Genomic DNA, 43105 nt, shown 5'->3' with positions numbered 1-43105 from the left:
ATCCGGTTTGCGCTTGGTCGGATCATCCTTCGGCAGCGGCTTGCACTCGATGGGCGCATGAGAACGCAGAAGGCGTTTGATCTTCTTCGCTATATCGAGAACGGTCATCTCGGTCGGATTGCCGAGATTCACCGGGCCGATGAATCCGGGGTTCTCCATCATCCGCACCATACCTTCGATGAGGTCATCGACGTAGCAAATGGATCGTGTCTGCCTGCCGGAACCATATACGGTAAGCGGCTCATTACGGAGCGCCTGCACGATGAAATTCGATACGACACGCCCATCATTCGGGTCCATGCGGGGTCCGTAGGTATTGAAGATACGGATCACGCGGATATTCACGTTGCGGTTCCGATGGTACTCAAGCATGAGCGTTTCGGCTACGCGCTTGCCTTCATCATAGCAGCTGCGTATACCGAAGGAATTCACATTGCCCCAGTACGTTTCCTTCTGCGGGTGCACCGCAGGATCTCCATAGACCTCGCTCGTAGAAGCCTGCAGCATGCGGGCCCCGTGCTTTGCCGCGAGCTCAAGCAGGTTCTTTACGCCGAGATAATTCGTATCGAGCGTAAAGAGCGGATCTTTCTGATAATGCGGCGGTGATGCCGGACATGCAAGATTGTAAATGCGTTCGATATACCCCGGATTGAACGGCTTTGTGACATCATGCCTGATGAACCGGAAACGTTTTTCGTTCGAAAGGTGCGCGAGATTCCGGCTCATCCCGGTATACAGATTATCGATGCCGACAACGTCCCATCCATCCTTCAGCAGCCGATCGCACAGATGCGATCCGAGAAAACCGGCGGCGCCGGTCACCAGTGCACGTCCCATTATCGTCGTCCCATGCCGTAATAGGAAAATCCTTCCTGTTTTACCCGTTTGGGGTCGTAGATATTGCGTCCATCGAATATGACATGCCCCTTGAGCTCGTTCCTGAGACGCAGCCATGATGGCCGCCGGAATTCATTCCATTCCGTGACAAGTATCAGACCATCCGTACCGTGCGCAGCATCATACATGTCCTTTGCGTAGGAAATTCTCTCCCCGAGCTGTTTGCGCGCTTCATCCATCGCTTCCGGGTCATAGGCTCGCACCGATGCGCCGAGCGAGATGAGCCGTTCGATAATGACAACGGATGGGGCCTCACGCATATCATCGGTCTTCGGCTTGAAGCTCAGTCCCAGCAGGGCGAATGTTCTCCCGGAAAGCGCACCCGGCTTGTCCGCCGCTTTAAAATGGTCAAGTATCGTTCCTATGAGAATGCCCTTTTGGTGATCATTGACCTCATCGACGGCTTTCATGAGATGCATATCGATGCCGTATTTTGTTCCTGTATGGATAAGAGCGAGGACATCCTTCGGGAAACAGGAACCCCCGTAACCGACACCGGGAAAAAGGAATTCATAGCCGATGCGCCGGTCGGCACCTATCCCTTCCCGCACTGCGGCGATATCCGCGCCGGTTCGCTCACAGAGATTCGATATCTCATTGACGAACGATATCTTCGCCGCGAGGAAGCAATTCGCGGCATACTTGGTCATTTCCGCGCTTTTTATATCCATGACAATGATGGGGTGGAACGTGCGGACGAACGGTTCATAAAGCTCTTTCATGAGCTCAGTGGCCTTTGCGGAACTGCTCCCGATAACGACGCGATCGGGGAACATGAAATCGTTTATCGCGCTCCCTTCCTTGAGGAATTCAGGGTTTGAGACCACATCGAACGGATGCTTTGTCTCCTTCGCGATGATGCCCCGGACATCATCCGCAGTACCGACGGGCACTGTGGACTTATCGACGATGACCTTATAACCGTCAATGGCTCGTCCGATATCCCGTGCCGCCGTATGCACGAACGAAAGGTTCGCCTCGCCATTATCCTTCATAGGCGTGCCTACGGCGAGAAAGATTATCGATGAGCGCCGCACCGCGTCCGCGAGGTCGGTGGTGAAGGACAGCCGCTTTTCCTCTATGCTCCGCTTCATAAGGTCTTCAAGTCCCGGCTCATAGATCGGCACTCCGCCGCTGTTGAGTATATCTATCTTTTTTTTATCGATGTCGACGCAAAATACATTATTCCCCGTATCAGCAAAACATGCACCGGTCACGAGGCCGACATAACCGGTACCGATGACAGCGATATCCATGGAAAGCATCTCCTGAGTTCGTGCGGCAACTATACAGCAAAAATCGTAAAACGCAATCATTTGCGGGGCGTTCGTGCAACAAATAAGAACGCCGTACCCGCAGAGCGAATACGGCGTTCATCGATACTGATCTTATTTCTTGAATTCTGCCTTGACAATGCCCTTGAACGCTTTGTTGAACGAGAACTTCGGCACCGCCGTCTCCGGCTTTGCTTTGATGGTTATCGTCTCGCCGGTGAGCGGGTTGCGTCCCTGGCGTTCCGGTTGCGCAGGTTTTACACGGACGAACAATTTACCGAGCGTTCCGACAGGCACCCGTGCTCCTTTCATCGCGCCGCGGCGAATAACTTCGAATACATCTTCGAAGATCTGCTTCATGTCCTTGCGCGATATGCCGCTTTTCTCGGAAACGTATGCGACAAGAGCGCTTGCGGTGTACTTTGTCGGGTATGCCGCGTTCGGATTCCCCTTCTTTTCCTCTTTCTTTTTCTTTGCAGCTGCCATGCATTTTCTCCTTACATGATATTTTTCCCCGATATATCAAAATCGAGTTAACATAAGTATATACTACCTGTTCGAATTTTACAAGCATTTTTTCATGAAAACAGCGATTTTTTAGGCTTTTTTTGAATTTTTTCGGCCAAATATTGCTTTTTTATTCTTAAGTGCCGGAATTTGACAGAATCAAAAAACGCATTATATTATATATGGAAAGTTAGATTTCATATATGATATTGGAGTATTTATGCGTATCATTTACATCGACATCGATACCTTACGTCCGGACCATCTTGGCTGCTATGGTTATGAAAGGGACACATCCCCGAATATTGACAGCGTTGCGAAGGATGCGGTCATGTTCAATTCGTGTTTTGTCCCTGATGCGCCGTGTCTTCCATCGCGTTCGGCACTTCATCACGGCAGATTCGGTATCCATAATGGGGCATTGTGTCATGGCGGCACCTATGCTGACCCCTATCCGGAAGGGATCACGCGCAGTTTCAGCAACACCTATCCGTATAAAAAATTCGTGCAGGTACTCAGGACCGCAGGATTCTATAATTGTCTCGTCAGCTCATTCGCGGGACGCCACGATGCATGGTGGTTCTATGCGGGATTCAATGAGATATACGATTGCGGCAAGGGAGGGATGGAGATCCAGACCGAGGTCACCGATACGGCACTTGAGAAACTCGATGCGCTCAAGGGAAAGGATAATTGGTATCTGCATTTCAACATCTGGGACCCGCATACTCCGTACCGTACACCGGAGGACTACGATAATCCGTTCAAGGATGATCCGCCGCCGTCATGGCTGACGCAGAAGATCATCGATACTCACAATATGACATTCGGTCAGCATTGTGCCGCGAACCATCTTCGGGAAGGTGCAAGCGAGGACTTCTATAAGAAGTACCCGCGTGAACCGCGTGAGATAAAGACCACCGCCGATTTCAAGAAGCATGTCGACGGCTATGATGTCGGCATTCGTTTTGCCGACGAAGCGGTAGGACGTATCGTACAGGAACTGAAAGCGCAGGGGATATACGATGAAACGGCGATCATCATCTCCTCCGACCATGGCGAGAACCAGGGCGAGCTCAATATCTACGGTGATCATCAGACCGCTGACTATATCACCAATCGCGTACCGATGATAGTGAAATGGCCAGGGGTGCAGCCCGGCGTCAATAATGGCTTTCACTATCAATTCGATATCGCTGCAACGATAGTGGAATTGGTCGGAAAGAACGTGCCTTCGAAATGGGATGCGCTCGGGTTCAAGGATGCGTTCATCGCCGGCAAAGAGCGGGGAAGGGATCACCTTGTCATCAGCAACTCTGCGTGGAGCTCGATGCGCGCCGTCATCTTCGGTGATCATATCCTCATCAGGACGTATCGCGATCCGGTGCGCGAATACCCGGAATTGATGCTGTTCAATTGGAAACATGACCCGCATGAGACGAACGATCTTTCCGCGGCAATGCCTGAAAAAGTGAACGAGGGGCTTGCACTGCTTCAGCAATGGCTCGATGAGCAGATGTTGAGCGCCGACCGTAAGGAAGATCCGTTCATGAAGGTCATCGAAGAGGGCGGGCCGTATCATCTGCGAGGGCGATTGGACAAGACCATCGAACACTATGAGAAGATGGGGCGCCGCGATCTTGTCGACAGGATCCATGCTCGATACAGGAGCGGCAGCGGATATTATGCTGCAGATTGGTCGGTCACCGGATTAAAGAAAGCGCCTTAAGCATGCGTGCTCCGAGCGGAGTCGAGGGGCACTGGTATCCCTCGGTTCCGCACTGCAAAAAAAACGGACGCCCGAAGGCGTCCGTTACCCGATATGATGTCCTTTCGGTTACTGCAGCAGTCTGAGCACGTTCTGGGAGAGCGTGTTCGCCTGGGCAAGCATTGCAGTGTTCGCCTGATTGAGGATCTGGTTCTTGGTGAAGTTCGCCATGACCTCGGCCATATCCGTATCACGGATGCGGCTTTCCGACGCCTGCAGGTTCTCATATCCGACCATCAAACCTTGTGCGGTGAATTCAAGGCGGTTCTGATACGCCCCGAGGTCCGCACGCTGTTTGAACACTTTCTTCATCGCTTCATCCACCATGCCGATGACCGCGTTGGCCTTCTGCGGGGTGGACACACTGATGAATGTCGCGGCTTCGGCCATGTTCGTAGCGTTCTTGAGGCCGAGTCCCTGCGAGTTCATCGTGCCGATGTACAAGCGCACGCGCTGTTCCATGTTCGGGCCGATGTGCAGCCATATCGACGCGGTCGGGGTGTTCTGCCCCTGGAAGGCGGCGAAGCGGCCGGTCAGCATGTTCATTTTATTGAACTCTGCATGCGACGCTACGCGGTCTATCTCGTCGATGAGCTGCGACACCTCGACCTGTATCTGCATGCGATCTTCATCGCTGTAGATACCGTTCGAGGACTGGATGGCGAGCTCGCGGAGCCTGTGCAGTATTGCGGAGATCGAATCGAGGTATCCCTCGCTCGTCTGTATGAACGAAATACCGTCCTCGGTGTTCCGTTCCGCCTGCCTGAGTCCGCGGATCTGCGCGCGCATCTTTTCCGATACGGCGAGGCCCGACGCATCATCTCCCGCCCGATTGATACGCATACCGGAGCCGAGCTTCTCGACATCCTTCTGCAGATCGGTCTGGCGGAACTTGAGCGTGCGATGAGCGTTTATGGCGCTCATGTTGTGGTTGATGATCATAGCATCCTCCTTGGTGGTAGGTCATATCCGGCTTCCGTTCCGGATAATTCGTACGCCGATGTTCCGTCCCTGAGTATGTGGCGAGGGCACAGTCCACAAGCGTACTGTTATGAATGTCGGGAAACGGCGAATTTGCTTTACACTTTTTTTTGCGCCGGCTGGGATCAATAGAGCCCGTATACCTCGAGGAATTCCTCGACGATGGCCCGCATCATGATGATCTTTTTCTCAAGGGTGATATCGCGATGAAGCTCGATACCGTAGGCATCGATGTTCTTCTGCGCGGCATAATACGTGAGCGTATTGGGCATCGGTTTCAGGAGGGGCGAGAACTGCAGGTCGCTCACCTCGATGCGGCGGTTGATATGCTCCAGCACGCGCGCTACCGTCGGCGTGAAACGCTCGAAATCATAGACAATGGTCTGCCCGTACTTTTCCTTGTCCTTGTCGGCGATATGCCAGCCGAATCCCTCATGCAGATTGAGGACAAGATGTATCTGATATTCATTGAGCATGTCCTGATATTTTATCGCTATCTTGTCTATCTCATTCTCGAGCATGCGTATCTTTCTATCGTAGAATTTGCGGTTAAGGTCCTCGATAACGTATCGTTCACCGATCTTTGCCGCCGGCGCCACCGGGCTGGGGATCGTAGTGATACTGCCGGAGCGAATGACGATATTCCCGATATCGGCGGCTACGATACTTGCCGCGCGCTCGTCAGCATGGGGTGCCATCACGAATACATTCGTGCCCGGGGTGCGATGGACGACACGGTATACCGGTGTTTCGTACTGCGTCCCTTTGAATATGGTATAGGTGTACCGGCGTATGTTCCTGCTGAGATAGTCGGCTCGTTTCTGTTCGAGGATGATCTCCATGGCAGAAAGCACCGTATGCGTTCGCGCATCGATCGACTCCGGAATGGTAAGCCCATCCGACATGCTCGAACGCTGATAGGTTTCCAAAATGTAGTCAAGGGGGAGATCGCCTTTTTTGCTCACATAGACGCCATTACGCAGCGTCACGAGATGCGATTTTGTTCCTTTTACCAGGATAAAACTGCGTCCGCGTATCGTATAGGTATATCGTTTATCTACAGAGAATTGGAACTCATGTGCCGCTTTCCCCTCGGATCGTATGATAAGTATTCCGGCATCGAGGCGATGAACTCCTTTCGCATAGTTGAACACGGTGTTCTCACCGAGGAAATATGAAGCCTCATCCGTAATGAGCGCGATGTAGGCATTCGTACCGGTCCGTATCTGGAATGACGTTCGCGGTATACCCTCGGTGATATCGATACTTGTTGATTGATGTACGGTTATCGATATCTCCCCCTGCTGCCCCAGATGTTCGAACACATTATGAGGGAAAAGATTGATCGCCAGGCATGTGATCACAAGGTATGCAGTAATTCGGCGCATCATGGATACATTGTCGGCAGTGGGTAAAATCACTTGACAAATGCCGGCGTAATCGTATACTTTTATCTGCAAACCATTCGCATAATAGAAGACATGAGAACATCCGCAAAAAATCCGCTCACCGCGCATCGCGAGAGCATTCTACGGGTCGTGGAGCGATCACGGGCACCGATCACCGCCGAGCTGGTCCATCGCGCATTGAAGAACGTCGATCTTGCCACCGTATACCGTGCGCTGTATTTCCTTGCGCAAACGAGGCGCATAACCGAATTCGTCGTCGACTGTTCTGAAGAAGGCATCGTACGATATTATTACCCCCTCCGCGAGCCGCATCTGCATTTTTTTCACTGCACATCATGCCATCGATTCATCCCCTATGACGGATGCAGTGTTTCGGACTCGCTGTCGAAGTTCGAGCGTGAGAGCGGATGCGCCGTACGCACACATGCACTTTCGCTTTCCGGACTTTGCGCTGCATGCAATACCGGTGACGCATGAGAAGCGCACCGAACCATCGGAGCATGCTGTGAATGCCATAACGATAGAGAACTGCACGGTACGCTATCGTGATGTCACAGTGTTCTCCGGACTTTCGGCGACAGTGCCGAAGGGAAAGATAACCTCCATCATCGGCCCCAACGGTGCGGGTAAGACGACGCTTATCCTCGCGATACTCGGGCTTACCGTGTATACAGGCCGGATCTCCTTCTACACAGAACGAAAAAGGATACGATTCGCCTATGCACCGCAGAATCTCGATCTCCCCGTCGATGCGACGGTGACCGTTTCCGATCTTTTTGCCGTGCTCCTGCAAACCAGACCGGTATTCTATGGATATGAACGCACACTGAAAGCGGTTGTCGATGAACATCTGTCCCTCGTCGGTTTCGACCCGACAAAGGCGAACAGGAAGATACGCTCGCTCTCCGGCGGGGAGCTGGAACGCATCATGCTCGCGGCAAGCCTTGCGCAAAAGCCCGACATCCTCATCCTCGATGAGCCGGTGGCGGGTGTCGACATGGCCGGGGAGAAACTGTTCGAAGAGGTGATCACGAACGTACACCGTCGTTTCGGCATGACGATAATCATGATATCGCATGATATCGCCACCGTGCGCCGCTGCTCCGACCATGTGCTCTGCCTCAATCACGGCATTGTCTGCGAAGGGACACCGGAGCATGCACTGAATCCCGAGTCGATCGGGCTCCTGTTCAATACGCCGGCGCTGTATCCGCATCGCCATGAGCACAAGGAGCACTGATGGACACGCTCATGAACATCTGGTACGGCATTGCCGGCATGCTTCCGTTCACCTGGATAAAGCCGCTCTTCATGAAGAACGCGTTCCTCGCGATCATACTCGTCTCACCCATGACCGCGCTTATCGGCGTCCATCTTACCGCGTTCCGCATGGCGTTCTTCGCCGACGCGATATCGCATTCGGCGTTCACCGGCATAGCCCTCGGCTTCATTTTCATGGTCGACCCTGTCATTGCGACGGCGATATTCGCCGTGCTCGTTGCGTTCATGATAATCCGGATAGAACGGACATCACCCCTGGCGCCGGACAGCGTGATAAGCGTCATCATGAGCGCCGGCATCGCTGTCGGGCTTGCCGTTGCGAGCTATCGCAAGACATTCATGCGTGATCTCACGAAATATCTCTTCGGCGATATATTGACCGTTTCCGGGACGGACATTCTCATGCTCGCTGTCGCCTGTGCCGTCTGCGTCGCATTCATCACGGCAACGTTCAATCGGCTCACGCTCCTTTCGCTCAATGAGCATATCGCGGTCAAACGATATCCGAACGTCGCCATAAGCAAACTGGTCTTTTCGCTCCTCACCGCGGTGGTGGTCGCCCTCTGCATAAAAGTTATCGGCATGCTGCTCATCACCTCGCTCCTTATCATACCGGTGACCGCAGCGCGGCTCATCGCACGGAATATCGTTTCTACCGTTTGGTTCGGGATGATGGCATCGATGACCGCATCGATAGCAGGTCTTATCGTTTCCTATTATCTGGATATCGCGACCGGGCCGGCGATAATCATCATATTATCGATGATCTTTGCGATAGCGTATGCGGCTGCGCTCATCATGCGCACGCAGCGGCGTACGGTATGATCAGCACTCATAGGGAGGGCAGCATGGTGAAAAAGATCGCTGCGGCTGCGTTCGCCATCATATGCTGTTCCTGCGACATGAAAAGGAACGCGCATGCCGATATCCTGACATCGTTCTTTCCCATGCAGATATTCGCGCTGAACGTTACTGCAGGGACCGATATATTGCCCTTGCTGCTCCTGCCGCCGGAACTAGGTTGTCCGCATGATTATGCGCTTACCCCCGGCGATGTCGAGCGATTATCCACTGCAAAAGCCGTTATCATCAACGGGACAATGGAAAGTTTCATCACACCGGAAAAGATGAAGGCCGTCAATCCGCTGCTTCGCATCATCGATGTTTCGAAAGACGTAACGCTTCTCCGTGATGACGGCGATGCGCATGAAGGGCATGCGGGCGGCTATAATCCGCATACCTGGGTATCGCCGCGTATTGCGGCGGGGCAGGTGAGGGCGATGGGACGCTCACTTGCGGTGCTCTATCCGGAGAAAGCCGCACTCCTTTACGCCAATGCCGACAGGTATGCGAAACGGCTCGATCTGCTTGCCGCCGAGATGAGATCGTCGTTCGCCGCGCTGCCGTCACGCGACATCATTACATTCCACGATGCATTCGCCTATTTCGCGCGTGATCTCGGACTTTCCGTCGTCGGTGTCGTCGAGCTCGATCCGGGAACATCCCCGTCCGCGAAGCATATCATGGGGATAGCAGCGCTTGCCAGGCGGCACGGCGTCCGAACCATATTCGCCGAAGTGCAATATCCCGACGCGGTGGCACGGGCCGTTGCCGCAGAAGCGAATGCACGGATACTGATACTCGATCCTGTTGCGAGCGGAAAGAACGCTTCCCCCGGCTATTACGAAGCCGTGATGCAAAGGAATGCGGCTGTCATAACCGAGGCGATGCGCGGCCAAAAATGATACGACCGCAAAGACGCCGGAATATATTCGTTTTCCCGCGAGTGTTTTTTTTGATGGTGAAATGCTCTGATCGATTGACGCCAAATTAAGAGGGATAGACACGAATTGCACGGATACCCACGAATAATTCGTGGAAATTAGTGTAATTCGTGTCTGGCTGCTGATTCCAGCCTCATGCAATTATTTCGCTGCGTTACTACAATGGAAAGTCACACACTGTTTTCCCCATGTCGTTGACAAAACAGGCCCATCGAATATAATCGGCTTCGCCCTATGCAAAACGTCATCAATAAAGAAAGACCAGCCCCCGGGCATGTAAAGATAAACCTCGGTCCGTCGCATCCGGCGACGCACGGCGTCATGCATAATATCCTCGAACTGGACGGTGAACGCGTCGTCAAGAGCGAACAGATCATCGGCTATGTGCACCGATCGTTCGAGAAACTCGCGGAAAAATACACCTATAATCAATTCCTCACCTGCACCGATCGGATGAACTACGTCTCGTCACCGATGAACAATATCGCCTGGCTTTGTGCGGTCGAGAAGGCGCTCGGCATCGAGATACCCGAACGGGCGAAATATCTCCGCATCATCATAAATGAGATGTCGCGCGTTTCCGACCACTTCGTTTTCCTCGGCGTCATGGGCGTGGACGTAGGCGCGCTCACCGGTTTCACTTGGGTGTACCGCGAGCGGGAAAAGTTCATGCAGGTGCTTGAGAAATTCGTCGGCGCGCGGCTTACGACATCGTTCGGACGCATCGGCGGCCTGCAATGCGATGCTTATGACGGTTTTATCGCCGATATCAAAGCGCTCATCAGATCCCATCGGAAGACGCAGAAGGAATTCGAGACATTGCTTGCGAAGAACAGGATATTCATGGAGCGGACCATCGGTGTAGCACCGATAGACAGGGACCGTGCCGTGGAATATGGATACACCGGCCCGAATCTCAGGGCATGCGGTGTCGATTATGATATCCGGAAAGCGAAACCCTATCTCGGCTATGAACGCTTCTCGTTCGATATCCCCGTCGGCGTCAACGGCGACGCGTATGACCGCTTCCTCATGCGCTGTGCCGAAATATGGGAATCGCTTCGCATCGTTGAACAGGCAATAAACGATCTCCCCGTCGGTCCGGTCATGACCACGGAACACAAGGTCGGGCTTCCCCCGAAAGCCGATGTCTATACCGATATGGGGTCGCTTATCGATCATTTCAAGATAATGACCGAAGGTGTAGTATTGCCCGTCGGCGAGTACTGGTCTTCGTATGAAATAGCCAATGGGGAGATGGGTTTTTATATCGTGTCGACCGGAGAGAAATTTCCCTGGCGCGTAGCTGTCCGCCGGCCCTGTTTCTGGTATTATCAATCATTCAGCGAACTGATAAAGGGACGCCTTCTTTCCGATGTCGTCGTCGCCATGAGCTCGCTCAATGTCATCGTGGGAGAGCTCGATGGCTGATGCAGCAGCGATAGAAGCGATCGCACGGGAATATGCGGGCAAATTCCCCGACAAGCAGCCCGCAGTGCTCGCAGCGCTCCATCATGCGAACAGTACGGATGGCCATATCACACCGGAAGCGGTTGAGGCGATAGCCGCCGCGGTAGGGGTAACGGCGGTACGTGTCTGGGGTGTGGCTACGTTCTATACGATGTATAACCAGCAGCCGGTGGGGAAGTATCTCGTTCAGGTGTGCACGAACATCTCCTGTTCACTTCGCGGAAGCTACGCGATACTCACGCATCTCGAGAAGAAGCTCAATGTAAAGATCGGCGCAACGACACCGGACCTGCGCTATACGCTCATCGAGGTGGAGTGTCTCGGCGCCTGCGGCGGCGCTCCCGCCATGCAGATAAACGATGATTACCATGAGAACCTTACCACGGATACGGTCGATGAAATAATTGCAAGGCTCACGTAGGACACCCATGGCGGAACATGAACGCATATTGAAATACAGGAACGAACCGGGAAGCGAGAAGCTCGCGTTCTATCAGAACCGTGCCGACGGATATCGCGGGCTTGCCAAAGCGCTTGCGATGACGAGCGCCGATATCATCACCACGGTGAAAGAGTCGGGGCTCCGCGGACGCGGCGGCGCGGGTTTCCCCACCGGTGAGAAATGGGGTTTTATCCCTACGGACGGGCAGGAACATTTCGTCCTCTGCAATGCGGACGAGGGGGAGCCGGGCACGTTCAAGGACAGGGAGATCATCTCCCATAATCCGCATGCGGTGATCGAAGGAATGGCGATCGCGGGAAAAGCGGTGAACGCATCCCGCGGATATTTCTATATACGCGGCGAATTCGAACGAGAGCGGAAGATCTTCGAATCTGCGGTGGCCGAAGCGTACAAGGGCGGTCATCTCGGAAAGAACATTCAGGGAACGAATTTTTCGTTCGATCTGTTCGTCTATCGCGGTGCCGGGGCGTATATCTGCGGTGAGGAAACAGCGCTCATATCGTCATTGTCGGGGTTGCGCGGTCATCCGCTCCTTCGCCCGCCGTTCCCGGCAATAAAGGGCTTTTACGGAAAACCGACCGTCGTCAATAATGTCGAGACCTATGCCAATGTCGGCGGTATCATCAATTACGGTACGACATGGTTCCGCTCGGTGGGCACTGAACGCTCACCGGGGACAAAGCTTTTCTGCGTATCCGGCCATGTGAACAAGCCCGGCGTCTATGAGATACCCCTCGGTACGCCGTTCATGGAATTCATCAGTGAGCATTGCGGCGGCATACTCGGCGGCCGCGAATTGAAATGCATTATCCCCGGCGGTTCATCGACGCCCATGCTTCTGCCCTCCGAGGTGGAGGATATGACGCTCGATTACGAATCGATATCGTCGAAAGGGAGCATGCTCGGCAGCGGGGCTGTCATCGTCATCGCGCATGAGACGTGCATGGTGCGGACCGTGTGGCGATTGCTGAAATTCTATGAACACGAGTCGTGCGGTTTCTGCACGCCGTGCCGCGAGGGCATCGCATGGCTCTCGAAGATCTTGGGAAGTATCGTGCTCGGAACGTCCGTCGGCAATGAAATATCGCTCATGGAGGATATCATCCGCGGGATCGAGGGCAATACCGTCTGTGCGCTCGCGGATGCGGGCATAACGCCGATCAAGAGCGCGCTGAAGAAATTCCCCGACGAGTTCAAATATGCTGTGGAGAACAAACGGCTCAAGTATCAATTCCTTGCTGAATGATATCGATACCCGGCCCGGGCGTATCGGTATGCGCATACGCACTGAATGGATGCAGGCATGCATGAACACGTGATCCCATCGCATGACGGGACGATGCGGCACCGTGTAACGCTCTTCTCCGGTGAACATTACGTCACGAATGGGAGCATTGAGATAGCGACCTTGCTCGGCTCCTGCGTCGCTGCCTGTCTGTACGATGAGACGGCGCGCGTCGCGGGCATGAACCATTTTCTTCTTGCGAATTACCGCTACGCCCTTGAGACACCCGTATGCATGACCGAAGCGGGCCGCTACGGTGTGCATGCGATGGAACTGCTCATCAACGCCCTTATGAAACGCGGGGCCGATCGTTCGCGGCTTCGTGCAAAGGCGTTCGGCGGAGGTGCGGTGCTCGATACGGTGGAGGACGCCGAACGGAAACGCGATTCCTTCATGGCGGTCGGCGATGTGAACTGCCGCTTCATCATCGAATTCCTCCGGACGGAAAGGATACCCCTTGTTGCGTCGGACCTCGGCGGGCTTGAAGGACGAGTCATCCATTTCGACACGAACGATCATTCGGTCTATATGCGGAGGATAAAACGAAGCACTACCGTGCGTGTTGAACGTGCGGAACGGGAGTATTGGAAAAAATCACTTGATGAACATTCCGGTGGTACAGCGCCGGTGGTCTGGACATAGTGTCCGGCGGGGGCTCTAGTTGACATAATACGGGATTCCTGTATAATACGATAAAATTCACTTGAGGGTGACGACATGCAGGCAGTTGAAAAGATCAAAATGCTCATTACCGGGCTTGATGAAGAAGTAACACGGCTTGAGGTTAAACGCATCAAGGCGGCAACAACGAAGGTTCGCAAGGCACTTCAGGAAATTTCGCGGGCATGCAAAGAAGGCCGACTCGAGGCAAATGCGATAAAAGCCCAGATAACCGCGGAAAAGCAGCAGACCAAGGCGTAGATTCGCCGAGCTACATCTTCTGATCGAGGTTCATACGCTTCTCTTCGCGTGATAGTTCCGGTACGGCTATCCTTATCGCAGTTATCATCTCGTCAAGAGACCATAAGTTTTTCTTTCGTATCCGTTCGAAAGAGTCCATTGCCTTTTTTACACCATCGTCCCTGTGCTCCGCACGTACGATGATGCCGGTACTCGTAAACCGGTCCATGTCGATGATGTCGTCGGCGGTGTGAAATTCCTCAAAGGGCTTTTCGCCCATCGTATCGCTTTCGAAGAAATAGCAGGGCCATCTCTTGTCCGAAGGGGAGCGCTCTGTCATGCGCGAGCGCGCCTCCACCTCGGAAGAACACGCGAGCGGCGTGTACCCGTGAAACGCAAGCACTTCCGCCGCTATCTGCGAGAAGGTGTACATGTCATCATGCTCGCTCAATTTCGGGAAGAATATCTCGCGGTTCTTCCCCAGAAAGCAGGAGAGGAGGCACAGCTCACCGGCTTCCTGCTCGGAAATGAAATAGCGTTTTACATCGAACGGCGCCGAGAGGGGCTGCATTTTCCGGAGGCGCACAAGAAAACCGTGAAGAAGGCTGCCGTCGGAGAACGCGACATTGGCAAAACGCGCGGTCGAGAACGGGATGCGGTCCGCATAGGAAAGGAGAAGACGCTCCATGAACACCTTAGTGGCGCCCATGACGCTTGCCGGGTTCGCCGCTTTGTCGGACGATACCGAGAAATGTTTGCGCATGCTCCTTTTCGGCACGGCATCGAGGAGCCTTTTCACCGCGAGCACGTTCGTGTTGTACATACGCATGAGCGTGAATGGGTCCTTCTCGGAACGGACATGTTTGAGCGCCGAGAAATTGACCGTGTAATCGTAGGGCTTTTCGGAACGAAGGAGATGATGGAATTCATCCGACCCCATCGCTACCGCGAATGTCTTAAGATCATCGGGGACGGGTGTCGATGATGAGCGCACATCGCGGACCACTTCGACGAGATTGTTCTCGCTGATATCGACGAGATGGAGCGCGCGCGGGGCGAACGGGAGTATCTGCCTGACGAAGCTCGCGCCGATGGAGCCAGCCGCGCCGATAACGAGCACGCGAGCGTTCTCTACCGCATTGGAAATCTCGGTGCGATGCCGCGCGATATCCGCTGTAAAGAGCGAACCGTCTCGCCTGAGCACCTTTTTCAGCAATGCATCGTTCATGCGCGTTCCTTATTACGGATGAAATAGCTTCGCAGGGAAGATGCCTCGATGCGGTCGCGTACCGCGAACCAGGCGAGCGGTATGTTCGAGCGCGGGAACAGTATCACTATGGCTGTTGCGATGATTATCTTCATGTCGGTACGTATGCTTCGGTTGTCGGCATACCATTCCTCGAGCGAGCCCTTGAGCGGCAGTATGTCCTCGCGGTAGCATTTCATGGTGTTCTTTTTCGATGCGGCAAGTATGCTTTCTTCATCGCGGAAGAATATCGAGCCCAGGCCCGTGACGCCGGGGCGTACGGATGCAATGCACTTCTGTGCGTGTTTCGGATAATAGCGGAACACTTCCTCGGTGAGCGGGCGCGGGCCGACAAGGGACATGTCGCCCTTGAATACATTGAGTATCTGCGGCAGCTCGTTCATTTTCGTTTTTCTGAGGAATTTCCCCAGGGGGAGCACGCGAGGATCATCCTTCGTCGTGACTGTGCCGGAGGCGGGGCTGTTCTTAAGCATGGTGGCGAATTTCATGAGGCCGAATATTTTCTTATGCATGCCTACGCGCGGCTGCAGGAAGAATATTTCGCCCTCGCCGGTAAAGCGCAGTATCGGGACTATCACGATGAAGAGCGGTGATACGCAGATAAGGGCGATGAGCGAAAGGGTGATGTCGATGATGCGCTTGATCAATGCGTACATGTCAGCCGTCCTTTCCCGGAGTGTTCGCGAGCGTCCGCGTGATATCCCATTGCCGCACGGCGCGTGTTTTGGCGAGCGCGCCCGTATCGTAGAGCGCATCGTCCGCTATCTTCATGAGCTGCCGCCGGTAGAATTTCGCCTTGGCGGGTACAACTATACCGAAGATATGCAACAACGCAAGCGGCAGGGCGGGCGGTATCGTGAGTATCGGCATTCTCCGTGTGTGGTATCGCTTCTGAAAAGCGCGGATAATATCGTTGATGGAGTACGCACTCGCATCGGCGCAATTGAAGGTGCGGCCGTTGAATTTCCTGTCCTCGATGCCTCGGATGATGATATCGACGGCGTTGTGCACGGAGCAGAGCGACACGCGCTGTTCGCCCGAGCCGATGCGGTAGAACGCGCGTTTCCCGGGGAGATAGATGCGTTTGGAAAGGTTCAGCAGAAAATCCGCGCCGTATACCGGTGCGAGACGGAATATCGTCGCCGGTACGGCATGCTTTTTCGAGAAGGTGAGAATGGCGTTCTCGGCGGCGATCTTACTCTCGGCATAGGGTTCTTCGGGGATGAGCGGTGCGCCTTCGTCGAGCGCTCCGTTCTGCGTGCCGTACACGGATATCGTGCTGAGGAAGATGATGCGGCGTAACGATCGCTTCACGCAGGAGAGAATGTTCTCCGTACCCGTTACGTTCACGCGAAAATAGTTCTCACGCGAGAGGTCCTTCGACCTGTTGTGCACGAGCGCTGCGCAGTGGATAAGAATGGATGCCTTCTCGACGGCTGTCGGTATGCTGCTTCTATCGGTAATATCCGCTTTGTGATACGTGATGCCGGCAAGTTCAGCGTTCGCATTCTCCTGTCTGTCAATACCGATGACGGAATATTTCTTTTTCAGCTGCCCGGCCAATGTGGAGCCGATATATCCGTTCACGCCGGTGATCAGTACTGTCCTTCCGCTCTTTATCATCGTGCCGTGCCGTTTTTCATCTTTTTAAGAAAGTCCATCGCCTCGCGATTCGTTCTCTTTCGCTCCTTGTCGAAGAACCATCCCCACTTATTGAAATAATAGAGCGTTGATCGGAGGTAAATGAAGAACATCTTCAGATCGAGAAATGACTTGCGCATATGGTCATGCGTTGCGCGGAGTGACGGATGGAACATCGTTGTGCCGAACTGGTGAAGTCTGCGCGTGAGATCGATATCCTCGCAGAAGAGGAAGTAGTTCTCATCGAAAAGTCCGGACCGTTGAAGGGCGCTCGTGCGCATCATCATGAAGCAGCCGGAAATGAACGGGACGGGCATGATCGCGCGGTAGCCGGACGCACGCATCTCGAAGCGTTCGTTTATCCATGAAAGCAGGATGGGCAGGGGTAAGAGCCTGCGCACGAAAAAATCGAGCGGTGTCGGGAGGAGTTTGCAGAGATACTGGAGCCGTCCGTCGGGGTACACAATCTTCGGTGTAACGAGCGATACATCAGTGTTCTTCTCGAGATATTCAAAAAGCCCGCGTATCGTCCCCGGCGGGAATGTAATATCGGGATTTATCGCCGCGTGATAGCGTGAATCCTTCATCGACAGGCGCATGGCGATGTTCTGCCCGGCGCCGTAGCCCCTGTTCGCGCTCACGATGACCAATATACGGGGGAATTCCCTGCGTATGAGGTCCGCCGTGCCGTCGGTAGAAGCGCTGTCGACGACGATGATGCGATGACGCAGGCGGTCCTTTTTCAGCGCAGCTTCGGCCTTGCGAAGGATGTCGTTTATCGTCCGCGCATGATTATACGTGACGATGGAAAGTGTTACATCGTATTTTTCTTTTTTCATCGATGGACGTCACCCGTTGCCGCTGGCATTCTCACTGAGAGAGGCGTTCGAGTAGCCCCCGGTCAGCCGCACCGGTATGCCCGCGGCGGCAAGGGCGTTCTTGACATCGCGGACCGATAACTCGCGGTAGTGGAAAATGCTCGCTGCAAGGACGGCATCGGCATTCCCTGTCTTGACGGCATCGACCATGTGTTCTACCGTGCCGGCGCCGCCCGAGGCTATCACCGGTATTTTCACCTTCGATGATACGGCGTAATTGAGCTCATTGTCATAGCCGTTCTTCGTGCCGTCGGCATCCATGCTCGTGAGAAGTATCTCGCCCGCGCCGCGCTTTTCCGCCTCGATTATCCATTGGAGCGCATCAATGCCGGTCGGTATGCGGCCGCCGGATACATAGACTTCCCATCCGCCGTTGCCGTTACGCTTGGCGTCGCAGGCTACCACGATGCATTGCGATCCGAACGCGCGCGCGCCTTCATCGATAAGCGACGGGTTTTTCACCGCAGCCGAGTTTATCGATATCTTGTCCGCACCTGCCACGAGAAGCCCGCGCATGTCATCGACCGTGCTTATGCCGCCGCCGATGGTGAACGGGATGAATATCGATTCGGCCACGCGTCTGGCAAGGTCCACGGTCTTTCTGTTCTCATGGGTGGCGGTAATGTCAAGGAATATTATCTCATCGGCGCATTCGCGGTCGTAGAATATGGCGTTCTCCACCGCGTCGCCGGCGTCCTGGATATTGACGAAATTGACGCCTTTTACGACGCGTCCGTTCCTGATGTCAAGGCAGGGTATGACACGCTTGGCAAGCATGCGCGCTCCTTCACCCGTTCGCCGGGCATATGCTACTTAACGATACTACGGGGGTTTTGTCAAGCTGTGGCGATTTAACAAATCGGTACCAGACCGCGAGTATCAATGGGAAAGCCAGGATTTAGCGCATAGCTTTCGCTGGAAATGACTTGAATGCATGAAAATAGTATGAATATTCTTGCATCGGGTCGTGTGTGATTTAGTACTCAGTATCTTAAAATTTGACTTTATTTGATATTTGACTATTATATATTAAGAGAGTGCACTGAGTGCCATCTTTATGAATTCAATGGAAAAAATGGACAAACCGAGATATATCACACTTGCCGACGCGCTGTTGCTTGAGGCACATATGTCAGGGGAGCGCACATTCCGGCTGCCCAGTGAACTGAAGCTCATGAAGCAATACGGTCTTTCGATCACGACCGTACGTAAGGCACTGCAGCATCTCGTTAGAAAGAACCTGCTTGTAAAGCAGCACGGCATCGGATCGTTCATACGCACCGAGATGATCCGAGCGCGGACGGTGAGAGTGTCTCTGGCACGGCATTATCCTGCCGACCGGAGATTCCACGAAGAGATTATTCGACGATTTCAGATGAACAACGATGGGGTAACTGTTACGTGGCCTGACCGGATGCCGTATACAGTAGAGAACCTCAGCAGTACGGATATCATTCAGTTGTCGATGGACTATGCGAAGCGCAATGCAGCGTATTTCATGCCGCTTGATACGTTCATTCAAACGAATTGCCCGGACGTGTATCCGCAGAAGGTGCTCGACCTGTTCCGTGTGCAGGGTACCTGTTTCGGTCTGCCGAGAAAATATTCCCCGTTCTATCTTTTCTGCGATCTGAAACGGTTCAAAGAGAAAGGGATACCGATACCGTCGGCGGACTGGACATGGGATGAATTCCTCGCCGCCGTTGAACGGCTGTACGAGCCGGAACGGGCATACGGCTATTTTGCCGATCCAAATTTCTACGACCTTTTTCCATTGATTCTTCAGAATGAAGGATCAATTTCTGAAACTTCGCTATTCGATCCGCATGACAGTCGGACCATGCAGGCGTTCTCGTTCTACGCGAAGCTCTGTTCCATGTCCGATATTGACCATGCGAACATCACTTGGCGCACTGGTTTTGAACGTCTCATGAGCGGGCGTGCTGCAATAGTGTTCTCCACGCTCACATTTCTTCTCAATTTCCCGGATGAACAGCTTCCGGACGGGTACGGTATACTGCCGCTGCCCCGAGGACGCAGAAAAGCGAATATCCTGACCGGTGAATGCTATTGCCTTACCAAGTATGCAGGCCGCCTCGAGGATGCATCCGCACTGCTCGCTGAACTTTCAGGAGAATATGCACGTGCGTTGCTTTTTCGTGAACGGATCCTGATGCCGGTCACAGGAAAAAATGTATTTTTTCCGGGTGTGCCTGACGTTCAGAAGGAGGTTGCATGCAGTTCGGTGATATCGCTCTGGACCGACCGCGAAATAGCACACTGCGCTTTACCTGCTCTCCGTGCTATATTCCATGCCAGTGAAGGTGATCTGGAAGAAGCATGCATACGATTGAAGGACGATATCGATATGATCGTGCACAAGCGCAATGAAATAGAGTCGCATGTGTTGATCCAGTAATGGTTCACCGCGAGGAGATATTTAAATCATGATAAGAATAAAGCGATCGCAGGTATGCGCCGTGTTCGGTATGCTCATGACCTTCCTCGTGCACAACATGTACGCAGGAGCGATCGCGTTCTGGCCGCTCAACGAGGGAGAGGGGACATTGCTCCGCGAAAAGATATCGGAAAAGAACGGTGTTTTCTTCTCTGTGCAGGCAGGGACGGAGATGTCATGGCGTGACGGATCGGAGCTGTTTTTTCCCGGAGGCAAGGGAGGGGCGCATGTTAAGATAGAATCCGGGGGAAAGATTCTTTCCGGAAAGACATTCGAGGTCAGTCTTGAGGTCCGGGTCGCCGAGCCGGCGGATAGCGGGTACATGTTGACATCGAAACACGCCAGCACAAAGACCGGAGGTTTTTTGATTTTTTATGACGGACGCATTCGGAAGATGAATGTCGATTTTTCCGACGGAAATATGATATTCAAATCGGCGTTCGAACTGCAGAAGCAACTTGCCGCGGATCGCTGGCAGAAGGTCATGATACGATATGACGGTGCTGTTCTTACGCTATTCATTGACGATGTTAAGGTAAAGGATATCGAACTTTCCGGATGCCGTCTTGCGGAAAGTCAGTACCCCCTGCTTATCGGGGGGTATTTCAATAACCTCGGTGAGAGTTTCGGTGGCAGCATCCGTAATGTTTCTCTCACAAAGCTCAGTGCGGCAGGGGTGAGCGATATCCCGTCCGTTCAGCGTACCGGTGTACCTACGATCGACGGTACGATTGATGATGCATGCTGGCAGAATGCACAGTTCCAGTCGCAGTTCGTACATTTTTACAAGGACAAGCCCGCGGACCCTCAAACCGAATTCGCTGTGAATACCGACGGAACGAACCTTTATCTTGCCATGCGATGTAACGATCAGTCGCCGGAGAAGATCCTTAAGAGGCCGCGTGAACGTGATAATACACAAATGTGGGATGACGATGTCGTTGAGATCTTTCTGGACCCTGATGCGAGCGGTGACCATTATTTTCACTTTGCGATCAGTGCCGGCAATGTTCAGTATGATGCCCTTATTACACGCTATGGGATGCAGCAAAATGTTGACTTTAATGCCGACTGGCGTTCAGCGGTACAGATCGGCAGCAGCGGGTGGACCGCTGAGATAGCTATTCCTCTTTCTGAGATACTGGTCAAGTCACACGGTTCCGAGGATTGGCATTTCAATGTGTGCCGGGACTGTAAAACAGGTGAGAAAAAACAGGCTTACAGCACCTGGGGTACGTATGCGAAAGGCGAGCCCAACAAAGGGTTCCATAGCTTTAAATTGTTCCGAATCGTAACCGGGTTTTCTCCTCCGTTGTACAGCACTGCGGCAACGGCACGCGTCGCAGCAGATCGTAAAAAATGGCAGCTTGATGTCAAGCCTTCGGCTGAAAGAACTGCATTGGTAAAGATCCGTGACTTCTGGATGGTCGGGAATAACTGCGTCGTGCCTAACTGGTTCGTCTCTCTTGCTCCGGGGAAGGACATACAAGCGACTAAGACGTCCTATGATATACTTCTCCCAGAGGGTGTTGAACTCATCTGGACGGGATCGATCTCGAATCTCACCATACGCGGAGGCGGTGCTGAATATGCTACTGTAAAAAACACGCCGGTTTCAATTGACGGGAAGCTGTTCACTCCGTACACCGTTACGCCTGTCGTTATTCACCACGGCTGCACTGTCATCGGACCGTTCTATTTGCGGTCATCACTGGCGGACGGCGTGTTGAGGGATATGTACTTCAGCGCACGCTGGGATGGCGGCAGACAGGATCGGGAAAAGATCGCGCTGGTAACGAAAGCGTTCCCGTCACCGGGGATGCCGAAAAAACTTATTGCACCGATCGCCTGGATGAATGCCTGGCAATATCTCGCCTGGCCTGATTTTCCTTCGGCATATGAGTCTCTTGGTTTTAACTGCATTGGAACGCATGGTTTGTACGATAACAAGGTCGATTTGGAACAGCGCATCACGCTTCTGAACCAGATGCGTGAAAGAGGATTCAGCATTATGCTTGTCGATTCACCGTTCCTTGGTATGCATTTACAGTCACCTTCGGAAGTACGGTCGCTTGACAGGAACGGAGCTCCGAAGAGCGAACGCGATGTCTGTCCCGTGTACCGCGGCGCGCTATTTCAGGACGAAGTCCGCCGTGTCGCCGACCTTTCAGCTCAGATACGCCCTGATATCGTGAACCTTGATATCGAGTGCTATCAGGCAGGTGCTTTCGCCGGCAAGACCGAGCAGTGCAGCCGATGCACGGAATACATCAAAAACCGCGGTGTTGCACCGGGTGAGGCGATGACCGATCTCGGGGTCGATATCATGCGGCATGTGAAGGTTGCCCTGAACGCGGCGGCGGATTCGGGGAAATATCCGTATCCCCGACTCGGGACGTACCACACCGAGCCGGGCGGTTTCGTGTATCAGGATACGTTCAATTTCGATAAGCTTTACCGTGAAAAAGCCGCTGATTTCTGTCATCCGGTGAATTATAAATCACAGAACGCGAAATTCTACGGTGAAAGAATGCGCGAGCTTCGCGCCATGCTTCCCGACGGGGATATCATTCCGTGGGTTACAGCAGGATACACGCTCGACATGACGATCGAGTATCCGACGGAGTGGGTGTACAATTATGTGCTTGAGACATACGGCTCCGGGCTCAGGGGTATTTACTGGTTCCTGTTCGAAAAGTTCGAGGGTTCGGACCTTTATTACTATGCAAAAGCAATGGAGGCGGTAAATCCGGTCTCTGAACTTATCTATGACAGCAAACCTCTTGAAAATGTGAAAGGAAGCATTCCATCGGTCTCGGTAAATGCAATAGCGAATGGTAGAGAGACAGTGCTGCTGCTTTCCGATTATTCGGACAAGGCCAGTATCGGACGGATAGAAATAACGCTTCCCGCGGAACTATCCGGCACCGTCTGGGACCTGGCGCGTAAAAAAATATGCGGCAGAATGAGCGGGAGGATGGTCATCATCGATAATTGGCAGCCGATAATGCCTGAAGTCCATACGGCACTCTACTATATCGGGCCGCGGTCGTTCTGATGCCAATGCGGAACAGCGGATCAAAAATACGTTCGGAGATATTGTTTCTGGGGACGGCAAGTGTACTGCCCGAAGCAGGGAACGACACGGCAAGTGTTCTTCTCGACAGGAAATATCTCATCGACGCGGGATGGTATGCCCCGCTCAACATGCTCCGTTTCGGCGTAACCCCGCTCGATATTGAAGCGGTGTTTATTACTCATTTCCATCAGGATCATTATCTCGGTCTTGTCGATCTGATCTTCTACTTCGCAATGAATAAAAAAAAGTATGCAGAACGCTCACCGGTACGGATCTATGGCCCAAAAGAGGATATCGATGATGTGTACCGGAGAATATGCATATTGCTTAAAGCGGACATCGATTTGGGGGTTCTGGGGTCGATGCAATTCGACCTTATCGGTGTTTCACCCGGAACAGCGGTCGATATTCCGGAGTACACGGTCATGCCCTGTCGCACGGAACATGCTGTCCCAAGTCTCTGCTACCGATTCACATCACGGGGGACGGGCAGGACAATTGCCTATACCGGAGATACCGGATATAGTGAGACGCTTAGCGAAGAGCTTGCGGGGATCGACTTGCTTATTCATGAAGCATCATGCGGCGCAGCCGTGGGGCCTCACGTCGGACACTCCGGGGCTGTCGACGCTGCAACGTGTGCCGTACATGCACGCGTTCGACGACTCATACTTACCCACTGCGAGAAACGGCTCCGCAGTGATGCATTAAAAGCGGCGAAAGCAGTATTCAGGGAGACGCGATTGTCCAAACCGGGTGACCGTGTACTCCTGTAAGTGCGGCAATCATAGCAAGGGACATGGCGATGCAGATACATGAGATAGATCTTCACTATCATGCCGGCCAGGAGAGGCAACACAAGGCGCTGCGTGAACATCTTGCGCATGCGGTCAGCACCGGGAGAAAGATTCTCGGCGTTACCGATCATTACGATCTCTATCTGCCGGGGAACGAGGATAATGCGGAGACTATATATCCGCGGAGCATTGACGGCCTGCTCGCGTATGCCGCTGAGCTTCGTTCGCTGAAAAACGAATTTCCATCACTCGCGGTATATTTTGCGCCGGAGATCGGAGCGGACATCAGATTCAGCGATATTCCTGATGCGGTACACGCGGTATCCGATTATTTCATCTGCGAACCACCCGCAGTGGTGGCGGATAAGAAGGAGAATACCGAACGCCGCGTTGAGCGGCTGTCGCAGATCGCAGCATTTTCGAAGCGTACCGAAAAGCCGGTTTTTCTCGCACATCCGTTCCGATCGGCCGTTGACAGGCGACTCGTGAAAAACCCCATTGAGCCCGCTATTGTCGGCATGAGAACCCGTGCAAGCATATCTGACTATGGGGCGGAAGAGGTAAGTGACTTTTTCCTGCAGGACATAGTGCTACTGGCAAAGGAATCAGCACGGCTTGGTATTCCTCTCGAGATCAACGGGGAGACGCATCACCGCATCCGCGTAACCAATCTACCTGCACCGCTCACTCTCTTGTGGGCTGCCTATTTCATCATGAAACAGTATGGTGCTTCCTTTGTGCCGGGAAGCGATCAGCATGATTTTTGGATCGGCAGGCACGGTGCATATGTACCGTATGACTGCTTTTCGGCCATCGGTGTTACGGCGGAAGCTATTCGTTTTTTGACATGGCCTCTGTTCGATGATGCGTGCTGTTTACATAATTTTCACCCCCTTGTATAATACGGCCTGTAGAATGAAGGAGCATACATGGCCGCGATACGCATTTACAATATCTTTCCGCGGCTTCTCGGGCATATCTCCAATTGGCATATGCATATACCCCGCATACGCGCCATGGGTTTTGATACGATATACCTCAACCCGCTCTCCTATCCCGGTTTCTCCGGGAGCCTCTATGCCATCAAAGACCATTATGCGTACAATCCGATGTTCTTCACATCGACGGAGCGAACGGTCGCCGAAAAGGAGCTTTCCGCGTTCATTGCCGCCTGTGGCAAGCAGGGCATTTCCGTCATGATGGACCTCGTGATAAATCACACCGCATCCGATTCCGCGCTCGCGAAAGAGCATCCTGCATGGTATAAGAAAGACAAGGACGGAAAATTCGTATCGCCGGGTGCGTGGGATGACGGGAAGTGGGTGAGCTGGGGCGATCTCATCGAGATAGATAATGAAGCGACGGAGGACAGGAAGGGCCTTGTCAGCTACTGGAAGAAGCTCATCACCGCTCATATCGAGCTCGGGTTCACCGGCTTCCGCTGCGATGCGGCGTATAAAGTACCGGCCGATATGTGGAAAGAGCTCATAACGCATGCAAAGAAGAAAGGACCGATGGTCTTCTTCGCGGAAACGCTCGGCTGCCCCATGAAGGATGTCATCGCACTTGCCGGTGCGGGTTTCGACTACATCGCCAGTTCCGCCCGCTGGTGGAATTTCCATGACGACTGGTGCCTTACGCAGTACAATGAGTCCCGCGTGCACGCCCCGTCGGTCTCGTTCCCCGAGAACCATGATACGATGCGCACGATAACCGAGTACGGCGGGAATATAAACCACGTGCGTCTTGTCATGCTCCTGACCGCGCTCCTGTCCGCGGGATGGATGATAACCTCCGGTTTCGAATGGGGGTATCGCCGCCGCTGCGACGTCGTGCACGGCATGCCGGAAGACGCCGAGCAGATACAATACGATATCTCCGATCATATCCGCCGCATCAATGCGTTCAAGAACTCACACGATGTATTCCGCACCGAAGGCGACGTGCGCGTCGTGCTCCCCATCGATGCCCCTGAAAAAGATGATGCGAACGGGATGAAAGCGCTTGCAGATGCCGACGGCAAGAAGAATCGTGTGCTCGGCATCACGAAAGAGAGCAGTGACGGGAAGAGCACCGCGCTCATCTTTTTCAATACCGATGTGAACACGGAACGGACGGTCGATGTGTCGGCCTTCAGCATCAGAAAGGATATCTCCCTTGACGGTGCGCTGAAAGCCGTGCCTCGCGGAAGCATCACCATCGCCCCCGGCGATGCGCGGATATTCCTCCTCTAGCCCATGGAACAGACATTCTCCGATTTCAAGAACAACCTCCTTGAGGTGCTCAAGAACGCAAGCTATACCAAGGAGATAGACAATGTCGTCGACAGCTTCGTGCACCGCTTCCGGGAGTACTACGATTTCGACTGCTGCGAGGTGTATCTCGTTTCCGGCGAGAAGCTCATACTCCGCGGGCTCGCGGGGCTTGACCGTTACTATGTCTGCAAGATAGAGCATCTCATCGCGGACGATCTCTACAAGCGCGTGCTCGAGAATTCAGAGATCATCGTCGGCACCAATGTGAACAATACGCAGTACTCGGATTTCGGCGGCTTTACGCATATGGCGATAATACCGGTGGGTATTTTCTCCGAGAATTTCGGCGTGTTCACCATACGCACCGATGATGAAGGCATTGCGGAATTCCATAAGAATCGCGAGGACATCATAAGCCTCCTCGGCCATTTTGCGGTGCATGTGAACGATATGTTCCAGACCTTCCATTCGAAGTACCGCAATATACAGATATCGCTCTTGAAGGAGCTCGGCCTTCACCTTCTTACGAATGAGAACATGGACGAGACGATACGGGAATTCGCCCCGGAAATAGCACGTATCTTTCAGGCGGGCGGCAGCGCGCTCTACATCATCGATAAGGAAGGACAGTTCAGCCTGCGGTCTTTTTTCGGGATCTCGGGGGCGCTCCTCCCGCAGAAGGCCGCGATGACTTCGCCGTTCGTAGAGGAGATATCCCGCGCGAGCGGTTTCTTTTCCACGAACGATGTGTTCCGGCATCAGATCGTCATGGATAATACGCTGTCGCGGCATTCGGTGCTGGTGATGCTCCTGCGCGTATCCGGCATGGTGCTCGGGCTTCTGACCGTCGTGGACCGCGTACCATCGGCGATCAATCCCATGGGGGATTTCACCGAGGACGACGCAAATCTCTTCCGCAATGTCGGCTCCCAGCTCGCCGGGCGCATCTATCGTGAGAACATGCATACGCTCCTTGCGAGCTTCGTCGAGCGCAATGAGCGCAATAACCGCAAGCTGTACATACTGTATGAGGTGACGAGCGCGCTGCTCGGTCATTCCAAGCTTGAGGACATCCTTTTCATCCTGCTCATCTCCGCCACCATCGGCAATACGTCGGGGTTCAGCCGTGCGCTCCTGTTCCTCTTCGATGACGCGAAGAATGCGTTCGTGGGAAAAATGGGCGTGGCGCCGCTCGCCGAGGCGGAAGGGTTCAAGGTGTGGAACGCCATTACCGCGAACAAGGGCGATGTGTCGCTCGTGGAAAAGATATTCATGAGCATGTCGGAACGCGAGATGCACGACAATATCGAATTGACGATGAAGATATCGCATATCACCATTCCCCTCAACGGCATTGCACCGCAGTTCAAGAAGATCGTCGATGAGCGCCGCCCGGTGAACATAAAGAACCCATCGCTCGCCGGCGATGCCGATGCGCCGTACCGCGGTATATTCGGTGAGGGACCCTATGCGCTCATCCCGGTCATCATGCAGGATAAGCTTTTCGGCGTCCTTGTCGTCGATAATCCGATGACAAAGCAGCCCATCGGCGATGAGGATGTGAGCTATCTGCAGATGTTCGCCAATCAGACGGGCATTGCCCTTGAGTATGCGTACCTGTACAATCGCCTTGGCGAACGCGAGCGCGAGTTGAAGACCACGCAGGAACGGCTCTCCGAGGCGCAGCGGCTTGCGCTCATCGGCGAGATGTCGGCGAGCATCGCGCACGACCTCAGAAATTCCATCGTGCCCATCGGCGGTTTTGCGTCGCGGTTGAAGCGCATGGAATTACCCAATGAGAAAGCACGCCTCTATACCTCGATCATACACGATGAGGTGACGAAACTTGAGCTGTATCTCCGGAAGAACCTTGCTTTTGCGCGGAAGGTGACGCTCAAGACCGAGGAGACGGCCGCGTCCGCTATTGTTGACGGTATCACCACGCTCACGCGGGAGCATATCAAACAGAGCGGCAAGAAGATACAGTTCACGCCGTCGCTGGACGGGCGCATCGGCAGGGTGGTCTGCGATTATTCGCAGATGAACGATGCGCTCATGAACCTCATCATCAATGCCATCGATGCCGTCCCCAACGAGAACGCACGGATACGCTTCAGCATAGGGCCGGGGGCGAAGGCGGATTGTGTCGTGTTCGAGGTCTCCAATACGCATTCGTTCATCGAGCCGGAGATGCAGGGGCGTATCTTCGATCCGTTCTATACATCGAAGAGCGGCGGGGTAGGGCTGGGGCTTGCGATAACCAAACGCATCATCGAGGCGCACGGTGGCGAGCTCACGGTCGCGAGTTTCCGGGGCGAGGAGTTCCCGACCACCGTGTTCACGATATCACTGCCGACGCGGGCTATTTGATGAAATGATTCATGAGCGAGAGGAACACCGAGGTGTCGGCTATCGTTTTATCGAGGCGGTCTATCGCTTTCGATCCGGCACCGACGAATTTCGCCGGATTGAATATCTCTTTCTTCGTGCTGGCCTTGATGTCGCGGAGCACGGAGGTCATCACCTCGGATATCGACATGACGTGCCGCACCGATTTCTTGACGACATCGTTCACATGCGCATCGACCTTGCCGACGAGCGCATTGATCACTTCCTGGTTCGTCTTCGATTTCTTCATGCCGAGGAGGAGCGTCTTCAAGCGCTTGCCTTCTTCGCCGTTGTCCGACAAAGTGCTGTCGACGGCGAGTATCGCCTCGCGCGTGCCGTTCAGCGCATAGAACGCGTCGGAAAGGAGCGTCTGCCGCTCTTTCCGTACGAATTCGGCCTCAAGGAGCACCTGATTGACGGCGTCCTTGATGTATTGTTCATAACGCTCGATGATGAACGTCTTGAGATACACGAGCGGCTCGACGAACCGGAATGTCAGACACTGATACGATGAGAGGAGGCTGTTCTTTTCCTCGTTGTAATTGGTGAGTTTCGCGAGCTCGATGCCGGCGAACGCCTTCGAGAGCACTTTGTTGATGCGGTCCGATTTCAGGGCGGTGATTATCTTGTCGGCGGTGGCCTTGATGTCCTTCGCCAGATCGTTGATGTACGTGGAGACGATGTTCTCGGTCGAGGTCGCCGCGGTCGGGGTATAGGCGAGATCGCCGGAGAGATAGGCTATCATATCGGTCAATGCCTTGGTGTCACGGAGACTGTCTATCGAAGAGGAGAGATGCTTCGCGTTCTTTTCACCCATCGGCGGGAGCCCGCGATAGGACTCGAATTCATGGATGTATCGCGGCAGTTCCTTGGCCGACGGCATGGAATTGACCGCGCAGTCGAGCTTGACGATATCATCGATGAGGTAGCGGTTGTCCTTGCTGGTGAACACCGGCTTATAGTTATAATCGCCTTCCGGGAGCGTGGTGTCGAAGGTCTTTAAGAACATGTACATGTCGAATTTGCTGAGCTCGGCGAGGAGCTTCAGCGTATTGAACGTGCCGTTGATGGCTTCCGTTTTCTCGCGGTCGATCATCGTCTGCAACGTCTTGAAGCGCTGTTTGACGCCGTCGAACACGGCGTTCACATCGCCGCCCTTGACGATGGCGTTCATGATGTTCTCGTAGGAGAACGATGCGAGGAGTTCCTGCTGCTCCTGTGTAAGCATCGCTTCTATTATCTGCTTGGCGTATACCGTGCCGCCCTTTTCAAGGAAGTCGTTGCGCAATGCCTTCATGAACTGGTCCGAGTACCGGTAGATATGATAGATGTATATCGCGAATTTCTCCGAGATGGCGTTCATCTTGAAATCGATGAAGCCGTGGCCGCTCTTCCGTATGCGGTCACGCATGGCCTTGAGCTTCATCCGCTCCTCGAGTTCCTTGTCGCGCGCATTGAGCACGTGGAAGCGGAACGTATCGATAATATCGCTGATAAAACCCATTGAGTATCCCGGATGTCTCGCTCAGAAAATAATGGCGATTGTACCATGCCTTGCGGCTTATATCAATATCAGAACGGCTCCCAAATCCTCACATAAGGATAAAGAGAAACCACGGAGATCACGGAGAAAAGGCCGAGAAAGAACGGAAGGGCAGCTGAACATTTTCACCCGAAAGATGATACCTGCTGCGCATTGTCCTCCATACGCTTCATTGCATTCTCATACATTCTCTGTGCCCTCCGTGGTTTTATTTTCTTACGTGATGATTCGGGCGGCTGGCAACTCAGCGTGATGATCGCTCGTCGAATGCCGATGGAACGCTTTTTCTCACGGCCTCCCAGTCGATGGGAAGCGCTCGTTCGCTCCCGCGGAACTGTTTCGCCCAGCGCTCCGCATTCGCGATGCGACGCTCCGTTGCAGGATGCGTCGCGAGCGGTTCGAGTATCTTCTCCGCGGTGCGGCTGTACCTGCTTTTCAGCTTCCGGAAGAACGCGGCGCTGTGCTTCGGGTGTATCCCCGCCTTGATGAGAAGCGCGCATGAGTATTCGTCGGCGGCGTTCTCCTGCTGCTTCGAGTAATGGGAGTTGACCGCCTGCCGGACGATATCGTGTATTATCGTGGTGTTGCCGCCCGAAACGACGGCCATGAGCACGGCGAGCCCGGTCTGCCGAATGATGAGCGCGAGCGGATCGCGATGTGCAACGTGGCCGAGCTCATGCGCGAGCACCGCAGCCGTCTCTTCGGCATTCGCCGCATCGCGGATGAGGGCGCTGGTAACGACTATCATGCCGCCGGGGAACGTGTACGCGTTCACGATGGGTGAATCAATGACGATGATCTCGGGGCGCGCGGGGAGATTCGTGTCGTATGCGGTCAGGCGCTCCATGATGACGGACATGGCGCGGGTGACCGGCGCTTTGCGAATGATCGTCGATTCCCGTGCCACCTGGTCCTTGAGGAGGGCCTTGAGCTTCTTTTCCCAGTCAAGCGACATATCGTTCGCGACCTCGGGCGTACCCTTCGGTATCAACAGGTGATAGAGGCCGATGGTGACACCGGTGCTGAGAAGGATGACGCCGAGAATTATCGCAAGATCGCGGATGACGACACGGCTCCTGAACATGATCTACAATCCTTCCGGGGGCGAATTCTTCGGGAGCGTACGCGCGCGCGCGGGCCTCACGAAATTCGACCGGTACGACATGCGTCCGATGAGGGGAAAGTAGATGAAACGGCCGTGTTTCGCATACAGCGCGGCGATGATCGAAAGGATCACATAGACGATATTGAGCACGGCAGTGCATATCGCCCCGACGGCGAGGACGGTGCCGAGCATTTTCGGGAATGATAAAGCGATGAAGAACCAGATGACGAGGGCCGCATTGATGACCGATATCGGAATGTGGAAGAGGAGCGCCTGCTGTGCATGGAAGCGGACGAATGGCGACTGTGCGCGGTTGATGAAGTAGTATATTATCGATGCGATAAGGCCGAAGAAGGGGAGCGGGAGCCCGATGGCCCACGAGGCGAACATCATGAAGTACGCGCCCATCGCCGCATTCTTCTGATCGGCGCCGATGTTCCTCGGCTGCGGGATGTCGACCACGCTTTCGGTCATCTTTTTCGGCGGCATACGCGTACCCCTTTTCTACTTCTTGCCCAGGCGGCAGTTCTTTATCTCGGTCTCAATGAGCGCGAGCGCCCCTATCGCTTCCAGTCTGTCCATCGATTCGGCGAGTTTGCTTTTCTGTACCATCACCTTCACCGCAAGCCAGCCCTTCTCGTCAAGCTCGGATATCGTGGGCGATTCGTATCCCGGTGTTATGGCTTCCGCATCCCTGAGCTTCTCAGCCCGGATATTGTATTCGAGCATGCTGTACGTGTCGGCGATGAGTATGCCTTCGATGCGCCGCTTGATACGCGCGATGCGTTCATCCGCTGCGATCTTTTTATTGGCGATGAGCACCGTTTGATATTTTCCGATCTCCCGGAATATCCTCAGATTGTTTTCTTTGAGGCTGTCTCCTGTTTCCACGATATCGACAATGGCGTCGGCGATCTTAAGCGCTATGGTTATCTCTATCGCTCCGCTCATCTCGATGCAGTTGACATCCACCTTCTCGCGGGCGAAGAAGTTTTTCGTTATGACCGGGAACGATGTCGTAATGGTCTTCCCGCGAAGGAGCGATGCCTCCTCTCCCGGGAAATTCTGGCTGACGGCGACGCACAGGCGGCATTTACCGTAATCGAGCGGCAGAAGCTCGGCGACATCCGCCTCTTTCTCGATGACGAGGTCCTGGCCGGTAATGCCCGCATCGATGGCGCCGTTCGCTACGAGGAGCGGTATGTCCTCGGCGCGTAGAAATACGAAGGTGATGTCCGCCGATGCAGAGGTCGCATAGAGCATGCGCTCCTTCTGGCGGAATGAGAACCCCGCGCGCTTGATGAGCGCCATCGTCGGTTCGGAGAGCCGCCCCTTGTTCGGTATGGCGAATTTTATCGTATCGTTCGATCCCAGTGTCATTGTTCTCCCCGCGATGCTTTTTCAAGAAGCCCGCTCGTCCCGGCGCGCCGCTCAAGCTCCGACGCTATATCGGCAATGGTGATATCCTTGTAACCGGCGAGGACAAGCGTGTGATAAAATAGATCGCATATCTCGGCGGTGAGATGCGCCTTGTCGTTCTCCTTCGCCGCCATGCATGTTTCATACGCCTCTTCGATTATTTTCTTGTTCATCTTGTCGACACCCGTATGCATGAGCTTTGCCGTATAGGATGTCGACGGATCGGCGGTCTTTCGCTCCGCTATCACCGATGCTAATCGTTCGAATGCGTTCATGGTGCCTGCCGACCGTTTATGTGACCGGGATTATATCATGTCGAGGCTGTGTCCGCAAATGTGCTCGATGACACAAATCCTCGCATAAGGATAAAGAGAAACCACGGAGATCACGGAGAAAAGGCCGAAAAAGAGCAGATGGAAAATTAAGCGTTTTCACCCGAAAGATGATACATGCTGCGCATTATCCTCCATGCTCTTCATTGCATTCACTTATATTCTCTGTGCCCTCCGTGGTTTTATTTTCTTACGTGATGAATCGGGGCTCCAGTTTCCTGCACGGGCTCGATTTGACATATAGCGGCAAGTGATTATACTGAGTATGATGATGCTTTCTACTGGACGAAAAATGCGAAGAACGATCTTCTCGGTTTTCACCGCGCTCGCTATGCTTCTCACACTATCCTGTCTGCATGATATCAGCGACCGGACGAATGCACTCGATCCGAACAGCTTGGCGAATGCCGGCAAGTGCAGGATCATAACAGTACACTACGCGGCCAACGGTTCGCTTTTCAAATCATTGGACGGAGGCGCGACGTGGTCGCCGCGGGCGGCCGACTATGCGCGTTCGGATTGCAGCGCGTCGTGCATCGCAGCGTCTTCCGACGGCAAAAAACTCGTGGCGGCGTGGCAGGTCGGAAAGCTCTATACATCGACGGACAGCGGGGCGACCTGGGTGCTCAGGGATTTTACCGGGACTACGAATTATTGGAATCACATCATCTGTTCAGCGGACGGAACGAAGCTGTTGGCTGCTGATTATCAGACGGGATTGCCCGGGTCCGGCTATCTCTACCGTTCGATGGACAGCGGTGTGACATGGGTGCAGGAGACCGCTCTTGGCCAGCATTATTGGGGACAAGTCGCTTCATCTGCTGACGGGAATAAACTCGCCGGTGTCGATCCTGGGTTGAGTTATGCCTACATCTGGGTCAATAACGGCGGCGGATGGACGAATTCCGGTGATCTTGACGGCGGAACGCCGCAGCAATTCAATAGTGTGGTGTATTCATCTGACGGGAAGAGATTAATCGTCGGCGGGCAGATGGATTATATCTATATTTCGACCGACGGTGGAGGCACATGGACAAAGAGCATGGGTGCCGGTGCAGGAGCGTTCACGTTCGCCTGTTCTTCGAACGGCATGCGTATCATCGCCGCTGACAATCAGAACTATACGGCAGGATATATCTATACATCCTACGACGGCGGCGCGACGTGGACGCAGCGTCCGAGCGCGGGACTTCGCTGCTGGCGCGGTATCGCGTGTACGCTCGATGGGATGAACATTGTTGCCGGTGTGAACGGCGGATTCCTGTATACTTCCGCCGACGGCGGTATAACATGGATAGAACGGCAGGGAGCCGGCACCGTCACCTGTCTTGCAGCCGTTATCTATCGATAAGACTTCGCAGTCCGGACCTATTCGATCGCTATGACCGGATTCCAGTACGTCGAATCCGAAGAGCTGTTCTTGTTCATGTTGACGATGAACCGTATCCGGTCCCCTTTCTGTACCGTTACCTTCACGTCATGTGCTGCCGTTGCGCTGCCCGGTGTTACGTCCACCGGTCCGAAAACGATCGCGTCGTTATGCCGGATCGAGGCGATGATGCCGTCGCCTTTATTCGCCGGCGCCGTTGATCCAAGACGCGCCGTACCGCTCACCGTTACCGTGCCGTTCAGCGGTGATACCCAGGTGCGCACCGAGTCGCCGCCGTCATCGGGGTGCTGTGAATCGGAGCCGACTATCGTCCACTGTTTTGTACCGCGCCACTGCCTTTTTATATCATCCCATGAAAGATCGGCGAATCCCGTGCCGTCGTATGACTCGAAGCGCCAGAGATATTTCCCCTGTGTATCGGCGAAGCCGGACGCTGCGGCATAGCGTTTGCGCGGTATCGAGGTGAGGTCGTTATGTTCCGCCGTAACGGCGGCGGAGCGTGTCAGATCGATGACGGTTTCTGCCTGTACCCGCAGACTATTATCGATGAGCGAGAGGTTCGATACGTTCACGCAGCGTATCGCGTACGGCATCGTGTCGCCGCGCGGTGCGTAGTTCGATGCATCGGCGCTGATGCTGTTGCCGCGTATCGTGACATCGGCACAGGAGAAGAGCTGTATTGCGAGAGCGCCGGTGTTATGGAGCCTGTTGCTCTCGATGAGGATGCGTTCCGCCCCGCGCCACGCGGCCTCATGCGTGAGCGAATCCACCGCGACAACAATGGCCCCGTCGCCGCCGAGCTCGAAATTCGAATCGCGGACCGTGTTCCTGCGGATGGCAAGGTCGCGCGGTGCGAACCCTTCCGGCCACCCCGGCTCGTTCTTCGCACATATCGCGGAACCGCTGTTCCCCTCGTACAGATTGTTCTCAATGACGCCATGATGCGTTTTGATATACGACCCATAGCGGCGGAAATTCCTGAACACATTGTTGCGTATGACGAAATGCGATGAAATGCGGCTGTCGTTGAAGAAATGATCGCATTCTTTCTGCACGCCATTGGAAGCGATGCCGATCACGCGGTCGAGCGTAATGGTCTTTTTTCCGGATGCTGTGTCGACGGCAAGCACCGCCGCTTCGCCGATCAGACGGCCCTCTCGCGGGTCGAAGGCACGGAGAATATTGCCGGGGAAGACAAGCGGCCAGCCGCGGACGACGAATTCCGTCTCGCTTTTCTTTTCCTGCACATAGAGAGGTATCGTGTAGAAATTGATCGCATCATCGGCCATTCCTTCGAGCACACATCCTTCCACCCAGGGGCCGATGGTGAATTGCTGGCAGTGTATGCCGTCGGCCCCCGATACGTTCCATCGCCCTTCCTTCAGCAGTACCTTGCACTCGAGTATGGCGATGTTCCCGCAGGAAGAGCCGATATAATCGCAGCCGGGAGCGGCATGATTGACGATGTTGAAGAAAGTGGTGTTAAGCGTCGTGTTCCAGAAACTTGCCAGCGCCTCGGAGCGGATGATCTGCACATAGCGATCACCGGGTTCGAAATATCGTGATTGGCTCTTGCTGTTGAGCATGAGGCGGTACTTTCCGGCCGCTATTTTTTCGTAGCCGTCGATGCGAAAGAAATTCGGCGCCCCCGGTTTCATCCTGCCGGCTATCTCGCGGTGCTTGAGCATGCCGAAGCCGCGTTTCGCCGCAAGATATGGTTCATCAAGCTCGGGGAATCCCTTCGACAGCGAAAGCACGAAGGATCCTGCGGCCGTATCCGCCGATTCGACGATGCCCTGCGAGAACGGCAATGGATCATAATCGACGATGAAGTCACGTATGATGACATTCGAGCAGCCATCAAGCCGGACAAAACCGATATCCGGATTTTTGATCACGACCGTACTGCCGTTCCCGTTGATGGAAAGCGACCGGACATCCGATAACTGCAGCATAGCGCCTTTGTTGGTAGTGCTGTTCTCAAGGATATACGCACCCTTCGGGAATATGACGACAGACGGTGCACCCGATGCTTTTGCTGCGGCAATGGCAGCGCGGATCGCGGGGAGATCGTCTTTTCCGTCGTCAGGTTTCGCACCGTGATCGATGACGGAGAACGACTTTTCGGCGGTGATATTCGTCACGGGATACGGCCGCTCGAACGGCAGCGGGGCATTGCTCACTGCTTTGCCAATATCGGGCATCCCGATCAGCGACAGTGACGCCGCAATGAATAGGACCGTGCTGCGCAGTATTTTCATGACCGTATCCTTCTTCGGGCTGACATATTATTTCCCTATCTCGATGACAGGGTCCCAGCCGGTGCTGTCGCCCGAGTTCACCTTCGCAGGCCCGCAATTGACGATGAAGTATATCATATCGCCTTCTTTAACCGATGTGCTTACGGCATGCGATACACCTGCTTTGCCCACGGTCGGTGATGTCCATATCGTTTCATCGTTCTTCCTTATGCTGCAGGTCACGCCGTCGCTCCCGCCGCTCGCTGGCTTGCCGGTAATGCGTACCGTGCCGGTGATGGTCGATGTCCAGCGGCGCACCGCGTCGCAGTTGTTGCCCGGATGCATGCCGGTATTTCCCACGAGACAGAACTGTTCAGGGCCCTCCCATGACTTACGCGCAGGATTATATTTCATTGCAGTGAACACGCTGCCGGTAAGCGAGAGATAATGCCAGCCGTTCGCGCCCTGCTCGATGCCGAATTCCTTCGATGCGAGTATGCGCCTTACGCTTTTCACCGGGGCCCCGGTTACGCCGGCGATATCGTCGCTCGCTCCTATGAACGTGCCGCCGAACGGGCCCATGCGTTCCACCTTATTGTTAGAAAATCGTACATCGCGGACACGGTCGAGCCAGACGACGGCCTTCGTATCGACGCCGCGGCTTTCCCCCGTTCGCGATTCTACGCCATGGGTGTCTTTGAACGTATTGTTCCTGACCGTGACGTTGCTCGCAGCGGTGATAAGGAGATTCACCCCGCAGCAGCGCTCGACGATATTATCCGCTATCTCGATGTTCCGCTGTGCCGCGGGCGCAGCATATCCCGATGCGCCGTTCGCGATGACGCTTATCATGCCCGCCTGCGAACTCCCCGTTGAAGAACGTTCGTAGCCTGAGTTGCGGATGACATTGCTCCGTATCGTAAGGTTCCAGGAATTGCCCGCTTCCAGCCAGAAGATGAGCTCCGGAGCGACGACGATGCCGGCGATGGAGCTTCCATCGATGATATTGTTCTCAATGATGCCGTCCGATGCTTTAATGAGCAGCCCGCGCGCCCGGTGATTGCGTATCGTATTCCCGCGTACGATGAACCCGTCGCCGTTCTTCGCCGGGCAGTCGATGCCGTCTCCGGGGGCGGCATTCACTGCCGTATCGAGATCGATCTCATAGTATGTCTTCATCGAGTCGCGTATCCCTTTGTTCTCTATCGACAAGGAGCCTTTGACAGCCTCGTAACCCGGCCTATCCGCTGCTGCAGATGGTGTAATGCCTGCGACCGTTGCCTGCGCAAATACACTGCCGTCAGCAGTGCGCGTGAAACGCACGATACTGTTCGTTGTGAACGGGAGTACATCGTTCTTCGGCATGACCGTGATGCGCGTGCCGCTGTCCCTGAGCACGAGCGCGTAGTGGCCGTGTATCGCAATGCCGTCATCACTGTGACCCTCGATGAGGCAGTTCTCTATGTGCGGGCCGGGCATCGATGATATGACGTGTATGCCGTCGGCGGTATTCGCTTTGAGACGCGCTTCGGTCGCGCCGGGGGGCACGGGTCCGGGCGTGATGCGCATGCCGAGATAACGATTTCCCCCGCCGTTCACATCGAGCACGGCGAATGTCGGCCCGGTGTGAAGCGTTACGCCGTCGAACGTGCAGAAGAACGAGCGGCTGAGAAATGTCACATGCGGTGAACGTATCTTTCTTTTTATGACCACAAGATCACCTGTTTCTATCCCGAGCCGGGCGTTCACCCCGTCGGTGGTCCCGCGCACTGTGCGGCCGATTACCGTAAGCTTCGCGCTCGTTCCCGAGGTATACATGTTCTTCTTCCAATGACGCGTTATCCTGTCGTAGATGTAAAGCCCCTGATCCCCTTCGGGCGGGAGCGGATATCCGTCATGCAATGCGATCTCGATATCCCTGTCATTGGTGCCAATGGATAGAACCGTCCCCTGCGTGAACGGGAGCGGATCGTAATCGACGGTGATGCCGCGGATGAGCACATTCGAGCAATTATCAAGACGAATGGATGGGCATGTTTCGGTGCAGAGCATCGTTACGTCCGGTGCGTTCACGGTGAAGTCGCTCATGTTCGTGAGATACAGATGGATAGAGCTGTGCGAGGAGGGCGGGGAAATGCGGTATACGCCGGGGGGTATCGTCACTTCTTTCTTACCGGCGTTATATGCTTCGTAGACGGCTGTTTCGATATCGAACGCAGAAAGCGATGCCGCCGCCGTTATCATGAGGATAAAGGATCTCATTCATGCGCTCCTTATCGAACAGGAACAGTATATGCAGATGCATGACCGAGGTCAATGGAAGGAATAAATTCAGATATGTACGAAATAAAGAACTTGCGATGCGGCAGGTTATCGGTATACTGTCTTATATGCCGCAAAAGCTACAAAATGAGACCAAACTCCTTGTCCGCGGCGGGGAATCACATCAGGAGTTTGATGCCGTCATCGGACGTCTATCCATCGATATCAAGCGTGCGGGTTTCGCTCACTACAGCGGTGATGAAGAGGTGCTCAGGCAGGGGCCGTACAATGAGCTGCAGATAATACTGGCGGGGGAGGGGGGGCTTGTCCGGGGAGGGAGATCCTTCTCGCTCAAAGCACCGAGCATCTGCATCATACCGCTGAGCGAGACGGCGCGGATACGGAATGCCCCCGGTTTAAAGAAGGTGTTCTTCCAGTGTAACATCACCTATGGCGGCGCCGATATCCTGCTCAACGATGCCCCGCGGATACTGCCGTTCACCGGTGATGCCGCAGCGTGGTGGGAGCGCGCGGTCGGTTCGATACCATCCGGTGATGTGTTCGCGATGAAGGCGATGCTCTATGATGCGCTCTCGATGATACGCCCGGTCATAGAGGAGATAGCGTTCAAGAAACGTGATGCCTATGACCGCTTCGCGCCGTTCTTCGAGTATGTGCGGCGCACATCGTTGCGAGCGATATCGATGGGGGACATCGCGATGAAGTTCGGCGTGCATAAGAATTATTTTTCCCAGGAATTCAAGCGCCATTTCGGCATGCCGGCGAAAGCGTATGCCCTGTCGGAAAAGCTCCGTTCAGCCAAGGCGCTCCTTATCGAGACCGGGGACGATATCCCGTCCATCGCTGAACAACTCGGTTTCTTCGATCGATTTCATTTTTCCAAGGCGTTCAAGAAGAGTACCGGCGTCTCTCCGGCCGAATTCCGCGAACGCTCTTCTGAGGATGCGTCTACAGATCGTCCTTGACCACCTTTTTCGGGAGGCTCGAGGGGCCGACGACGACACTCGATATATTGAGGGCTTTCCATATTCCCTTGTCGTTCTTCTTGAGCGTCATCGGCCGCGGGAGATTTCCCGATGTTGTGAACGCATAGAGCCGCACCTCATCATCGCGGTCGCGGGTGAGCTGATTGAATCGGATGACGAACGGCCCCTTTGCCGGGAGCGAGTAACCCGCATCGGCGCTTGTGCCGTCGAGATAGACGGCGCCGAGCCACGGATATTTATCGATCTGGCGGATAAGGTACTGTGCGTTGGCGTCCGGCGAATAACCTTTATACACCGGTTTCGCGCCGCCCTTGGTGAGGAGCGACTGATCGAGCATGAGCGTCATGCACTGGAGGCCGAGCTCCTTATTCCTGCCGTAGATGATCATCGCCGTTATGAATGCGGCATATCCTCCGCGCGGGTCCTTTGCGATGCTCTCGCGAAGTGCGGTGAAATCTTCCGCCGAAGAGGGTATCGACGGGATGGATATCTCCGCATTGTCGAGGAGGTAGCGCCCGCCGACATCGCTTTTCATGGCGGCATCGAACGGCAGCTTTTCCGCTGCGGTGAGTACGCCGAGTGTGAACGTAAGGACAAGTGTTGCTGTAAGTCGCATGGTTCCTCCGTGTGTCCGTTGATCGCTGACGACTGAATCATAGTCAATGGCCGGGGATTGTCAAGGGCTCGCGCGTCTGGTGAGTGAATTTTATTTGTATGTGAAATGCTCCGATCGATTGACGCCAAATCAAGAGGGATAGACACGAATTGCACGAATAACCACGAATAATTCGTGGAAATTAGTGTAATTCGTGTCTGGCTGCTGATCCCGGCCTCATGCAATTATTTCGCTGCGTTACCACAATGGAAAGGCACACACTGCGTCTGTGTGCGCTGGCGTTATTTCCAGTATTTGATATAGTTATTGCGCAAGGAGCGTTCATGATCCTGACAATAGACGTCGGCAACAGCAATATAGAATCCGGCATATTCTCCGCCGATACGGGTGACTATAATCTCGTCGCATCGTTCCGCATCGGGACGAACAGGTCGATAACGACCGATGAGCTCGGTATTTTGTTCAAGGAGATGCTCATCCATAACAACGTAAGCCCTGCTTCGATAAAGACAGGCATTTACTCGAGCGTTGTGCCGCCCATCAATCACTCGATCAACAAGATGATATTCAAGTACTTCGGCTGTAATCCCATGCTTATTACGCCGAAGGATTTTGAGAAGGAGATGCCGGTACGCTACGAGGATGCGGGTCAGATAGGCACCGATCGCCTGGTCAATGCGTATGCCGTCATAAAACTCTATTCGGCGCCTGCTGTTATCATCGATTTCGGCACGGCAACGACGTTCTGCGCCCTCTCGAGGAAGAATGAATATCTCGGCGGTCTTATCATCCCCGGCATCAGCATATCGCTTGAGGCGCTGGTCAACAGGACGAGCAAGCTCCCGAAGGTCGAGCTCGGAGCCCCGGCGAAGGCCATAGAGACGGAAACCGTCCGCGGTATGCAGGCGGGGATATACTATCAGACCGTGGATGCTGTCGACGGCATAGTGCGGCGGATGAAGGAAGAGATGGGCGAGCCAAATGCCCAAGTCATAGCTACCGGCGGGCTATCCAATTTCGTAGCCAGGGGCACAAAGGAAATATCGATAGTCGACGATTTCCTGTCACTCAAAGGCCTGAAAGCCCTTTATGAGCAGCGGACGGCATGATCGTACTATTGCCGTCCCTTGACAAGATTAATGAAGATTTACTATACTACCTAAGTGCTGCCCGGATTGGGCGCATGGTCTAAGGTAGGTATTCGTATGCGTTCGTATGTCAGAACTGTTGTTCTTTCAGCGCTGTTCGTCATGTCTGCGCAGACCCTCGTACATGCGATCGATGTCGAGTGGAGCCAGCGTGCATGGACGTACAGCGGGTATTCCAATTTCGTCATTGCCGATCTTACCGACGGAACGAATTTCAACTACAATGATGGTGACTTCTTTTTTCCAGGCATGGATTATCGAGGGATAGCACCGATCTTCCTCGCACCATATACGAGCGCGAGATTACTCCCCTATATCAACGAATACGTCGATTTCCTGTACAGTTATATGTCGCCGCCATATACAGCAAGCGGTGTTCAGGTGCATTACATCGACTCAACGACGTGGGTTCCGGGGAAGGCTCCCGAAAATCCACTCGTAGTATTCGGAATTTATCCGGTACAAAGCTATCCGGTAATGCGGTTCGGCTCCTACAAGGTGGGCTTTACCGCGAATAATGGCGGTGTTCTCGCGAGCAATTTTTCATACATGAGATATTTGAGCAATACGTATCATCCTCGTGTCACGAGCATAACGAATATGTTCCTGTTTTTCTATTCCAAAAACGACTCGCCATCCGCTTCGGACGGGAAACGGTTCCGCTTTTCCATCATGCTGAAACAGGCGTCCGGCGGGGCATGGGAGAAAAGGTGGGATGTGAGCAATTTTTCCTTCCCGACGAGGAACTGGACGTTCAACAGCACCGTTGTCAATATCCCTGACGGTGTGTTGGGGACGCAGCTGGTCCATGCTACCTACAACCCCACCGGGATAATCGAGACGAACACGGTGATGATACCGCACTTCAATGTGACCGATTATCTTGAGCACAGCACCGCGAGCGCCTTCAATCTTGTTTCGAATTCGATATGGCTTGACAGCGTGGTGTTCGCGAACGAGTTTATCCCGTGGGCGGACCTCGTATCGTCCCCGATAGCGATACCGCAGTATACGCTGAACGCCGGTACGATGTATAAATGCACCAACCTTAAAAGTATATACATCGGCGGCATTAACAGTTATACCAATCATGACTACGGCGTATCGAACGCCCTCATGCAGAGTACCGGAGACCTCAACCACTATCGAGGCTCGGGCGTAAGGGTCGATATTTATCTGCGCTCAGCGGACTCCGTCGACGCGTTGAAAACCGCGCGATGGACGGGCATCGATACCTGGCAGGATATCGGGGGCATACCGT

The 43105-nt window shown here is 54.1% G+C and carries 38 protein-coding genes; 20 read left to right on the top strand and 18 right to left on the bottom strand.

Annotation, left to right across the window (positions count from 1 at the left end; translation table 11 throughout):
* The 3 genes from AABZ39_09945 to AABZ39_09935 form a co-directional block, all read right to left on the bottom strand.
* A partial coding sequence (locus tag AABZ39_09945; protein ID MEK6795089.1) for a UDP-glucuronic acid decarboxylase family protein occupies window positions 1–837 on the bottom strand: 837 nt, incomplete at its 3' end.
* Complete coding sequence (locus tag AABZ39_09940; protein ID MEK6795088.1) at window positions 837–2153, bottom strand: UDP-glucose/GDP-mannose dehydrogenase family protein; 1317 nt, start codon at window positions 2151–2153, stop codon at window positions 837–839. The genes AABZ39_09940 and AABZ39_09945, both read right to left, overlap by 1 nt.
* Before the next feature lie 132 nt (window positions 2154–2285).
* Complete coding sequence (locus AABZ39_09935; GenBank protein MEK6795087.1) at window positions 2286–2657, bottom strand: HU family DNA-binding protein; 372 nt, start codon at window positions 2655–2657, stop codon at window positions 2286–2288.
* 241 nt (window positions 2658–2898) lie between these two features.
* Between AABZ39_09935 and AABZ39_09930 the strand changes: the two genes are divergently transcribed.
* Window positions 2899–4407 (top strand): sulfatase, encoded by a 1509-nt coding sequence (locus AABZ39_09930; GenBank protein MEK6795086.1) that lies wholly within the window; start codon window positions 2899–2901, stop codon window positions 4405–4407.
* A 108-nt stretch (window positions 4408–4515) separates the two neighbouring features.
* Here the strand turns inward: AABZ39_09930 and AABZ39_09925 are convergent, their stop codons facing one another.
* A complete protein-coding gene (locus tag AABZ39_09925; protein ID MEK6795085.1) occupies window positions 4516–5388 on the bottom strand; it encodes a flagellin in 873 nt (290 codons plus the stop codon).
* A 164-nt stretch (window positions 5389–5552) separates the two neighbouring features.
* Window positions 5553–6791, bottom strand: a complete 1239-nt coding sequence (locus AABZ39_09920) for a hypothetical protein (GenBank protein ID MEK6795084.1) — start codon at window positions 6789–6791, stop codon at window positions 5553–5555.
* 117 nt (window positions 6792–6908) lie between these two features.
* On the opposite strand from AABZ39_09920, the gene AABZ39_09915 reads away from it, so the two are divergent.
* The 9 genes from AABZ39_09915 to AABZ39_09875 all read left to right on the top strand — a co-directional run bounded on the left by AABZ39_09915 (window position 6909) and on the right by AABZ39_09875 (window position 14040).
* Window positions 6909–7313, top strand: coding sequence for a transcriptional repressor (locus AABZ39_09915; GenBank protein MEK6795083.1), 405 nt, complete (start codon window positions 6909–6911; stop codon window positions 7311–7313).
* A gap of 28 nt (window positions 7314–7341) precedes the next feature.
* A complete protein-coding gene (locus AABZ39_09910) occupies window positions 7342–8076 on the top strand; it encodes a metal ABC transporter ATP-binding protein (GenBank protein MEK6795082.1) in 735 nt (244 codons plus the stop codon).
* Window positions 8076–8942: a metal ABC transporter permease gene (locus tag AABZ39_09905; GenBank protein ID MEK6795081.1), complete on the top strand. Its 867-nt coding sequence runs from the start codon at window positions 8076–8078 to the stop codon at window positions 8940–8942. Before AABZ39_09910 ends, AABZ39_09905 begins: the two co-directional genes overlap by 1 nt.
* A 23-nt stretch (window positions 8943–8965) precedes the next feature.
* On the top strand, window positions 8966–9862 hold the full coding sequence (locus AABZ39_09900) for a metal ABC transporter substrate-binding protein (GenBank protein MEK6795080.1): 897 nt from the start codon (window positions 8966–8968) through the stop codon (window positions 9860–9862).
* 273 nt (window positions 9863–10135) lie between these two features.
* Window positions 10136–11332 (top strand): NADH-quinone oxidoreductase subunit D, encoded by a 1197-nt coding sequence (locus AABZ39_09895; GenBank protein MEK6795079.1) that lies wholly within the window; start codon window positions 10136–10138, stop codon window positions 11330–11332.
* The gene (nuoE, locus tag AABZ39_09890) at window positions 11325–11792 is read left to right on the top strand and encodes an NADH-quinone oxidoreductase subunit NuoE (GenBank protein ID MEK6795078.1); all 468 of its coding nucleotides are present in this window, start codon (window positions 11325–11327) and stop codon (window positions 11790–11792) included. The genes AABZ39_09895 and nuoE overlap by 8 nt, the downstream gene beginning before the upstream one ends.
* 7 nt (window positions 11793–11799) lie before the next feature.
* Window positions 11800–13080 (top strand): NADH-quinone oxidoreductase subunit NuoF, encoded by a 1281-nt coding sequence (gene nuoF / locus AABZ39_09885; GenBank protein ID MEK6795077.1) that lies wholly within the window; start codon window positions 11800–11802, stop codon window positions 13078–13080.
* A 57-nt stretch (window positions 13081–13137) separates the two neighbouring features.
* Window positions 13138–13761, top strand: a complete 624-nt coding sequence (locus AABZ39_09880) for a chemotaxis protein CheD (protein ID MEK6795076.1) — start codon at window positions 13138–13140, stop codon at window positions 13759–13761.
* Between the two features lie 75 nt (window positions 13762–13836).
* Window positions 13837–14040 carry a hypothetical protein gene (locus AABZ39_09875; GenBank protein ID MEK6795075.1) on the top strand — a complete coding sequence of 68 codons (204 nt, stop codon included), beginning with the start codon at window positions 13837–13839 and terminating at the stop codon, window positions 14038–14040.
* Window positions 14041–14050: 10 nt separating this feature from the next.
* Here AABZ39_09875 and AABZ39_09870 read toward each other — a convergent pair whose 3' ends face one another.
* From AABZ39_09870 to hisF, 5 genes are read right to left on the bottom strand one after another with little or no spacing between them, the layout of a single operon-like run.
* On the bottom strand, window positions 14051–15247 hold the full coding sequence (locus tag AABZ39_09870; GenBank protein MEK6795074.1) for a polysaccharide biosynthesis protein: 1197 nt from the start codon (window positions 15245–15247) through the stop codon (window positions 14051–14053).
* Window positions 15244–15942 (bottom strand): sugar transferase, encoded by a 699-nt coding sequence (locus AABZ39_09865; protein ID MEK6795073.1) that lies wholly within the window; start codon window positions 15940–15942, stop codon window positions 15244–15246. Before AABZ39_09865 ends, AABZ39_09870 begins: the two co-directional genes overlap by 4 nt.
* Window position 15943: 1 nt before the next feature.
* A complete protein-coding gene (locus tag AABZ39_09860; GenBank protein ID MEK6795072.1) occupies window positions 15944–16909 on the bottom strand; it encodes an NAD(P)-dependent oxidoreductase in 966 nt (321 codons plus the stop codon).
* Window positions 16906–17766 (bottom strand): glycosyltransferase family 2 protein, encoded by an 861-nt coding sequence (locus AABZ39_09855; protein MEK6795071.1) that lies wholly within the window; start codon window positions 17764–17766, stop codon window positions 16906–16908. The genes AABZ39_09860 and AABZ39_09855 overlap by 4 nt, the downstream gene beginning before the upstream one ends.
* A gap of 9 nt (window positions 17767–17775) precedes the next feature.
* Window positions 17776–18582: an imidazole glycerol phosphate synthase subunit HisF gene (gene hisF / locus AABZ39_09850; GenBank protein MEK6795070.1), complete on the bottom strand. Its 807-nt coding sequence runs from the start codon at window positions 18580–18582 to the stop codon at window positions 17776–17778.
* Between the two features lie 298 nt (window positions 18583–18880).
* Between hisF and AABZ39_09845 the strand changes: the two genes are divergently transcribed.
* Genes AABZ39_09845 through AABZ39_09820 form a run of 6 tightly spaced genes read left to right on the top strand, consistent with a single transcriptional unit; the run spans window position 18881 to window position 28764 of the window.
* Complete coding sequence (locus tag AABZ39_09845) at window positions 18881–20224, top strand: extracellular solute-binding protein (GenBank protein MEK6795069.1); 1344 nt, start codon at window positions 18881–18883, stop codon at window positions 20222–20224.
* Window positions 20225–20252: 28 nt separating this feature from the next.
* The gene (locus tag AABZ39_09840) at window positions 20253–23321 is read left to right on the top strand and encodes a sugar-binding protein (GenBank protein ID MEK6795068.1); all 3069 of its coding nucleotides are present in this window, start codon (window positions 20253–20255) and stop codon (window positions 23319–23321) included.
* Window positions 23321–24118, top strand: a complete 798-nt coding sequence (locus AABZ39_09835) for an MBL fold metallo-hydrolase (protein ID MEK6795067.1) — start codon at window positions 23321–23323, stop codon at window positions 24116–24118. Before AABZ39_09840 ends, AABZ39_09835 begins: the two co-directional genes overlap by 1 nt.
* 23 nt (window positions 24119–24141) lie before the next feature.
* Window positions 24142–25041 carry a hypothetical protein gene (locus tag AABZ39_09830; protein MEK6795066.1) on the top strand — a complete coding sequence of 300 codons (900 nt, stop codon included), beginning with the start codon at window positions 24142–24144 and terminating at the stop codon, window positions 25039–25041.
* Window positions 25042–25068: 27 nt separating this feature from the next.
* Window positions 25069–26373 (top strand): alpha-amylase family glycosyl hydrolase, encoded by a 1305-nt coding sequence (locus tag AABZ39_09825; GenBank protein ID MEK6795065.1) that lies wholly within the window; start codon window positions 25069–25071, stop codon window positions 26371–26373.
* Between the two features lie 3 nt (window positions 26374–26376).
* Window positions 26377–28764 carry an ATP-binding protein gene (locus AABZ39_09820; GenBank protein MEK6795064.1) on the top strand — a complete coding sequence of 796 codons (2388 nt, stop codon included), beginning with the start codon at window positions 26377–26379 and terminating at the stop codon, window positions 28762–28764.
* On the opposite strand, the gene AABZ39_09815 is transcribed toward AABZ39_09820, so the two are convergent.
* From AABZ39_09815 to AABZ39_09795, 5 genes are all read right to left on the bottom strand, one after another.
* Complete coding sequence (locus AABZ39_09815; GenBank protein ID MEK6795063.1) at window positions 28757–30286, bottom strand: DUF5312 family protein; 1530 nt, start codon at window positions 30284–30286, stop codon at window positions 28757–28759. The genes AABZ39_09820 and AABZ39_09815 overlap by 8 nt on opposite strands.
* 283 nt (window positions 30287–30569) lie before the next feature.
* Entirely contained in the window at window positions 30570–31409 is an 840-nt protein-coding gene (locus AABZ39_09810) for a M48 family metallopeptidase (protein ID MEK6795062.1), read from the bottom strand.
* Between the two features lie 3 nt (window positions 31410–31412).
* On the bottom strand, window positions 31413–31919 hold the full coding sequence (locus AABZ39_09805; GenBank protein ID MEK6795061.1) for a DUF4870 domain-containing protein: 507 nt from the start codon (window positions 31917–31919) through the stop codon (window positions 31413–31415).
* A 15-nt stretch (window positions 31920–31934) separates the two neighbouring features.
* The gene (gene hisG, locus AABZ39_09800) at window positions 31935–32810 is read right to left on the bottom strand and encodes an ATP phosphoribosyltransferase (GenBank protein ID MEK6795060.1); all 876 of its coding nucleotides are present in this window, start codon (window positions 32808–32810) and stop codon (window positions 31935–31937) included.
* A complete protein-coding gene (locus AABZ39_09795) occupies window positions 32807–33124 on the bottom strand; it encodes a phosphoribosyl-ATP diphosphatase (protein ID MEK6795059.1) in 318 nt (105 codons plus the stop codon). Before AABZ39_09795 ends, hisG begins: the two co-directional genes overlap by 4 nt.
* Before the next feature lie 349 nt (window positions 33125–33473).
* Here AABZ39_09795 and AABZ39_09790 point away from each other — a divergent pair, with 349 nt between their 5' ends.
* Window positions 33474–34532: a hypothetical protein gene (locus AABZ39_09790; protein MEK6795058.1), complete on the top strand. Its 1059-nt coding sequence runs from the start codon at window positions 33474–33476 to the stop codon at window positions 34530–34532.
* A gap of 17 nt (window positions 34533–34549) precedes the next feature.
* Here the strand turns inward: AABZ39_09790 and AABZ39_09785 are convergent, their stop codons facing one another.
* Both AABZ39_09785 and AABZ39_09780 read right to left on the bottom strand, forming a co-directional pair.
* Entirely contained in the window at window positions 34550–36832 is a 2283-nt protein-coding gene (locus AABZ39_09785; GenBank protein MEK6795057.1) for a right-handed parallel beta-helix repeat-containing protein, read from the bottom strand.
* A gap of 27 nt (window positions 36833–36859) precedes the next feature.
* Complete coding sequence (locus tag AABZ39_09780; GenBank protein MEK6795056.1) at window positions 36860–39073, bottom strand: right-handed parallel beta-helix repeat-containing protein; 2214 nt, start codon at window positions 39071–39073, stop codon at window positions 36860–36862.
* Between the two features lie 2 nt (window positions 39074–39075).
* Here AABZ39_09780 and AABZ39_09775 point away from each other — a divergent pair, with 2 nt between their 5' ends.
* On the top strand, window positions 39076–40059 hold the full coding sequence (locus AABZ39_09775; GenBank protein ID MEK6795055.1) for an AraC family transcriptional regulator: 984 nt from the start codon (window positions 39076–39078) through the stop codon (window positions 40057–40059).
* Here AABZ39_09775 and AABZ39_09770 read toward each other — a convergent pair.
* Window positions 40043–40696, bottom strand: coding sequence for a hypothetical protein (locus AABZ39_09770; GenBank protein ID MEK6795054.1), 654 nt, complete (start codon window positions 40694–40696; stop codon window positions 40043–40045). The genes AABZ39_09775 and AABZ39_09770 overlap by 17 nt on opposite strands.
* Window positions 40697–41019: 323 nt before the next feature.
* Here AABZ39_09770 and AABZ39_09765 point away from each other — a divergent pair, with 323 nt between their 5' ends.
* Both AABZ39_09765 and AABZ39_09760 read left to right on the top strand, forming a co-directional pair.
* A complete protein-coding gene (locus AABZ39_09765; GenBank protein MEK6795053.1) occupies window positions 41020–41805 on the top strand; it encodes a type III pantothenate kinase in 786 nt (261 codons plus the stop codon).
* A gap of 96 nt (window positions 41806–41901) precedes the next feature.
* The coding region (locus tag AABZ39_09760; GenBank protein MEK6795052.1) for a hypothetical protein at window positions 41902–43105 on the top strand (1204 nt) is incomplete at its 3' end.

This window comes from Spirochaetota bacterium (assembly GCA_038043445.1).
GTDB lineage: Bacteria > Spirochaetota > Brachyspiria > Brachyspirales > JACRPF01 > JBBTBY01.
The sequence above is the reverse complement of the archived record's forward strand: the minus strand, read 5'-3'. Positions and strand labels throughout refer to the sequence as shown.

Coding starts and splice junctions, on each gene's coding strand:
- AABZ39_09940 (MEK6795088.1), bottom strand. CDS start 2,153: ATGGATATCGCTGTCATCGGTACCGGTTATGTCGGCCTCGTGACCGGT.
- AABZ39_09935 (MEK6795087.1), bottom strand. CDS start 2,657: ATGGCAGCTGCAAAGAAAAAGAAAGAGGAAAAGAAGGGGAATCCGAAC.
- AABZ39_09930 (MEK6795086.1), top strand. CDS start 2,899: ATGCGTATCATTTACATCGACATCGATACCTTACGTCCGGACCATCTT.
- AABZ39_09925 (MEK6795085.1), bottom strand. CDS start 5,388: ATGATCATCAACCACAACATGAGCGCCATAAACGCTCATCGCACGCTC.
- AABZ39_09915 (MEK6795083.1), top strand. CDS start 6,909: ATGAGAACATCCGCAAAAAATCCGCTCACCGCGCATCGCGAGAGCATT.
- AABZ39_09905 (MEK6795081.1), top strand. CDS start 8,076: ATGGACACGCTCATGAACATCTGGTACGGCATTGCCGGCATGCTTCCG.
- AABZ39_09900 (MEK6795080.1), top strand. CDS start 8,966: ATGGTGAAAAAGATCGCTGCGGCTGCGTTCGCCATCATATGCTGTTCC.
- AABZ39_09895 (MEK6795079.1), top strand. CDS start 10,136: ATGCAAAACGTCATCAATAAAGAAAGACCAGCCCCCGGGCATGTAAAG.
- nuoE (MEK6795078.1), top strand. CDS start 11,325: ATGGCTGATGCAGCAGCGATAGAAGCGATCGCACGGGAATATGCGGGC.
- nuoF (MEK6795077.1), top strand. CDS start 11,800: ATGGCGGAACATGAACGCATATTGAAATACAGGAACGAACCGGGAAGC.
- AABZ39_09880 (MEK6795076.1), top strand. CDS start 13,138: ATGCATGAACACGTGATCCCATCGCATGACGGGACGATGCGGCACCGT.
- AABZ39_09875 (MEK6795075.1), top strand. CDS start 13,837: ATGCAGGCAGTTGAAAAGATCAAAATGCTCATTACCGGGCTTGATGAA.
- AABZ39_09870 (MEK6795074.1), bottom strand. CDS start 15,247: ATGAACGATGCATTGCTGAAAAAGGTGCTCAGGCGAGACGGTTCGCTC.
- AABZ39_09865 (MEK6795073.1), bottom strand. CDS start 15,942: ATGTACGCATTGATCAAGCGCATCATCGACATCACCCTTTCGCTCATC.
- AABZ39_09860 (MEK6795072.1), bottom strand. CDS start 16,909: ATGATAAAGAGCGGAAGGACAGTACTGATCACCGGCGTGAACGGATAT.
- AABZ39_09855 (MEK6795071.1), bottom strand. CDS start 17,766: ATGAAAAAAGAAAAATACGATGTAACACTTTCCATCGTCACGTATAAT.
- hisF (MEK6795070.1), bottom strand. CDS start 18,582: ATGCTTGCCAAGCGTGTCATACCCTGCCTTGACATCAGGAACGGACGC.
- AABZ39_09845 (MEK6795069.1), top strand. CDS start 18,881: ATGGACAAACCGAGATATATCACACTTGCCGACGCGCTGTTGCTTGAG.
- AABZ39_09840 (MEK6795068.1), top strand. CDS start 20,253: ATGATAAGAATAAAGCGATCGCAGGTATGCGCCGTGTTCGGTATGCTC.
- AABZ39_09835 (MEK6795067.1), top strand. CDS start 23,321: ATGCCAATGCGGAACAGCGGATCAAAAATACGTTCGGAGATATTGTTT.
- AABZ39_09830 (MEK6795066.1), top strand. CDS start 24,142: ATGGCGATGCAGATACATGAGATAGATCTTCACTATCATGCCGGCCAG.
- AABZ39_09825 (MEK6795065.1), top strand. CDS start 25,069: ATGGCCGCGATACGCATTTACAATATCTTTCCGCGGCTTCTCGGGCAT.
- AABZ39_09820 (MEK6795064.1), top strand. CDS start 26,377: ATGGAACAGACATTCTCCGATTTCAAGAACAACCTCCTTGAGGTGCTC.
- AABZ39_09815 (MEK6795063.1), bottom strand. CDS start 30,286: ATGGGTTTTATCAGCGATATTATCGATACGTTCCGCTTCCACGTGCTC.
- AABZ39_09810 (MEK6795062.1), bottom strand. CDS start 31,409: ATGTTCAGGAGCCGTGTCGTCATCCGCGATCTTGCGATAATTCTCGGC.
- AABZ39_09805 (MEK6795061.1), bottom strand. CDS start 31,919: ATGCCGCCGAAAAAGATGACCGAAAGCGTGGTCGACATCCCGCAGCCG.
- hisG (MEK6795060.1), bottom strand. CDS start 32,810: ATGACACTGGGATCGAACGATACGATAAAATTCGCCATACCGAACAAG.
- AABZ39_09795 (MEK6795059.1), bottom strand. CDS start 33,124: ATGAACGCATTCGAACGATTAGCATCGGTGATAGCGGAGCGAAAGACC.
- AABZ39_09790 (MEK6795058.1), top strand. CDS start 33,474: ATGCGAAGAACGATCTTCTCGGTTTTCACCGCGCTCGCTATGCTTCTC.
- AABZ39_09785 (MEK6795057.1), bottom strand. CDS start 36,832: ATGAAAATACTGCGCAGCACGGTCCTATTCATTGCGGCGTCACTGTCG.
- AABZ39_09780 (MEK6795056.1), bottom strand. CDS start 39,073: ATGAGATCCTTTATCCTCATGATAACGGCGGCGGCATCGCTTTCTGCG.
- AABZ39_09775 (MEK6795055.1), top strand. CDS start 39,076: ATGCGCTCCTTATCGAACAGGAACAGTATATGCAGATGCATGACCGAG.
- AABZ39_09770 (MEK6795054.1), bottom strand. CDS start 40,696: ATGCGACTTACAGCAACACTTGTCCTTACGTTCACACTCGGCGTACTC.
- AABZ39_09765 (MEK6795053.1), top strand. CDS start 41,020: ATGATCCTGACAATAGACGTCGGCAACAGCAATATAGAATCCGGCATA.